The sequence below is a fragment of the Pseudomonas sp. UBA5706 genome (assembly GCF_002419965.1).
Taxonomy (GTDB): Bacteria; Pseudomonadota; Gammaproteobacteria; order Pseudomonadales; family Pseudomonadaceae; genus Aquipseudomonas.
Window position 1 is genome coordinate 1 of record NZ_DIHC01000053.1, and the last position, 57,671, is coordinate 57,671.

Genomic DNA, 57,671 nt, shown 5'->3' on the forward strand with positions numbered 1-57,671 from the left:
CCCCGGACACTAGTGACGCAGGAGCGTGGGAACGATCATCATCCAACCAAAGCAAGCCATTTGGTAAACCGGGGTTCTCCAGGTGACTCGCCGAGGCGAAACGTCTCTGCCGTTAGGCCGTATCAACAAGCGCCCCGCGAATTACAGACATACACGCGAACTTCAGCGCCGCCAAAGCCCCAAAAACAAAGCGAACTTCCCGCCGATCTCAAAGCTCATACCTGACAAGTCCCCGAACCCGGTCATGCCCATGGATCTTGTCATCGCCCGCCCCGAAGGCCTGTACTGCCCACCGGGCGATTTCTATATCGATCCGTGGCGCCCGGTCGAACGCTCGGTCATCACCCATGGCCATGGCGACCACGCCCGCACCGGCAACCAGCACTATTTGGCCGCCGCGCCCGGCGAAGGTATTCTGCGCTCGCGCCTGGGCCAGGACATCAACCTGCAAACCCTGCAATACGGCGAGTCACTCACCCACCAAGGCGTGAAACTGAGCCTGCATCCTGCCGGCCATGTACTCGGTTCAGCCCAGGTTCGACTCGAATACCAAGGCGAAGTCTGGGTCGCCTCAGGGGACTATAAAGTCGAACCCGATGGCACCTGCGAACCGTTCGAACCGGTGCGCTGCCACACCTTCATTACCGAATCCACCTTTGGCCTGCCGATCTACCGTTGGCAGCCACAGTCGGAAATCTTCACCGGCATCAACGACTGGTGGCGCGCCAACGCCGCGGTGGGCAAAGCCAGCGTGCTGTTCGCCTACTCCTTCGGCAAAGCCCAACGCATTCTGCACGGCATCGACCCCAGCATCGGTCCGATCCTGGTTCATGGCGCGGTCGAACCGCTGAACCGCGTGTACCGCGAAGCCGGGGTGCGCATTCCGGAAACCCAATATGCAGGCGATTTCAAGAAAACCGACCCGGCGCTGCGTCAAGCCTTGATCGTCGCCCCGCCCTCGGCAGGCGGCAGCACCTGGATGCGCCGCTTCGGCGACTTCAGCGATGCCTTCGCCAGCGGCTGGATGATGCTGCGCGGCACCCGTCGGCGGCGCGGCGTAGACCGCGGCTTTGCCCTCTCTGATCATGCCGACTGGCCAGGCCTGTTATGGGCCATCGAAAATACCGGAGCCGAACGGGTAATGGTGACCCACGGTTCGGTAGCGGTACTGGTTCGTTACCTGCGTGAACGCGGCCTGGACGCTCAAGGCTTCAGCACCGAATACGGCGATGAAGAAGACGACGCGCCCGCCAAGGCCGACTCCGCGGCGCAGGAGACATCGTCATGAAAGCCTTCGCCGAACTGTACTCGCTGCTGGACGCCACCACCTCCAGCAACGCCAAGCTGGCGGCGATGCAGCACTATTTTGCCCATGCGGCGCCGCAGGACGCGGCCTGGGCAGTGTACTTCCTGTCCGGCGGTCGACCACGGCAGTTGGTCCCGACCCGTCTATTGCGCGAACAGGCCATGCTGTTGTCCGAGCTGCCCGAATGGTTGTTCGAAGAGAGTTATCAAGCCGTCGGCGACCTCGCTGAAACCCTGTCACTGCTGCTGCCTCAAGCCGAACACAGTTCAGACGAAGGCTTGGCGGACTGGATGGAAAACAAGCTGCTGCCATTGCGCGGCCTCCCCCCTGAAGAATTGCTGGAGCGGCTGCCGACCTTTTGGGCGCAGCTGGATCGGCAGAGCCTGATGGTCTGCCTGAAGCTGATTACCGGCAGTTTCCGCGTCGGCGTCTCGAAGCTTTTGGTCACCCGCGCCCTCGCCGCACTGGCCGACATCGACAGCAAGCGCGTGGCCCAGCGCCTGGTGGGTTACACCGACTTGTCGCATCGCCCGAGCGCCGAAGGGTATCTGAAGCTGATCGCTCAAGAGTCGGAAGACGAGCACGCCCAGCGCGGCGGTCAGCCCTATCCGTTTTTCCTTGCCCACTCGCTTCAACAGCCGGTAGACCAGTTCGAAACGCTGCTGGGCCCTGCCGATGACTGGCAGGTAGAGTGGAAATGGGACGGGATACGTGCGCAAGTGGTCAAGCGCGAGGGGCGGCTTTGGATATGGTCGCGCGGCGAAGAACTGGTGACCGATCGCTTTCCCGAACTGCATAGCCTTGTCCAGGGTCTGCCGGACGGCACTGTGATCGATGGTGAGATCGTTGTCTGGAAAGCGCCTGCTTCGCGCACTGACGAGAATTTTGAACTCAGCACACCTGTCCCAGGGACGCCCAATCCATCGGCACCATCGGTTCAACCCTTTGCTTTGCTGCAACAGCGCATTGGCCGCAAGACGCTGGGCAAGAAAATTCTCGAAGACGTCCCCGTGGTTGTGCTCGCCTACGACCTGCTGGAATGGCAGGGGCATGATTGGCGAAGTCGGCCGCAGCACGAACGGCGCACGCAACTGGAGAACGTCATTACCAGCGCCCAGAGCCCGGTGCTGATGCCCTCGCCGGTTCTCTCTGGCAGAGATTGGCTCGATTTGGGCCAACAACGAGAGGCGTCCCGCAGCTTGGGGGTCGAGGGCATGATGCTCAAAGCGCGCGATTCGCTGTATGGCGTCGGCCGGACCAAGGACATGGGCGTGTGGTGGAAGTGGAAAATCGACCCGTTCAGTGTGGATGCCGTACTGATCTATGCCCAGCGCGGACACGGGCGCCGCGCCAGCCTGTACAGCGATTACACCTTTGCCGTGTGGGACGGCCCGCCGCAATCGAGTGAACGTACGCTGGTTCCTTTCGCCAAAGCCTATTCGGGCCTGACCGACGAAGAAATGCGCAGAGTCGATGCAATCATCCGCAAGACCACGGTCGAGAAATTCGGCCCGGTCCGAAGTGTTACTCCGACACTGGTGTTCGAGCTGGGTTTCGAGGGCATTGCCCTGTCCAAGCGCCACAAAAGCGGAATCGCGGTGCGGTTTCCCAGGATGCTTCGCTGGCGGCACGACAAGCCGGTGGCCGAGGCGGACAGCCTGGCGACTCTACATGATTTGTTGTCCTAGGCACCTATTTGGTGCGCAGCGTAAAGATGCGCACCCTGCCTATGCTCCCTCAAGGAGCATGAGTTGGCGGGGGAGCTCATTTGCAATAGCTACTGATGTCCCAACGCATGGGTACAGATCCATGCCACCCCATTTAATCCGTTGAGCAACTTCATTTGTGCCAAGGAGAATTTCTGCACTACTTTCAGCCATTTCGGCTACTCTGCCCCGAGCTTGCGGCACTTGAAAAAAGATAAAAGATGGCCCGATGTCATCATTGCGACAACTCCGTACATTTAAAACGCACGTTCGTCTCTTTGGTTCGGAAATTGCTATCTTTTTGCGGTCTGGCACCTGCCGGTAGCAAGCCTTCGCGTGTTCCCAACGCTCAATTTGGTTTTAAGGACTGAACGATGAAAAAAGCATGGCTGACCCTTTCCGCACTCGCCATCTGCCTGGCCGCTGGTAACGCAATGGCCAAGGAGTACAAGGAGTTGCGCTTCGGCGTCGATCCTTCGTACGCGCCATTCGAATCCAAAGCCGCTGACGGCAGCCTGGTAGGGTTCGACATTGATCTGGGCAACGCGATCTGTGCTGAACTGAAGGTCAAGTGCAAGTGGGTTGAAAGCGATTTCGACGGCATGATCCCTGGCCTTAAAGCCAACAAGTTCGACGGCGTGATCTCGTCGATGACCGTGACCCCGGCTCGCGAGAAAGTCATCGACTTCTCCAACGAACTGTTTTCCGGTCCAACCTCGCTGGTCTTCAAGAAGGGCGCAGGCTTCACCGATGCAGCCAGCCTGAAAGGCAAGACCGTGGGTTACGAGCAAGGCACCATCCAGGAAGCCTACGCCAAGGCGATCCTGGACAAGGCCGGCGTGAAAACCCAGGCCTACGCCAACCAGGACCAGGTGTACGCTGACTTGGTCTCGGGTCGTCTGGACGCCTCCGTACAAGACATGCTGCAAGCCGAACTGGGCTTTCTGAAGTCGCCACAAGGTGCTGACTACGAAGTCAGCAAGCCAATCGAGGACCCGTTGCTGCCAGCCAAGACCGCAGTCGGTATCTCGAAAGGTAACAAAGACCTCAAAGCGCTTTTGGATAAAGGTATCAAAGCGTTACACGATGACGGCAAATATGCCGAGATCCAGAAAAAGCACTTCGGTGACCTGAATCTGTACAGCGGTAAATAAGTAAACAAACGCCTGTCCGTTTCAGCGATCATCCTTCGGCGCTGAAGCCCTCGGGCGTTTTTATTGACTGTATAGGTTCCACCATGCTCGATACTCTCCTGCAAAACCTGGGACTGTCCGCGTTCAGCCTCAAGGGTTTCGGCCCGTTGCTGCTTCAGGGCACCTGGATGACCGTCAAACTGTCGGTAATGTCGCTGCTGCTGGCCATCGTGCTTGGGCTGCTGGGCGCCAGTGCCAAACTCTCCCGGACCGCAATCCTTCGTGTCCCCGCGCAGGTCTACACCACGCTGATCCGCGGCATCCCGGATCTGGTGCTGATGCTGCTGATTTTCTACAGCCTACAGACATGGCTCACGAGCCTTACCGAAGCGATGGATTGGGATTACATTGAAATCGACCCGTTCGCCGCCGGTGTCATTACGCTGGGTTTCATCTACGGCGCGTACTTCACCGAAACCTTCCGCGGCGCGATCCTGTCAGTGCCACGAGGGCAAGTCGAGGCCGCTACTGCTTACGGTTTGAATCGTTCCCAGCGGTTCCGCTACGTGGTGTTCCCGCAGATGATGCGCTTCGCCCTGCCGGGCATTGGCAACAATTGGCAGGTGGTGCTCAAAGCCACGGCGCTGGTATCGATCATCGGTTTGGCCGATCTGGTCAAGGCATCTCAGGATGCGGGCAAAAGCACCTACCAACTGTTCTATTTCCTGGTGCTCGCGGCGCTGATCTATCTGGCCATCACCAGCGTCTCCAACTTTGCCCTGCGCTGGGCTGAGCGGCGTTACGCCGCAGGCAGCCGGGAGGCCCAACGATGATCGAATTGCTTCAAGAATATTGGCGCGCCTTCCTTTACACGGACGGGCAGAACATTACCGGGCTGGCCATGACGCTGTGGCTGCTTAGCGCCTCGATTGCTATCGGTTTCATCGTATCGATTCCACTGTCCATCGCTCGGGTTTCACGCAACCCGCTGGTGCGCTGGCCTGTGCAGTTCTACACCTACCTGTTCCGCGGCACGCCGCTGTATATCCAGTTGCTGATTTGCTACACCGGCATCTACAGCATCGCCGCCGTGCGCGAACAACCGATGCTTGGCGCATTCTTCCGCGACGCGATGAACTGCACCATCCTGGCCTTCGCCCTCAATACCTGCGCCTACACCACCGAAATCTTCGCCGGTGCCATTCGCAGCATGAACCACGGCGAAGTCGAGGCAGCCAAGGCGTATGGCCTGACCGGCTGGCGTTTGTATACCTACGTGATCATGCCGTCGGCGCTGCGCCGCTCGCTGCCCTACTACAGCAACGAGGTGATCCTCATGTTGCATTCGACTACCGTGGCCTTTACCGCCACCGTGCCGGACATCCTCAAGGTCGCCCGCGACGCTAACTCGGCGACCTTCCTTACGTTCCAGTCGTTCGGGATCGCCGCGCTGATCTACCTCACGGTGACCTTCATCCTGGTCGGCCTGTTCCGACTGGCCGAACGCCGCTGGCTGGCCTTTCTCGGCCCGTCTCACTAGGACCTGACCATGCAACACCAGACCCATGACGTGCTGTCGCCGGTGCCCGGCACCGCGCGGCAGATTCACAGCTTTCACTACGGCCCGGAAAACGGTGCTTGCAAAATCTACATCCAGTCGTCCCTGCACGCCGACGAAATGCCGGGAATGCTGGTGGCCTGGTACCTGAAGCAGCGACTGGCCGAGCTGGAGAACGCCGGCCAGCTGCTGGGCGAAATCGTCGTGGTGCCCGTGGCCAATCCCATCGGCCTGGAACAGGTGCTGATGGATATCCCGCTGGGCCGCTACGAGCTGCAAAGCGGGCAAAACTTCAACCGCTGGTTTGTCGACCTGACCGCGCAGGTGGGCGATGAGATCGAGTCGTTGCTCAGCGACGATCCGAAACACAACGTTGACCTGATCCGCAAACACCTGCGTGCGGCGCTGCTGGCGCATAAGGGCACCACCCAACTGGAATCGCAGCGGCTGGTCTTGCAGCGACTGGCCTGCGACGCCGACATGGTGCTGGACCTGCATTGCGATTTCGAATCGGTGGAGCATCTGTACACCACGCCCGAGGCTTGGTCGCAGGTTGAGCCACTGTCGCGTTATCTGGGCGCTCAGGCCAGTCTGCTGGCCACCGACTCTGGCGGGCAGTCGTTCGATGAGTGCTTCACGCTGGTCTGGTGGCAACTGCAGCAACGGTTCGAAAGGCGCTTCCCTATCCCGTTGGGCAGCTTTTCCGTGACCCTGGAATTGCGCGGCCAGGGCGATGTGTCTCACGCGTTGGCCAGTCGTGACTGCCAGGCAATCATCAGCTACCTGATGAAATACGGTGCTATTGCCGGGGATCCGGCGCCCGCCCCTGAATTGATTTACCCGGCGACGCAACTGGCAGCGGTCGAACCGGTGGCTACGCCCGTCGGCGGCCTGCTGGTGTTTTGCACCCTGCCGGGTGAATACGTCGAGGCAGGGCAACTGATCGCTGAGGTCATCGACCCGATCAGCGACACGGTGAAGCCGATCCACGCGGCCAACTCCGGCCTGATGTACGCCCGCTCTTTGCGTCGCATGGCGACCGCCGGCATGGTTATCGCCCATGTCGCCGGTACCGAAGCCTTCCGCAGCGGCTACTTACTTTCTCCTTAAGGATTTGCCAGTCATGTACAAACTGACCATCGATGGCCTGCACAAAAGCTACGGTGACCATGAAGTGCTCAAGGGCGTGTCACTGAAAGCCAACGTCGGTGACGTGATCTGCCTGATCGGCGCCAGCGGCTCGGGCAAGAGTACCTTCCTGCGCTGCATTAACTTTCTGGAACAGCCCAACGACGGCGCCATGAGCCTGGATGGCCAGCAGATCCGCATGGTCAGCGACGCCACTGGCATGAAAGTGGCCGACCCTGCCGAGCTGCAGCGCATTCGCACGCGTTTGGCCATGGTGTTCCAGCATTTCAACCTGTGGAGCCACATGACGGTGCTGGAAAACATCACCATGGCGCCGCGTCGCGTACTGGGCGTGTCCAAAGTCGAAGCCGAGGACCGCGCTCGCAAGTATCTGGAAAAGGTAGGGCTGCCGGCGCGGGTCGCCGATCAATACCCGGCGTTTCTCTCCGGCGGGCAACAGCAGCGTGTAGCGATCGCCCGGGCATTGGCAATGGAGCCGGAGATCATGTTGTTCGACGAACCGACGTCGGCCCTTGACCCCGAACTGGTGGGTGAAGTATTGAAAGTGATTCAGGGTCTGGCCGAAGAAGGCCGCACCATGATTCTGGTGACCCATGAAATGGGTTTCGCGCGCAAAGTCGCCAATCAGGTGGTGTTTCTGCATCAGGGCCAGATCGAAGAAATCGGTCGCCCGGACGATGTGTTGGGTAACCCGAAGAGTGAACGGTTGAAGCAGTTCCTGAGCGGTAACCTGAAATAACCCTGCGCTTGCGCTTCGGCCCTGCGCCCTGCACCCATCGCGTGCAGGTTGTGGAGGTTATGACAGTGGCAAAAGTAGTCTGCCCGACACGCCGTTCGCCACTGTCGCAACTGTCGCAAAGCTCAACAGAGCAAAACCAACCAAACTAAATCCCTCCTCCCACGGTCTCTGACTTAAACCCCATCAGAGGCCGCGCATGCCCAAAACCGTCAATTTTGCCCAGCGCTGGTTCGCTGGTCGTGGCTGGAAACCATTCGCTTTTCAGAAAGATGTATGGGCAGCGGTGGCGCGTGGCGAATCAGGGCTGCTGCACGCCAGCACCGGCGCGGGCAAGACCTATTCGGTGTGGTTTGGAGCACTCAATCGCTTCGCCCGAGCTGTTCCTGCCGCTGTCGATGACAAACCCCGTAAACGCAAGCCCCCCGCCCCGTCGCTGAGCGTGCTCTGGATCACCCCCATGCGCGCCCTGGCCGCCGACACCGCGCGCGCGCTGGAAGCACCGCTGTCCGACCTGGAAATTCCCTGGAGCGTCGGTCTGCGCACTGGCGATACCAGTAGCAGCGAGCGGGCGAAACAGGGCCGTCGCTTGCCTACCGCGCTGATCACCACGCCGGAGAGCCTGACGCTGCTGCTGACCCGCGCCGACGCACAGGCCACCTTCTCCACCTTGAAGATGATCGTGGTCGATGAGTGGCACGAATTGATCGGCAATAAACGGGGTGTTCAGCTGCAGTTGGCACTGGCGCGTTTGCGCCAGTGGAATCCACAACTGATCGTTTGGGGTCTGTCAGCCACCCTCGGCAATCAGGAGCATGCACAACAGGTGTTGCTGGGCGATGGCGGCACAACCGTGCAAGGCAAGGTAGTCAAGGAACTGATCGTCGACACGTTGATCCCCCACGGCATCGAGCGCTTTCCGTGGGCAGGGCATATGGGATTGCGCATGTTGCCGCAGGTGCTGGCAGAGGTGGACAGCAGCACCAGTTGCCTGCTGTTTACCAATACCCGGGCACAATCGGAAATCTGGTATCAGGCCTTGCTGGACGCGCGCCCCGACTGGGCGGGGCTGATCGCGCTGCATCATGGCTCGCTGTCGCGCGAGGTGCGCGATTGGGTCGAACGCGCGCTCAAGGAGGGCCACCTCAAAGCCGTGGTCTGCACTTCGAGTCTGGACCTGGGCGTGGACTTTCTGCCTGTGGAGCGCGTGCTGCAGATTGGCTCGGCCAAAGGTGTGGCGCGCTTGATGCAACGTGCCGGACGTTCGGGTCACGCTCCAGGGCGGCCTTCGAGAGTGACATTGGTGCCAACCCACAGCCTGGAGTTAGTGGAAGCGGCAGCTGCCCGCGATGCAGTGAACGCTCGCCTGATTGAGCCCAGGGAATCACCCCACAAGCCGCTCGACGTTCTCGTACAGCATTTGGTAAGTATGGCGCTGGGTGGAGGCTTCCTGCCTGATGAATTGCTTGGCGAAGTTCGCACCGCATGGGCCTATCGCGATCTAACCGATGAAGAATGGCTGTGGGCACTCGCCTTCGTGAGGCACGGCGGCTTGTCGCTCACTGCTTACCCCGACTACCGACGCGTGGAACCGGATGATCAAGGCATCTGGCGCGTACCCGATGCTCGCCTTGCCCGTCGCCATCGCATGAGCGTCGGCACCATCGTCAGCGACGCCAGCATCAATGTGAAGTACTGGAGCAAAGGCGGCGGCGGTGGCTCGCTGGGCAGTGTGGAAGAAGGCTTCATTGCCCGGCTGAAACCGGGGGACGGCTTTTTGTTCAGCGGTCGGCTGCTGGAATTGGTGCGCGTAGAGAACATGACCGCCTATGTGAAACGGGCTACAAGCAAGAAAGCGGCGGTTCCCCGCTGGAACGGCGGGCGCATGCCGCTCTCCAACGAATTGGCTGACGCGGTAGTCGAGAAATTCGACGCCGCAGCGCATAACCGCTATGACAGTCCTGAAATGCACACGGTCAGCCCCCTGCTCGAAGTGCAGCGCGAGTGGTCGGCGTTACCGCGCAAGGACACACTTTTAGCCGAAGTCCTGAAGTCCCGCGAGGGCTGGCACCTGTTTCTCTATCCCTTCGCCGGACGCCACGTTCATTTGGGTCTGGCGAGCCTTCTGGCGTGGCGGCTGAGCCGCGATACGCCGCTGACCTTCTCGATCGCTGTTAACGACTATGGATTCGAACTGCTCAGCGCAACGCAAGTGGACTGGTCCCAGCGACTGAATGCAGCGTTGTTCAGCGAAGAAAACCTGTTGGCGGATATTATCGCCAGCCTCAACGCTGGCGAACTGGCCCTGCGCCGCTTCCGCGAGATCGCCCGTATCGCTGGACTGGTGTTCTCCGGCTACCCCGGCGCGCCCAAGAGTAATCGCCAGTTGCAAGCCTCAAGCGGGCTGTTCTTCGAGGTGTTCAAACAGTACGACGCAGGTAATCTGCTGCTCGGCCAGGCGCAGGAAGAAGTCATGCGCCAGGAACTGGATGTCGGCAGGTTGGAACAGACGCTGCGACGCATCAACGGGCGTACGCTGGATGTGCACCTGATCAAGCGCCCGACACCTATGGCTTTTCCCCTGTTGGTCGAGCGCATGCGCGAAAGCCTGAGCACCGAAAAACTCTCTGATCGCATCGCTCGCATGGTGCGAGACCTGGAAAAAGCCGCTGGCCCTGAGGTATCCGTTTGAAACCCTATTTACCGATTCAACTGGCCGGCGCGCAATTGTGGCTGCTCGCCGACAAAGCCGTGTACTACCCCGCTGAGCGTGCGTTACTGATCGCCGACGCGCATTTCGGCAAGGCAGCGGCCTATCGCAAATTGGGGCAACCCGTTCCGCGTGGCACAACCGACGACAATTTGCGACGCCTGGATAACCTGCTCGCAGGCTACCCCTGCGACCACCTGATCTTTTTGGGCGACTTCCTGCATGCGCCGGAATCTCATGCGGCGGGTACGCTGTCGGCGATACAAGCCTGGCGCGAGCGACACCATTCGCTGAATATCACTCTGATTCGCGGCAATCACGACAAGCGCGCCGGCGATCCTCCCGCCCATCTGCACATTCGGGTAGTGCCGGAGCCTCTGTTACTCGGACCCTTTGCCCTGCAACACGAGCCAGATCCGCACCCGACCCATCACGTCCTGGCCGGTCACGTGCACCCTGCCTATCGGATTTTTGGAAAAGGCCGACAACGTCTGCGTCTACCCTGTTTTTACCTGCAGTCGGACATAAGCCTACTCCCAGCATTCGGCGCATTTACTGGCGGGATGAATATCGACAGAGCTGACAACAGCAGAGTGTTCGTGGTGGGCGAGGGGGCCGTCTGGGAGGCGGGATAGCAGGGCTGCCAAGGCAGTCTGGGCGTAACTCTCAAGAGAGACGCCTGCCGATGCGTTAATACCGGCAGGCGACGGGATCACGCGACCGGACTGGGAGGTGGCTCATCCGGGATCGTAGGAATGCCTTTCTCATCGGGCTCGGGAAATTCGTTGGGAGTATCAGGATTTGGCTGGCCCGGAATGCCGCCCGCGACCATATTGTTCATATGAGGATGCGCTAACAGCGACCACGCCAGCAATCCGACCTGATTGTGTCCCGGGTCGGCTTCCTTGTTGCTGGTTTTGACTTGTATCTTCATAGGGCACTCCTGAGCGTTGGCCCCATCCGCATGGTGCGGATGGGAACAGTTCAGTCAATAGAGTGCGGTTTTCGAGACTAATTCAGTTTTGAAATGACCAACGGTGCAATCAGGTGCGTGGCAGCGTAACGCCGCGCTGTCCCTGGTACTTGCCGCCACGGTCCTTATACGAAACTTCGCACTCCTCATCGGATTCGAGAAAAAGCATCTGTGCGACGCCTTCGTTGGCGTAGATTTTCGCTGGCAGCGTCGTGGTGTTGGAAAATTCCAGTGTCACGTGGCCTTCCCACTCCGGTTCCAGCGGTGTGACGTTAACGATGATGCCGCAGCGCGCGTAAGTGCTTTTGCCCAGGCAAATGGTCAGCACGTTACGCGGGATGCGGAAATATTCAACGGTGCGGGCCAGCGCGAAGGAGTTTGGCGGGATGATGCAGACATCACTCTTAATGTCGACGAAGCTTTTCTCATCGAAATTCTTCGGATCGACGGTCGCCGAATTAATGTTGGTGAACACTTTGAATTCGTCGGCACAACGTACGTCGTAGCCATAGCTGGAGACGCCGAAAGAAATCAAACGGTCGGCGCCCTCGCCTCGCATCTGGCGCTCCACGAAGGGCTCGATCATGCCGTGCTCTTGCGCCATGCGGCGAATCCACTTGTCCGATTTGATGCTCATGGCGGGTGTCCTGAATAACGAGGTGAAAAAGATGTCCGGCATCTTACCGGGCGACGGCCCCGGGTTCAAAGACTGTGCACGGCCCGCGCCCGACGCTCTGACCCTTCTGTGGAAATAAACGGAAAAAGCCCATTGGCACATCCAAAAAAAACGGTTAAGGTGGGTCCACTGTGTTGCTTGTGTCACTGAGAATCTCTACACGATGTTGAATTTCGATCCAACCATCTCCAAGAATTTTTCCTGCTCTTTGCACTCAGTCTCGGCCAGGGTTCTTCCTGAGTCGCAGTTAACTTTGTCCAAGGAGATACACCATGTCTAATCGCCAAACCGGTACCGTTAAGTGGTTCAACGATGAAAAAGGCTTCGGCTTCATCACTCCACAATCCGGTGACGACCTGTTCGTTCACTTCAAAGCTATCCAATCTGACGGCTTCAAAAGCCTGAAAGAAGGCCAACAGGTTTCTTTCATCGCTACTCGCGGTCAGAAAGGCATGCAAGCTGAGGAAGTTCAAGTTATCTAACTTGTACTGAATCGCTCAAAAACCCCGCCCTCAAAAGCGGGGTTTTTTTATGCCTGAACATGCTTAATATGGCTCGCAACTCTGTGACGTGCTCCAGTTGAAGGATTGTCTGGCCGACACGCTGCCAGCCAGACGTATCGCTAATCGCTATAGGTCAATCATCACTCACGGAGATGTTCGGCATCGATGGGGAAGCCGCTTCCTGCAAGACAATACGCGCACCCACGTGACGGGCCAGCTCCTGATAGACCATGGCAATCTGGCTTTCGGGCTCGGCTATCGCGGTAGGTCTGCCACCATCAGCCTGCTCACGAATCAACATCGACAGTGGCAGCGACGCCAGCAACTCCACACCGTATTGCGACGCAAGCTTCTCGCCCCCGCCTTCACCGAACAGGTGCTCGGCATGGCCACATTTGGAGCAAATGTGCACGGCCATGTTTTCCACCACCCCCAATACCGGAATGTTCACCTTGCGGAACATTTCCACACCCTTCTTTGCATCCAGCAATGCCAGATCCTGCGGGGTAGTGACAATTACCGCACCCGCAACGGGGACCTTCTGCGCCAGTGTCAGCTGGATGTCGCCGGTACCCGGCGGCATGTCGATGACCAGATAATCCAGGTCATTCCAGGCGGTCTGGGTAATCAGTTGCAACAACGCACCAGAAACCATCGGACCGCGCCAGACCATCGGCGTGTTGTCATCGGTGAGGAATGCCATGGACATTACCTCGATACCATGGGCTTCGACCGGCACGAACCATTTCTGATCCTTGACCTTTGGCCGCGTGCCCTCAGCAATTCCGAACATCACACCTTGGCTAGGCCCATAGATGTCGGCATCGAGCATACCGACCCGGGCGCCCTCCCGCGAAAGTGCCAGCGCAAGGTTGGCGGCGGTGGTGGATTTGCCCACCCCACCCTTGCCCGACGCCACGGCGACGATGTTCTTGACGTTGGCCAACCCGGGAATCTGCCCCTGAGCCTTGTGTGCAGTGATCCGCGTGGTGATTTGGACCTTGGCGGATGAAACCCCGTCCAGACCCTCAATGGCCAATTGCAGCAGTTGAGCCCAACCGTTTTTGAACAGGTCGGCGGCATAACCCAATTCCAGCTGCACGCTGACGCGATCAACTTCGATATCGATGGCACGCACACAACCGGCGCTGACGGGGTCCTGGTTCAAATAAGGATCGGTGTACTGGCGAAGGACGGCTTCCACCGTTGCGCGATTTACAGCGCTCATGGGTTACTCCCGATAAAAAGACTGAGCAAAACAGGCGGCTATCCTACCGCGTCTGCCGGGTCGCAGGGGGCGGCTTTATCGAAGTCTTCGCGCGAATCCGCGCCCGGTCTGTGGCGCCCTGCAGAATTTACGCGCACAACATTCAACCCATTCGTACAGCACAACCAGACACTGCGGGATGAAAAAAAAACCGCAGACCTTTATAGTGGCCGATCTTCGTTTCACTTCAAGTAGCCGAGCCCCATGTCCGAGCCACGCAAGATTCTCGTCACCAGCGCCCTGCCCTATGCCAATGGTTCCATTCACCTTGGCCACATGCTGGAGTACATCCAGACCGACATGTGGGTGCGCTTTCAGAAGCACCGCGGCAATCAGTGCATTTATGTGTGCGCAGACGACGCGCACGGCTCGGCCATCATGCTGCGCGCGGAAAAGGAAGGCATCACCCCGGAGCAGTTGATCGCCAACGTTCAGGCCGAACACAGCGCCGACTTCGCCGATTTCCTGGTGAACTTCGACAACTTCCACTCGACCCACTCCAGCGAAAATCGTGAGTTATCGAGCCTGATCTATACCCGTCTGCGCGACGCCGGGCACATTGCCACCCGCTCGGTGACGCAATATTTCGACCCGGAAAAGAAAATGTTCCTGGCCGACCGCTTCATCAAGGGCACCTGCCCCAAATGCGGCACCGAGGATCAATACGGTGACAACTGCGAGAAATGCGGTGCCACCTATGCGCCGACCGACCTGAAGGATCCGAAATCAGCGATTTCCGGCGCGACACCGGTGCTGAAAGATTCCAAGCATTTCTTCTTCGACCTGCCCGCCTTCGACGCCATGCTGAAAAGCTGGACCCGAAGCGGCACCCTGCAGGACGCCGTAGCGAACAAACTCTCCGAATGGCTGGATTCCGGGCTGCAGCAGTGGGATATCTCCCGCGATGCACCGTATTTCGGGTTCGAGATTCCGGGCGAGCCAGGCAAGTACTTCTACGTCTGGCTGGATGCGCCGATCGGCTACATGGCCAGTTTCAAGAACCTGTGCGATCGCACGCCGGGCCTGGAATTCGACGCGTTCTGGAGCAAAGACTCGGCCGCCGAGCTGTATCATTTCATCGGCAAGGATATCGTCAACTTCCACGCGCTGTTCTGGCCTGCAATGCTCGAGGGCTCGGGTTTCCGCAAGCCAAGCGGCATCAACGTCCACGGCTATCTGACCGTCAACGGCCAGAAGATGTCCAAGTCCCGTGGCACCTTCATCAAGGCGCGCACCTACCTCGAGCATCTGTCGCCGGAATACCTGCGCTACTACTACGCAGCCAAACTGGGCCGTGGCGTAGACGACCTTGACCTGAACCTCGAAGACTTCGTGCAGAAGGTCAACTCCGATCTGATCGGCAAAGTAGTCAACATCGCCAGCCGCTGCGCCGGTTTCATCCATAAAGGCAACGCCGGGGTCCTGGTGGCAGGCAATGCCGCGCCGGAACTGACCGAGGCTTTCCTTGCCGCCGCGCCGAGCATCGCCGAAGCTTACGAAGCCCGTGACTTCGCACGCGCCATGCGCGAGATCATGGCTCTCGCCGACCGTGCCAATGCGTGGATCGCAGACAAGGCCCCATGGTCGCTGGCCAAACAGGAAGGCAAGCAGCAAGAGGTTCAGTCGATTTGCGCGCTGGGCATCAACCTGTTCCGCCAGCTGGTGATTTTCCTCAAACCGGTACTGCCGAACCTGGCGACCGATGCCGAGCAGTTTCTCAACGTCGCGCCCCTGAACTGGAACGATCACCTGACCCTGCTCAGCGATCATTCGTTGAATCCTTTCCAGGCGCTGATGACCCGTATCGACCCAGCCAAGGTCGAGGCGATGACCAACGCTTCGAAAGAAGACCTGACAGCCAGCGCCACCGATACCGGCACAGCTCAGGGCAACGGGGAGCTGAGCAAGGATCCGTTGTCGCCGGAAATCGATTTCGACGCCTTCGCCGCCATCGATTTGCGTGTTGCGCTGATCGAGAAAGCTGAACACGTCGAAGGTGCTGACAAGCTGCTGCGCCTGACCCTGAACATCGGCGACGAGCAGCGCAATGTGTTTTCCGGCATCAAAAGCGCCTACCCAAACCCTGCCGAGCTGGAAGGACGCCTGACCATGATGATCGCCAATCTCAAACCACGGAAAATGCGCTTCGGCATTTCCGAGGGTATGGTGATGGCCGCAGGTCCTGGTGGCGAAGAGATCTACCTGCTCAGCCCTGACAGCGGCGCCAAGCCGGGCCAGCGCATCAAGTAACCGTAAGCATGGCCGACGATCCTTCGGGATCATCGGCCTCTGGTCAAAGCATGAGCCTGATTCAGCGTATCGACGACCTGCTACCGCAAACTCAATGCGGCAAATGCGGTCACTCTGGCTGCAAACCCTACGCCGAAGGTATCGCCAACGGCGAAGCGATCAACAAATGCCCCCCTGGCGGCGACGAAACCATCGCCGCTTTGTCGTACCTTTTGCAACGTCCCGTCATTGCCCTGGACACCGAACGCGGCAGCGCGCCTGCGCAGGTGGCATTCATCCGTGAGGCGGAATGCATTGGTTGCACCAAATGCATTCAGGCCTGCCCTGTGGATGCCATCGTGGGTGCCGCAAAACTCATGCACACGGTAATCGCCGATGAATGCACCGGTTGCGACCTGTGCGTGGCGCCCTGCCCGGTCGACTGCATCGATATGCTTGCTCTGCCGCCGACAACGGTGCCGATTGTGGGTGGACTGGCGTTCGACGAGACGCAACGACTGGCCCGCGCCGGGAAACGCGCTCATGCACGCAAGCGTTTCGAGGCCCGCAATACGCGCTTGTGGGCCGAAGAGCAGCAAGTACAGGCCGAACGCCTCGCCCGTCAGCGCAAGGCAAAGGCCCCCCCGCAATCCGATACCGACGCCGTACCGACTGCGCTGAATCGACTTCGCTCGCAAAACGCGATCGACATTGACGCAGCGCTCAAGCAGGCGCGGATCCGCGTCACCATGAGCCGCGCACATCTGAATAAGTCCCTTAAGGCCTTCGGCCACCCGCCCGTTGCCGAACAGGCCGCAAGACTGGTGGTGTTGCAGAAAGAGTTCGAGGAGGCCGAGCAAGCGCTGGCGACCCTCCAGATGGCCGTGCCTGCAAGCCTCTCTGCGGCTGAAGAGACGTCGGCGAACAGTAAAGCCGGTTCCAGGCCAGACAAGGCAACTGTGAGTCGGGCCAAAATACATTTGGCCATGTGCCGCGCTGCATTGAAAAGGGCTCAGGCAGCCGAGTCGCCCCCTGAGCAAATCGCAGACTTGGACAGTGATATCTACCAGGCCGAGCAGGCATTGAACGCCCTTCAAGCTCCGCACACTTAACAACCCAGCCATCAGGCTTGATGCGACATTCGATCCGACCGTTTCTCAGGGAAAGCGCACTTCATGAATGCAGCCAAACGTCTGGAAATCTTTCGCCGTCTTCACGAAGACAATCCCGACCCCAAAACCGAACTGGCGTACACCAGTCCTTTCGAACTGCTGATCGCTGTGATCCTCTCAGCCCAGGCTACCGATGTCAGCGTCAACAAAGCGACAGCGCGGCTATACCCGGTGGCCAATACGCCCCAGGCCATCTACGCATTGGGTGTAGAAGGGCTCTCGCAATACATCCGAACCATCGGCCTGTACAACAGCAAGGCCAAAAACGTGATCGAAACCTGCCGTATGTTGATTGAGCTGCATGGCGGCGAGGTGCCGCAGACTCGTGAGGCCCTCGAAGCCCTGCCAGGCGTAGGTCGCAAAACCGCGAATGTCGTGCTCAACACCGCTTTTCGGCAACTGGCGATGGCGGTGGACACGCATATTTTCCGCGTCAGTAACCGAACGGGTATCGCTCCCGGCAAGAACGTGGTTGAAGTTGAAAACAAGCTTATGAAGTTTGTGCCCAAGGATTATCTGCTCGATGCCCACCACTGGCTAATCCTTCACGGCCGCTACGTATGCGTGGCGCGCAAACCTCGGTGCGGCAGTTGCAGGATCGAAGACCTGTGTGAATATCGGGACAAAACTTCAGACGATTGAGCGATAGGCCGTAGCGAGATCGATCGATTGAAAAAAACTTTTTTACCCCGTCCAGGTTTGTCGCTATAAGGTGCGCCGAGGGTAGCCCAAGCTGGAGTCAAGGTAATGAGCACTGACAAAGAGCAATTGGACGTAGATGACGACTTCGTCTCTGGAGACTCCGACGAAGCCGCGCAAGTGACCGTGGAAACTGCGAAGAGCAATCTCAGCAAGCGTCGCACCATCGACAACCTGCTGGAAGAGCGTCGTCTGCAAAAGCAGTTGGCAGACTACGACTTCGACCTCTGATCCGCTCCGTCAAAGCCTCTCTTTACTTGAGAGGCCTTAGCCTGTCGGCATGAATTCGAGTGAAACGACCTGCACTATTTCTAACAATGTGGATCTGCATTGGCGCATGCAGCTGCTTTCAAACCAATCCGTTACGTTGCGCAAGTTCTATGAGATCCACCAGCGAGTGAGCATTAAGCTTCAGCAGCAGGCGCGTTTTGTAGGTGCTTACCGTTTTATTGCTGAGAAACATTCCATCGGCAATTTCCTTGTTGGTCTTGCCCCGCGCCAGTTGCTGCAGCACCATCATCTCGCGTCCCGACAACCGGTCAACCATTTCCGCTTCACTGGCGTTGCCCAGGCTTGAACGGACGGTATGCAGCGCCTGATTGGGAAAATAGCTGTAGCCCGACAACACCGCCTTGATGGCACTCAACAGCTCTGTGAGGTCCTGCTGCTTGCAGACATAACCTGCTGCACCGGCCTGCATGCAGCGCATCGAAAAATGCCCCGGCGCCTGGGATGTCAGGATCAGCACTTTGAACGGGAGCGTCATCGCCGTTAGCCGCGCAATGACCTCCAGACCGTCCAGCTTGGGAATGCCGATGTCCAGGATGACTATATCCGGCAGGTGCTCGCGGGCCAGTTGCAGCGCATCCACCCCGTTATCCGTTTCCGCAATGACCTCGTAACCGTGCCGCTCCATCAGCATGCGTACGGCGAGCCGAATGACAGGGTGATCATCCACGATCAACACTTTATTCATGTGCAGTCCATTCTTTAGCTGTTCGAATTTTCAGAGCCCGCACAATAGCTTAGTCGTTTAGTGCTTTGCATGGCGCTCCTCCCCGCGGAATAGCAGGCAGAGACCTTTCCCACTCAAGCAACAGAAAGATCCTACAAAACCTGCCTTATCCACCTTCACTTTCAGGCGTGTCATTCACTTTCGGGGCAACGAAGATCTGGCTCGCCTGTCGAAAATGAGGATTTACCCTCCTTGAAGTTTCTGAAATCAATCATTACATCCTGATCTTGCGTCCAACGTTAAATACCTCGCCGGTTCGCTCCTAGCGCCACTCACTGAGCCAACGCCAGCCTGTTGGTACGCCTGAGTTTTGCTGGACGGGCGCTCACGGTCTTCGAATACACTGGATAACCATCCGTTAACCCGATCTTTCAGCATCACGATAATAATGAGGCGTCGTCCTACATGAAGATGTCACCCTCAGAATAAGCCGATCTGTCAGACATGCCATACAACATCAATCATAAAATATTGCAAATCACAACCCGCCCATCAAAAGGCAAAGGCGTCGTTGAAAAATACGCATTCAAAAAAAATATTTTCCATATATATATATTTCGAGAATTATCTTACAAGACAATCGGACCTTTCTGAATCTCTGGGGCCTAGCGCTGGCTATCTGGCCCACGATAAGCCGCACAGATGCACTGCTCTGCGCACCTGACGAAAATGCAACTATCAAAAGACAAAATAAAAATACGCTTTTTATTAATACAATAAGTCAAAGCTCTTCCGACTTTCAGGTAATACCATCTTGACCTGCAAATCCAGCAAACTTCCTGTAAAGCAGAAAAATACTACATCACTAACAGACCATAAGCGCACCCATGTAAGACCTGAAAAAAACAACAACAGCAAATTCACAAAATCTGAATTTTCACTTGCCAAACCTATTTTCAATCGTTACTTTTTTCTTCAACCAGCCACTCAATTGTGGCAACTATGAATCCCATACAACGTCTTCAATTAACTAATTGATACTTGTCACAATCGCTGTATCAATAGTGCCTGGACTTCCAGCACGTAGTCGGACTCGGCTGAAATGAACATATCTTTTCTGACGCACAAAGTTATGCGAACAAGGACGTCGCCCTCGGGCGGGTCATGTATATCAACACGTTCAAAGGAATTAGCCATGACTAAAAAAGCAGGAGTCTCAGCAACCGATCATCCTCCCCTTCATTTAGCCGAAGCCATTGAGGAATATGTTGCGCAGGGCGGGGTTATCAACATCGTACCGGAGGGAGAGACGGGCGACAGCAGCCTGGAAGCGCAGGGAAAACCGCTGGACAGTGATGCAGACGCCTTGATGCACGCGAAACTCGAGCAGCTTAAGGGCCTGGTAGCCAAGGGCGCAGGCGTGTCAGCCCTTCAGTACTCGTTGCGAATGAACCGCAAGGAAATTAAACGTCTGGCAAACGAAAACGGACTGAAAATTCTCTACAGCCGACCGGTGAGAGGATCGCGACTACCGCGCGGTCGTGACACGCCCATGATCGATGACACCGTAGCCGGGCATGCCATGCATTATTCAAGTCTCGGTTATACAGTGGCCGAAATCGCTCAGCTGTTGGATTTGAGTGTGCGAGAGGTCTGGAACATCGGTAAGGCATACCGCTTTGAGTTCAAGAACGAACCTATGGTCGACTCTTCTACTTATCCGTTTACCGACGGGCCGGGTACATAAACATAGACCGGTCAACGCCTTGCGAAGCTAGCCATACCCAACGGTAGAACCGAGAGGAACCCTCTGCGAATGCAAAGAACCGTAGGATAAAGGCACTCACTCTGTATGGCTTCGAGCCCATCTGACTCAGAAGCGGAGAGTATAAGCATTGGTGCAGCCCCCGACGGGACTGCACCAGAGCGCATCTGCGCTTTGGGGTGTCTTACTGCGTTTAGAACAACTTACGGTTCTTGTTTGCAGCGATGCGCATGCGCAGGGCGTTGAGCTTGATAAAGCCTGCCGCGTCCGCCTGGTTGTAAGCCCCACCGTCTTCTTCGAAGGTTGCGATGTTGGCATCGAACAGCGAATCATCAGACTTGCGCCCGGTAATGATCACGTTGCCCTTATACAGTTTCAGGCGTACGACACCGTTAACGTGCGCCTGCGATGCGTCGATCATCTGTTGCAACATCAGACGCTCAGGGCTCCACCAGTAGCCGGTGTAAATCAGGCTGGCGTACTTGGGCATCAATTCGTCTTTCAGGTGGGCGACTTCACGGTCCAGGGTGATCGACTCGATAGCACGGTGTGCCTTGAGCATGATGGTGCCGCCAGGCGTTTCGTAGCAGCCCCGGGACTTCATGCCCACGTAGCGGTTTTCCACGATGTCCAGACGGCCAATGCCGTGCTTGCCGCCGATACGGTTCAGAGTGGCCAGCACCGTCGCCGGACTCATCTCGACACCATCCAGCGCAACGATGTCGCCATTGCGGTAAGTCAGCTCGAGGTATTGCGGTGTGTCTGGCGCGTTCTCAGGTGAAACGGTCCAGCGCCACATCTCTTCTTCGTGTTCGGTCCAGGTATCTTCGAGCACGCCGCCCTCGTAGGAGATGTGCAGCAGGTTGGCATCCATCGAGTAAGGGGATTTTTTCTTGCCATGGCGCTCGATCGGGATCGCGTGCTTCTCGGCGTAATCCATCAGCTTCTCGCGCGACAGCAAGTCCCATTCGCGCCATGGGGCAATAACTTTCACGCCCGGCTTGAGCGCGTAAGCGCCGAGCTCGAAACGAACCTGGTCGTTGCCTTTGCCGGTTGCGCCGTGGGAAATGGCGTCCGCGCCGGTTTCATTAGCGATTTCGATGAGGCGCTTGGCGATAAGCGGACGTGCGATCGAGGTGCCCAACAAATACTCGCCTTCGTAGACGGTGTTGGCGCGGAACATCGGAAACACGAAATCACGTACGAATTCTTCGCGAAGATCGTCGATGTAGATTTCCTTGACGCCCATGGCTTGCGCCTTGGCGCGTGCTGGCTCGACTTCTTCGCCCTGACCCAGGTCAGCGGTAAAAGTCACCACTTCGCAGTTGTACGTATCCTGCAGCCACTTGAGGATTACCGAAGTATCCAGGCCACCGGAATACGCGAGAACTACCTTGTTAACGTCCGCCATGCCATCACTCCAACGCGTTGTACGGAAAACCGCCGATTCTACCGTTCAACCACGTGAATTTACAGTGTCGCGACAGCTTCTGACGACGAAGCGACAGAAGCTGTCAAACATACGACCATTAAAGACTTTTCAGGAGGCCTTGGTCGCGGTCGCTGCAGCCGGTGCCGTGGGCACGGGCGCGGTGGCAGGTGCTGGAACCGGCGGGACTGGGGTTGGGGCTGGGGTGACAGCTGGAATTGGCGCCGCCGTGGGTGCTTCGGCTGGCCGTTGTTCGGCAACGCGGTCCAAATGGATATTCACCCGGCGGTTGCGCGCACGATTGGCGTTATTGGTGTTCGGCACCAGCGGATACTGCTCGCCATGGAAGCGCACCGTAATCTGCTCCTCGGGCACGCCCTGGGCCTTGAGGTAATCCATGACGGCGAGCGCGCGCCGGCGCGACAGATCACGATTGGTCAGGCGATTGCCGCTGTTATCGGAATGCCCATCCAATTCCACACGATTAACGCTAGGATCGGCCTTCATGTAAGCCAGTACGGTATCGAGGCGACGACGGGCCTGTGCATCCAGATCGATGCCGCCGCCGGGAAAGCCGACGTCCGATTGGCGAACCTGCTCGAAATTCATGGGAAGCAGCTTGGCGGTGCACAGCTGAAAGTCGCCATACGCCTTGTTGAACTTGACCGGTAGCAAGCGCACTTCCATTGCCCCACCGCCGTCGCGCAACGCATGACGAATCACCGGGCTACGGCCTTCCATCAACCCGGCAATCAGGCGCCCAGCCTGAGCCTGGCTGGTATTGAAAGGAGTCTCGCCGTTGCCGACTCTCACAGCGCCCAGATTAAGGTCGCCCCTGCCTGGTTGCCACGGCGCTGCCGCTGCCAGCAGCGTCGCCGACCCCGAAGCGAGGCTGTAACCGCTGGCCTTTAATCGGAACGTCGCTTGCTCCCCTGCGCGACGCACGAATTCGCCCGCACCAAAATCCGTCACTGCCTGGCTAAGACGGCATTCGAACTGGTCGCCTTCTACCTTCCACTCGATGTTCTCCAGACGCGTCTGGAATGTGAGAGCCATGGCCGGCAGGCTGGCAAACACGCTGAGCAGGGCTAGATATCGCTGGCGCACGGGAGGCTCCACAAAAAAGTCATCGCATAACAAATTTATTGCTTACACGTGTCTATCGGTTCCTTGCTGTAAAACTTGATACCGAGTGCCTGGATGAGTGTTTTCCGGTAGCATTCGCAACGAGTTTGCCCGCCTGGAAATCCCCCCAATGTCCAACCGCCTGACCCTCTTGCGCCCCGACGACTGGCATATCCATCTTCGTGATGGTGCAGTTTTGCCCCATACCGTCGCTGATGTTGCGCGCACCTTCGGCCGCGCCATCATCATGCCCAACCTCGTGCCGCCGGTACGCAACGCCGACCAAGCCGATGCCTATCGTCAGCGCATTCTCGCCGCCCGCCCACAAGGCAGCCGCTTCGAGCCGTTGATGGTGCTGTACCTCACCGACCTGACCCAGCCAGAAGAAATTCGCGCTGCCAAAGCCAGCGGCTTCGTGTACGCCGCCAAGCTGTACCCCGCCGGCGCCACGACGAACTCCGACTCAGGCGTGACCAGTGTCGATAAGATCTTTGCGGTGCTTGAAGCGATGGCCGAGGTCGGCATGCCGCTATTGATCCACGGCGAAGTGACGCGCGGTGACATCGACGTGTTCGACCGCGAAAAAATCTTTATTGATGAACACATGCGCCGCGTGGTCGAGCGGTTCCCGACACTTAAAGTGGTGTTCGAACACATCACCACCGCCGATGCCGTGCAGTTCGTCAGCGAGGCGTCGGCCAACGTCGGAGCGACCATCACCGCGCATCATTTGTTGTACAACCGCAATCACATGCTGGTTGGCGGTATCCGTCCGCACTTTTATTGTCTGCCGATTCTCAAGCGCAACACCCACCAGGTCGCGCTCCTCGACGCCGCGACCAGCGGCAGCAACAAGTTCTTCCTGGGCACCGACTCGGCGCCTCACGCGCAGCACGCCAAGGAAGCCGCGTGCGGTTGTGCAGGCTGCTACACCGCCTTCGCTGCAATCGAGTTGTACGCCGAGGCGTTCGAGCAGCGTGACGCGCTGGACAAACTGGAAGGTTTCGCCAGTCTCCACGGCCCGGCGTTCTACGGCTTGCCGCCCAACACCGATACCATCACCCTGGTTCTTGACGAATGGACCGCCCCTGCCAGCCTGCCCTTTGGCGAGCTGTCCGTAATCCCGCTGCGCGCCGGTGAGAAACTGCGCTGGCGCCTGCTGGAGGAACACGCGTGAGTGAAGACCATTACGACGACGAACAGGAAAACGCTGGTGGCGGTACAGGCTCCAGGCACCCTATGGCGGCACGCTTTCGTGGCTACCTGCCCGTCGTTGTCGACGTTGAAACCGGTGGTTTCAACTCAGCCACCGATGCGTTGCTGGAGATTGCCGCGACCACCATCGGCATGGACGAAAAAGGCTTCGTGTTCCCCGAACACACTTACTTCTTCCGTGTCGAGCCATTCGAAGGCGCCAACATCGAAGCGGCGGCACTGGAGTTCACCGGCATCAAGCTTGATCACCCGTTGCGCATGGCGGTGAGTGAAGAGACCGCGCTGACCGATATTTTCCGCGGCGTACGCAAGGCACTGAAGGCCAACGGTTGCAAGCGGGCGATCCTGGTCGGGCATAACGCCAGTTTCGACCTCGGCTTCCTTAACGCTGCCGTGGCGCGGTTGGACATGAAGCGTAACCCGTTTCACCCTTTTTCCAGTTTCGATACGGCTACCCTTGCCGGCCTGGCTTACGGTCAAACCGTGCTGGCCAAGGCCTGCCAGTCAGCGGACATCGATTTCGATGGCCGTGAAGCCCACTCGGCTCGCTACGATACCGAGAAGACAGCGGAGCTGTTCTGCGGGATCGTCAATCGCTGGAAAGAAATGGGCGGCTGGCACGACTTCGACGATTGAGGTAGCTCAGCTTCTGCAAGCACCGGTCCTTGTGGCCGGTTTTGTTATTCCGCATTTTTGATAGCGCCCCATCCCTTGCCCACTCGCCTGTCGGCCGGCACGTCCCGGATTTCATCGTTGATGAACCCGACTTTACGCACCATGCGCCTTGCGCAACTCGCTTGTCTTCTGACCGCTCATCGGCCTTCAGCTGATGTCCAGGAAGTAGTTTTGACAAGCATTCTCATTAACATTAGTATCCGTCGCACATCAGCAAATAACTCAGCGACGGTCATTTATATGTATGTCTGCCTTTGCCAAGGTGTTACCGACGGACAGATCCGCGAAGCCATCATGGAAGGATGCTGCAGCTATCGTGAAGTGCGCGAGACCCTGGGTGTCGCCAGTAAATGTGGAAAGTGTGCCTGCCTGGCAAAGGAAGTGGTACGCGAGACCCTGACCGAACTGCAAACATCGCAGGCCGCTCTGGCTTATCCCGCAGAATTTTCTGCCGCCTGACTCATCTTATTTCAAGGAACCGGACCCAGTGTCCGGTTTTTTTATGCCTGTAATTCAAGCGCTTAGCGATAAGATGCGGAACACAAACATTCTTATTCCTATTTATTTTCACTTATTATTCAATAACTTAGGTTTGACAGGTGTTTATTGGAAGCTCAGACTTGCGGCCTATATACAAACACCTTCGACAGGACCTCGATCATGAAAGGCGACATTACAGTCATCCAGCATCTCAATAAGATCCTCGGAAACGAGCTGGTCGCGATCAATCAATATTTTCTGCATGCACGCATGTATGAGGATTGGGGGCTGAACAAGCTAGGCAAGCACGAGTACCACGAATCCATCGACGAGATGAAACACGCTGACAAGTTGATCAAGCGCATCCTGTTTCTGGAAGGCCTGCCAAACCTGCAGGACCTGGGCAAGATCCTGATCGGCGAGCACACCAAGGAAATGCTGGAGTGTGACTTGAGAATCGAGCGCAAAGGTCATGGGGATTTGAAAGCCGCGATCGCTCACTGCGAGACCGTTGGTGATTTCGGTAGCCGCGAGATGCTGGAAGACATTCTCGAGTCCGAGGAGGAACACATTGACTGGCTGGAAACGCAGCTGGGCCTGATCGACAAGGTCGGCATCGAGAACTACCTGCAATCGCAAATGGGTGAAGAAGACTGATACCAGTCTGCCCAAAAAGCCCTGCCCGGCGCTGAGTCGGGCGGGGCTTTTTGTCACGGATATATACGCCCAAACAGCGCCACCCCGGCGAACGGATACCCTGAAAAACCCAGCGCCAACATTGTCCCTAAAAGCACAACCCATAAAAAAGCCCCGAATCGTCGAAGAGATCGGGGCTTTTTCGTCAACGGCCAGCTTAGGCAGTCGCGTTCTTCTCGACCGCATCCTTGACCAGCTTTTGCAGCGAGCCATCAGTATGCATCTCGACAATAATGTCGCTACCGCCCACCAGCTCACCAGCAACCCACAACTGCGGGAAGGTCGGCCAGTTTGCATACTTCGGCAGGTTCGCACGGATTTCGGGGTTTTGCAGAATATCGACGTACGCGAACTTTTCGCCACACGCCATCAATGCCTGGGACGCCTTGGCCGAGAAACCGCACTGCGGGGCATTTGGCGCGCCCTTCATGTAAAGCAGAACGGTGTTTTTGGCAATCTGGTCTTTGATCGTTTCGATGATATCCATGGAGCACCTCGGCTTAACTTTACGACTGTATGAGTCGACACGGTGGCGCATTCTAACCGATTCCCTAGCGTAACGCTCGGTCTTGGCTTTGATCGCCCCCATAAACAGGAGGATCGTCATGCCGCCACGACTGTCACCGGCACCCCGTTAAGTGCAGCATTGCCGGACACCGCATCCATCTGCCGTTCGTCTGTGAGGTCGTTGGCGCTCTCTCCCGGTTGTGCACGGGCAATGGCCATCTGCACCCCAGGGCGACCATGCCCCCACCCATGCGGCAGGCTCACAACACCGGGCATCATGTCGTGGCTGCCGATGACTTCCACCTCGATCATCCCGACTCGCGAAGTCACTCGAACCCGCTGGCCATCGCTCAAGCAGCGGCTGGCGAGGTCGTCCGGGTGCATCAGCAATTGATGCCGTGGCTTGCCTTTCACCAGGCGATGGTAATTGTGCATCCACGAGTTGTTGCTGCGCACGTGACGGCGCCCGATCAGCAGCAGTTCGTCGGCCTGCGGTCGCACAGCCGTAATGAAACGCTCCAGATCGGCCAGGATCAACCCCGGCGCAGCCTGTACACGTTGATTGGCGGTTCGCAGTCGCGACGCCAGATTGGGCTTGAGAGCGCCCAGATCCATCCCGTGCGGATGGCCGTATAACGTGTCCAGCGATAGCTTGAAATCGGAGGCATCGCCATACAATCCCGCGCGCAGGCCCCGGTCAACCATGTGCGCAGGGGCAATGGTCGGCTTCAGCTCGCGCCCGGTTTTCAGCGCAAATGCTTCGGCCAGGCCGACGAAGATTTCCCAGTCATGCCGCGCACCCTCGGGTTTGGCGAGGATGGCGCGGTTGAAGCGCGTGACATTGCGCACCGCAAACATATTGAAAGTGGAGTCGTAGTGATCGTTTTCCAGCGCTGAGGTCGAGGGCAGGATCAGGTCGGCATGACGCGTGGTTTCATTGATGTACAGATCCACGCAAACCATGAATTCCAGCCCGTCCAGCGCTTTATCCAGCCTGCGCCCATTCGGCGTCGACAGCACTGGGTTGCCCGCGACGGTGATCAGCGCCCTCACCTGCCCTTGGCCTTCGGTAAGCATTTCTTCGGCCAGCGCCGAGACCGGCAGTTCGCCGGCGTACTCCGGGAGCCCGGAAACGCGGCTTTGCCAGCGGTTGAACCCGCCGCCTGAAGTCGATGCGACCAGGTCCAATGCTGGCTCGGTGCACAACGCACCGCCTACGCGATCGAGGTTGCCAGTCACCAGATTGATCAATTGCACCAGCCAGTGACACACGCTGCCAAAAGCTTGCGTGGAGATACCCATGCGCCCGTAACAGACGGCCCTTTCAGCGCTGGCAAAATCTCTCGCCAACTGTTTGATCTGTTCAGCCGGTACGCCACAGCGCAGGCTCATGGCCTCGGCATCCATGCTTGCAATCGCAATCCGCACTTGCTCAAGGCCATCGACCGGCAGGTGACTGTCTCGGGTCAGGCCTTCGGCGAACAGCGTGTGTAACACGCCAAGCAGCAGCGCGGCGTCGCCACCGGGCCGGATGAATACATGTTGATCGGCAATGGCTGCGGTTTCACTGCGCCGCGGATCGACCACCACGACTTTGCCGCCACGTGCCTGAATGGCCTTCAGGCGCTTTTCCACGTCCGGCACGGTCATGATGCTGCCGTTGGAGGCCAACGGATTCGCGCCGAGGATGAGCATAAAATCCGTATGATCGATGTCAGCAATAGGCAGCAACAGGCCGTGCCCATACATCAGGTAGCTGGTCAGGTGCTGGGGAAGTTGATCCACAGAGGTCGCCGAAAAACGATTGCGGGTCTTGAGCAGCCCAAGAAAATAATTACTGTGGGTCATCAGCCCGTAGTTATGAACGCTGGGATTGCCCTGGTACACAGCGACAGCGTTCTGCCCATGACGCTGCTGGATGTCGGCCAGACGCTCTGCCACCAGGTCGAACGCCGTCTGCCAGTCGATTGGTTGCCACTGGGAGCCTATCCGAAGCATCGGCTGGCGCAGGCGGTCGGGATCGTTCTGGATGTCCTGCAATGCCACTGCCTTGGGACAAATATGCCCGCGGCTAAAGGTGTCCTGGGCATCGCCCTTGATCGAGCTGATATGCACCGTAGCATCGTCTTGCAGAGTAGTTTCGATGGTCAGGCCGCAGATAGCCTCACACAGATGACAGGCGCGGTGATGGATAGTCTTGGTCATCGCCAGTCTCATGTTTTTGTGGCGCGACCCGTGTGATCGCGGAGACAAAACTATGGAGCCTGCCGCAGGACTTGGCCATAAACGTCAGCGCCGTGAATCGGACGGCATCAGGTGAGCCAATAGCTCACCGGCGGGATGAATCGGGTGGTCAGGAAGCCGAACCACCTATGGGCGTGACAACTTTGTGTTGCAACTGAATTTCATGGACGGTTTCAACCTGCTCCTGGGAGACCTGCACGCCCGTCAGCTCGCCAATCAAGCGCCAGTGATCGTCGAGGCCGGCGCTGATGGTTGCCATGCGATCGATCATGCGTCGACCTGCAGAGCGGGTCACTTCATCTTCGCTGCGCATCAGCTCGAACGACATTGACGTCATGGACGCTGTGAGGTGTGTAAGGGTACGGGCCGTGAGCCCGAGCAGTTCCGTCAATTGTTTCTCTTTTGAATCCATTCCCCACCTCTTTTAGAGGACATAAGCGGCCTTTATAACCCACGCCACAGGTTTCGGAAACGTCCGGGTTTCGACGGCGTGAAGCGTGTCGCAGAAGGTTTCAGCAGCATCTTGAAACTATTGCAAAATGAGCATTGATTGCCATCGCCATACCGCCGGTGTAAACCTCCGCCCGGCTGATCGCATGAGGGGTGGCTAATTGCCTTTGCTGCGTATCGAACTGTAGCACTTCGTTACATGAAAAGCGTCTCAAACACATCGCATTGACGTGCCAGGAGAGATGGCAGAGATTTTCAAACACGCCAGGCCTTGGCACGAGGCGACATTTTCTTATACCCTCGCGCCTTCCCTATTCGTCGCCCCGTGCGGCTTTTGCCGCAGGTCTCGCCCGTTTTCCCGATAAAACCCGGCATTGAGGATCTGCGGTCTGTTGCAGACAAGGTAGTTAATGATGAGCGCAAGGCACTTTCTCTCGATGATGGACTACACGCCAGATGAACTCGGCAGCGTGATCCGTCGAGGTATTGAGCTGAAGGACCTGCGAAATCGTGGTGTGCTGTTCGAGCCGCTGAGAGGCCGGGTGCTGGCCATGATCTTCGAGAAATCTTCGACTCGAACCCGGGTTTCCTTTGAGGCGGGCATGATTCAGCTCGGCGGTCAGGCTATTTTTCTGTCGCCCCGGGACACCCAACTGGGCCGTGGCGAACCGATTGCCGACGGTGCACGCGTCATGTCGCGCATGGTCGATGCGGTGATGATCCGTACGTTCGCCCACAGCAACCTCACCGAATTCGCCGCCCACTCACGCGTACCGGTCATCAACGGCTTGTCCGACGATCTTCACCCCTGCCAATTGCTTGCGGACATGCAGACCTTCCTTGAGCACCGCGGCTCGATCAAGGGTAAAACCGTCGCCTGGGTCGGCGACGGCAACAACATGTGCAACAGCTATATAGAAGCAGCGATCCAGTTCGACTTCCAGCTGCGCATTGCCTGCCCGCAAGGCTATGAGCCTGATCCGCGGTTCCTCGCGCTGGCGGGTAATCGCGTGACACTCACCCGCGACCCGCGTGAAGCCGTCAAAGACGCACACCTGATCAGCACCGACGTGTGGACGTCCATGGGCCAGGAAGAAGAAGCGGCCAAACGCCTCGCGTTGTTCAAACCATTCCAGGTCACCCGGGCCATGCTCGATCTGGCCGCCGACGACGTCCTGTTCATGCACTGTCTGCCGGCGCACCGAGGTGAAGAGATCAGCCAGGATTTGCTCGACGACGTGCGTTCGGTGGCCTGGGATCAGGCCGAGAACCGTTTGCATGCGCAAAAGGCGCTATTGGAGTTTCTCGTCGCGCCGGCTTATCAACCGGCATGAGCGAGCCGATGTTGCTTCAACTGCACAACCTCGCCTGCGGGTATCAGCAACAACGGGTCGTGCAGGGCCTCGATCTGCAGCTAAACGCGGGCGACATCGGCTGCCTGCTGGGCTCTTCGGGCTGCGGCAAAACCACGACACTGCGGGCCATTGCCGGTTTCGAGCCGGTGCATGAGGGCCAGATCGTCCTTGCAGGTCAAGTGATCTCTAGCCGCGGCTTTACCCTGGCGCCCGAAAAGCGCCGGATCGGCATGGTGTTCCAGGACTACGCACTGTTCCCGCATCTGAGCGTGGCCGACAACGTTGCTTTTGGCATCCGCCATCATCCGCGCCTCTCCAGGGTGGTAGAGCAGATGCTCGAACTGGTCAATCTGGGTGCACTGGGCAAGCGTCATCCCCACGAACTCTCCGGCGGACAGCAGCAGCGGGTGGCCCTAGCTCGCGCGCTGGCGCCCGAACCACAGCTGCTGCTGATGGACGAACCCTTTTCCAACCTTGACGGCGAGCTGCGTCGGCGCCTGAGTCTTGAGGTGCGTGACATTCTCAAGGCCCGTGGGACCAGCGCCATTCTGGTGACCCATGATCAGGAGGAGGCCTTCGCAGTCAGCGATCACGTGGGCGTGTTCAAAGAGGGGCGACTGGAGCAGTGGGATACGCCGTACAACCTGTATCACCGACCGGCTACACCCTACGTGGCCAGTTTCGTCGGTCAGGGCTATTTCGTGCGGGGGCGTTTGATAGACGGCGAATTGGTACAGAGTGAGTTGGGGACGCTGCGAGTCAATGGCTCGGACGCAGGCGTCGCCGGGACATCGGTCGACGTGCTGTTGCGCCCTGACGACATCGCATTTGCACCTGACAGTCCGCTGAAGGCCAGCGTCACGGGCAAGACATTCCAGGGCGCCGCGACCTTGTATCGCTTGCAGCTGCCGAGCGGGACGCCGCTGCAAGCGCTGTTCCCCAGCCATGCTGACTTGCGCGCCGGGGATGAGGCGGGGATTCGCGTAGCGGCAGAACGGTTGGCAGTGTTTGCGGCTCAGGAACATGTGCCTGCGGTGTGACCGGATTATCTGAATCCCAGCGCTGTTGCAGCATGGCTTGCCGGCAGTGGCGCATGCGATTCGTCGCCGACGGCCAGTCGCGCTGCTACACAAATCCACACTCGCCGAAGTGCGTGATCATCCCAGCGTCAACACCCCGCTGGCCACCAGCGTCGCAGACCCGCCGATCTTTACCCTGTCCCCTTCCAGGCGGCAGAACAACTCCCCGCCCCGAGCCGAACTCTGATATGCGGTGAGGCTGAACTTGTTCAGCCGCGCCGACCAATAAGGAATCAGGCAGCAGTGGGTCGAGCCGGTTACCGGGTCTTCAGGGATGCCGATCGCCGGGGCGAAATAGCGAGAGACGAAATCATAGCGTTCAGCGTCCCCCTTGGCGGTCACGATTACGCCGGGCCAGGGCAAGCATGCGATGGCTGCGAAATCGGGCTTGCAGTCACGCACTGCCTGTTCGGACTCCAGCACCACGAGCAGTTCCGCCGAAGCCAGCACGTCAACCACCTCGGTATTCAGTGCGCGTTCGATATCGACGGTCACGCCCATCTGAGTGGGCGGCATGGCGGGGAAATCCATTAGCAGCCGGCCATTTTCCCGCGTCACGCTTAACGCACCCGATTTGCTGACGAACTCAAGGGTGTCCGACGTCTCGCCGTACTTTTCAAACAGCACAAACGCACTCGCCAGCGTCGCATGCCCGCACAGCGGTACCTCGCTGCTGGGCGTGAACCAGCGAATGTGCCAACCCTGAGCCTCACGCACGACAAATGCAGTCTCGGAGAGGTTGTGTTCGGCGGCTATACGCTGCATCAGCTCATCCGACAGCCAGCCATCGAGGCGATAGACCATCGCCGGGTTGCCGGAAAACGGCCGGTCAGTAAAAGCATCGACTTGATGATATTCAAGCAGCATGAAAGGCACCCCGGTTTTTATTGTTCACCAGCATTTGGCTGCCAATGGCCTGCGCATGACTGGCGCAGGTACGTTAACGGCACACACGAATCATTCACGACCAATCGGCGCGAACGTTCCTTGAGTGTGTTCTGCGAGCACCGTAGCCGACAGCTCGACCTCAAGCCCGCGTCGCCCGGCGCTGACGAAAATCGTCGCGAACGATTGAGCGGAGAGGTCAATGAAAGTTCTCAACCCTTTCTTTTGCCCCAGCGGGCTGATGCCGCCCAGCAAATAACCCGTCGCACGCTGTGCGGCAGACGGATCGGCCATTTCCGCCTTTTTCACGCTTGCCGCGTGCGCCAGCGCCTTGAGGTCCAGCGACCCTGCGACAGGCACGACCGCGACCAGCAACTCGCCCTTCTCGGTGCTCGCCAGCAGCGTCTTGAACACTTGGGCAGGCGCCAGGCCTAGCTTTTCGGCTGCCTCCAGACCATAAGACGCGGCCTTGGGATCGTGTTCATAACTGTGGATATGGTGTTCGGCGCGAACCTTTTTCAGTAAATCCAATGCGGGGGTCATGCAACACTCCAGACGACCAAGCTGTTTGTCGTTAATTGCCGTTACTTTAGGCGATCTGCCATCGAAACGCTTCTGCGACGGGCATAGGAATCAAGATCAACCGGCGGGCTGAAATGACCTCTTCGTTCACTTTCGACCTTTGACAATGTTCATTTACGTCTATATTTTTTCGAATACGAATATCCAGCCCCCACCCGCAACGCCATCTGCGCAACGCAAGCGCTTTCCCACGTAGACTGATGGCAGTTTCCGGATACCCGCTTTATCACCAGGCTATCGACATGACCGACAACGACAACAAAAACTACATCATCGCCCTCGATCAAGGTACGACCAGCTCGCGCGCGATTATCTTTGACCGGGACGCCAACGTGGTAAGTACCGCCCAGAGTGAATTCGTTCAGCATTATCCACAGCCTGGCTGGGTCGAACATGACCCGATGGAGATCTTCGCCACGCAGACCGCCTGCATGACCAAGGTCCTGGCCCAGGCTAACCTGCATCACAACCAGATCGCCGCGATCGGCATCACCAACCAGCGCGAGACAACGGTGGTCTGGGAAAGAGACAGCGGTCGGCCGATCTACAACGCTGTGGTCTGGCAATGCCGTCGCAGTACCGAGATTTGCCAACAGCTGAAGCGCGACGGCCTTGAGGATTACATCAAGGAAACCACCGGTCTGGTGATCGATCCTTATTTTTCCGGCAGCAAACTGAAGTGGATTCTCGATCACGTCGAAGGCAGCCGTGAGCGTGCCCGGCGTGGCGAGTTGCTGTTCGGCACCATTGACAGCTGGCTGATCTGGAAATTTACCGGCGGCAAGGTTCATGTCACCGATTACACCAATGCGTCGCGCACCATGATGTTCAACATCCACACCCTCCAATGGGACCAGCGGATGCTGGACGTGCTCGATGTACCACCGCAAATGCTGCCTGAGGTGAAATCCTCGTCCGAGGTTTACGGCCACAGTAAAAGCGGCATCGCCATCGCCGGTATCGCAGGTGACCAGCAATCGGCCCTGTTCGGGCAGATGTGCGTAGAGCCCGGGCAGGCCAAGAACACCTATGGTACCGGCTGTTTTCTGCTGATGAACACCGGCGAGAAAGCGGTGAAGTCCAATCATGGCCTGCTCACTACCATCGGTTGCGGTCCGCGAGGTGAAGTGGCCTATGCGCTGGAAGGCGCTGTGTTTAACGGCGGCTCAACCGTGCAGTGGCTGCGTGACGAACTGAAGATCGTCAACGATTCCATGGACACCGAATATTTCGCTACCAAGGTCAAGAACAGCAATGGGGTGTATCTGGTCCCGGCATTCACCGGACTCGGCGCGCCTTATTGGGACCCTTACGCACGAGGCGCGCTGTTCGGGCTGACCCGTGGCGTGAAAGTCGATCACATCATCCGCGCTGCGCTGGAGTCGATCGCCTACCAGACCCGCGACGTGCTTGACGCCATGCAGCAGGACGCAGCCGAACCTCTCAAGGCGTTGCGCGTAGACGGCGGCGCGGTGGCGAACAACTTCCTGATGCAGTTCCAGGCAGACATTCTCGGCACCCAGGTCGAACGCCCGAAGATGCGCGAGACCACAGCGTTGGGCGCAGCCTATCTGGCGGGTCTGGCGATTGGTTTCTGGAGCGGGCTGGACGAGCTCAAGGACAAAGCCGTGATCGAGCGCAAATTCGAACCGCAGTGCGACGAAGTCGAGAAAGAAAAGCTGTACGCAGGCTGGCGCAAGGCGGTTGAGCGTACGCGGGACTGGGAGCCGCACGAAGACGTGGAGGAAGGTTTGTCGGTATAGCAGTCCGGCGTGCCAGCGGCAGCGGTGCGTCAGTTAATGGAGAGCTGACTGACACACCACCGCTGCAAAGCCGTGCTGCTTGCCGGACTGCGTATCAGACAGGAGATTCTTTTTCCGGCTGACAGGTAATGGCTGCCTGCGGCATCATGGGCGCCCTTGCCCGAAGGAAGAAAAATGAATCTGCCACCCCGTCAACAGCAGATCCTCGAGCTGGTCCGTGAGCGCGGCTATGTCAGCATCGAGGAAATGGCCCAATCGTTTGTCGTGACCCCGCAAACCATCCGGCGCGACATCAACCAGCTGGCGGAAATGAACCTGCTGCGCCGCTACCATGGGGGTGCCGCCTACGATTCCAGCATCGAGAACACCGCGTACGCCATGCGTGCCGATCAGATGCGCGATGAGAAACAGCGGATTGCCGAGGCGATTGCCGCCCAGATACCAGATCACGCCTCGCTGTTCATCAATATCGGCACCACCACCGAATCCATCGCGCGCGCCCTGCTTAATCACAATCACCTGAAAATCATCACCAATAACCTGCACGTGGCCTCGATCCTCAGCGGCAAGGATGACTTCGAAGTCCTGCTGGCCGGTGGCAACGTACGCCGCGACGGCGGCGTTGTGGGTCAGGCGAGCGTGGATTTCATCACCCAGTTCAAGGTCGACTTCGCGCTGGTGGGGATCAGCGGCATTGACGAAGACGGCAGCCTGCTGGATTTCGATTATCAGGAAGTACGGGTTTCCCAAGCGATTATCGCCAATGCACGTCAGGTGATCCTGGCCGCCGACTCCAGCAAGTTTGGCCGCAACGCTATGGTAAGGCTCGGACCCATCACTTTGATCGATTGCCTGGTCACCGATCAACCGCCAGTGCCCGCGCTGGCGCAACTCTTGACGCAAAACAAGATTCGGCTGGAAGTGGTTTAAGCACCCCTGCTTGCATCCCAGCGCAGTTTGATCCGGCGATACGGGTTCTGTAGCAGTCAGGTTTGGCGGTAGCAGCGGCTTGAAATCGCAGGCGCCAATAAGCCGGCCGGCGAGACAGGTTCACCCTGCCCCCTCCCCCCTTGCAACTTCCAAAAGCGAGCTCATGTTCGCTTTTTTTCCTTTCTGTTCTTCTCAATCGTTATTTTCAATCGAAACCGGCTAGCTGGGTGCCCGCTATTGCGTTACTATTTTCGAAAATGAACATACATGTTCGGATTCGCCTTTAATCCTCAGATAGCCAAGGCGGGTTCAGCTACCTGACAGGAGGCCCCCATGGCCCATTCCGCCTTGCCAACCCCACCCATTTCCGAGGTTTACGACATTGCTGTGATCGGCGGTGGCATCAATGGCGTCGGCATCGCAGCGGATGCTTCGGGCCGCGGGCTCTCGGTGTTCCTTTGCGAAAAGGACGACCTGGCCAGCCACACCTCCTCAGCCAGTAGCAAGTTGATCCACGGCGGCCTGCGTTATCTGGAGCATTACGAGTTCCGCCTGGTGCGTGAAGCACTGGCCGAACGGGAAGTCCTGCTGGCAAAAGCGCCGCATATCGTTAAACCCATGCGCTTCGTTCTGCCCCATCGCCCGCACCTGCGGCCAGCGTGGATGATTCGCGCCGGTCTGTTCCTGTATGACCACCTGGGTAAACGTGAAAAACTTCCGGCCTCGAAAAGCCTGCGCTTCGACCGCAACAGCCCTCTGAAGCCGAACATCACCCGCGGTTTCGAATATTCCGACTGCTGGGTCGATGACGCGCGTCTGGTGGTGCTAAACGCGATGGCGGCGCGTGAGAATGGTGCCCATATACATACCGGGACGCGCTGTGTGAGCGCGAGTCGAAATGCCGGGCAATGGCACCTGAACATGGAACGTGCAGACGGCAGCCTGTTTTCGATTCGCGCCAAGGCGCTGGTCAACGCGGCCGGACCCTGGGTGGCGAAGTTCATTCGCGAAGATCTGAAGCTGGAGTCGCAATACGGAATTCGTTTGATTCAAGGCAGTCATTTGATCGTGCCCAAACTGTACGAGGGCGAGAACGCATTCATTCTGCAAAACGAAGATCAGCGCATCGTATTCGCTATTCCGTATTTGGAGCGCTTTACCATCATCGGCACCACTGACCGCGAATACACGGGCGATCCGTCGAAGGTGGCGATTACTGAGGGCGAGACCGATTACCTGCTGAAGATCGTTAATGAGCACTTCAACAAGCAACTCAGCCGGGCCGACATCGTTCGCACTTACTCAGGCGTGCGTCCGTTGTGCAATGACGAATCGGATAACCCGTCAGCGATCACCCGCGACTACACCCTGTCGCTGTCCGGCGACGCCGGCGAGGCACCTATCCTTTCGGTTTTCGGCGGCAAGCTGACGACTTATCGCAAGCTCGCTGAATCGGCCATGCAGCACTTGGCGCCGTTCTTTACGCAGATGAAACCTGCCTGGACTGCCAAGGCCAGCCTCCCCGGCGGGGAGAATATGACTACGCCTGCGGCACTGGCGACCGAGTTGCAACAGCGCTGCCCGTGGCTTGCGGCCGAGACAGCCACGCGCTGGGCAATCACTTACGGCTCTCGCAGCTGGCGCATCGTCGAGGGCGCACAGGCGCTGACAGACCTGGGCGAACATCTGGGCGGTGGACTGTACGGCCGTGAAGTCGATTATCTGTGCGACGAGGAATGGGCAAGTACCGTCGAAGATATCCTGTGGCGCCGAACCAAACTGGGCCTGTCACTGGCCGAATCCGAGCAACAGGCGCTCAAGGATTACCTGCAGCAAGCCCAACTGCGTCGCTCGCGCGTGCAAGCCGCCTGACTCAATGAGCCGCCCAAGGATCCGCAGGCCAGCGGTTCTTGGGCGGCCTCAAACGTCGCCTTTGTCAAATCGGCAAGCGTGCGTACGCCTCTTCAGTCAGCGTCAGTAGCAGTGCCCGCTCGGCAGCGTTCATTTCCTGCATCAACCTGTTGCTCTGCTCTACATAAGCCTGCTCTCCAGATTGCGCTGATGCTTCCTCGGCCAGTGCAAGGCGGGTGTGGAAAGGTTCCGTCATGGCTTCGAAGCGTTCCGGATAGCGGTAATGAAGGTACTCCTGCCAGAAGTCACGTTCAGCGAGCGACTCGCAGACGCTTTCGCGGGTCTCGGCGCGGAACACGGCCAGCCGGGCATTATTGATGTCTTCTGACGTGACCCCGCTGAACATTTCATAGTGCAAGCTACTGGGTTGTGCGGGCAACCCGAGCGGTCCTGCCAGGCGGACCCTGTATGTCAGGTAGACCTCGATGTCATCGATGTTGATCCTGTTCTGACGACGCATCAGCTCTATGTGCCGGGATGCGGCACGGTCCACTTCATCAAGGCGAAACAACGAGCGGCCGACGCGCATCAAATATTCCTCTTGCTCGGCGAGCGGCAGCCCGGCTGTCACGGTGTTTACATAGATGCGGGTTTCGAGGTGGCTGAGCATCAGCAGCAGGCGGTCCTGACAGGTCCGCGGGCCGGAAACCTGGGTAAACAACAGGTTGCACAGCTCTTCGTTCTGAGCGCAGGCCTCCATGATCGTCCAGATGCGAGCCCGGTAATACACAGGATGGGCATGGAAATCCGAGGTATCGGCGAAGTCGGCAAGGAAACGAAAGAAGTCGTCCGAATTAGCCACATCCCGCAACGTCGCCCAGTAACCCTCACGTGCAGTGCGCAACTCGCCCACAGAGTCGACCAACCACTGTTCGCGGGCGACTTCATCGACAGCTCGATGGCTGGATAAGGTCACGCCGCCGGAAGCGTCGTCCTCTGAGACGTGCTCCCCGCTTGCAGTGTCCGTTTCAATCAGCGGATTGTCATGCACCGCCCTCCCCTGAAGACGGATTCGCAGACTGTGCACGTCCTGACGCAGATGACGCAGTCGATTGTTGCGTAAATCGGTCATGCCGCCCCACGGCAGGTTCTGCGCCCCAACGGGTAGCTCGGTCAAACCTGTGAACCGCAGCGAAACCTCACGCAGGCACAATAGGCGTTGCAACTCCGGAGCCTGGCCAAGAGGGTTGTGGCTGAGGTCAAGGTGTCGAAGACGTGTCAAGGTTGCCAGTCGGCGATTGCCTCCTGCGTCCATGACGATCTGATTATTGTTCAGGTGCAGTTGCTCAAGCTGTGCAAGATGCTCGATGCCTGAAGGAATGGATCTGAGTCGATTGTCGCGCAGGTCTAGTTCGACGAGGTTTCTGAAACGCTGAAGAAAGTCGGGGTTCAGTGCCGTCAACGACATATTGCGAAGCCTCAGACGGGTAACGTGGGGAAACTCCAGACCTGTCGGGAGTACCGGAAGGTTGCCCACGCGTTCGCCATCGATGGTCAACGCGAATCCGCCATTCAAGTGTTCTGGTATCTCGCGGCGCCAGCAACGGCGCAGGGCATTGGCAACCCTTTGCCGCCGCAGCCGATCGAACACGCCGGTATGCTGCCCCTGCCACTGCTGCAAGCCCTCGCGCAGGCTGTCCAGGTGTTCATGAAGTTGATGGGTGTGCGCCCATAAATCGGTGTGTTGCGACGAAACCTCGAGCAGATAATGCTCGATGTCATTGTCGCTCATGCCCGGGAACACCTCCCTGATGCTTCGTCTGATCGCCTGTCGACTGCTCTCGGCGCGGCCGCTGAGCGGATAGCCAAGACGTCCGTCACCCCACCGGACCGGCGGCCGCACCCCTATGCCCACCGGCGTCTGGCCGATCAAGCGCGACGCCAACTCGCGTTGACTGCCAGCCTTGTGCGCCAGCACATTGATAAGTCCGGCTTCGTCCAACTCAACGCTGCCCAGCAAGCGTTTTTGCCTGTCGTCCAGACACAGAAGCAATGAAGACATCAGGCTGTCAGCGCCTGACGAAACGGGTTGCGCATGCCCCGGTGCAAGCATCGTGCGATAACCACGCCCACGTCTATAAATGTACAAAACCTGCGAAGCCCCCAAGGATCCCGTTTGCGCTTTCAAGGCGCCATCGGGCGAACCTTCGCGCAGCTCCACCCGCACCGTCGCCGGCCAAGGCGCCAGGTTTTCAATAAGGCCCAACGCAAGCTTTTCGGTATCAGCGGTCACCGCGGACGCCTGCCGCAAGCCGGCACACGCCCGATCCAGCCGGCTGTCGCGTGACAACCAGCGCGCCTGCTCGGCCAATGCCAGCGGCACGCGATGGTTTGCCAACATCTGCTCAACCTGCTCACCACTGGCCCGCTCGACGATTTCCTGCGCGCCGCGTGCCGTCAGCCCCGTGAAATCGCGCCTCAATAGCCGTTGCGCTTCGTCAGGGACGACCTGGCGCGAAGCGAAAACTTCCTCGAAGGCGTCATCGCGCAATGCAGGGAATTGCTCATGCAGTTCGTAACGTTGCGCAGCATCCAGCAGACGTGCAGGCGGTGGCGCATTCTCGACGTGCAGACGGCGCAGGCGTCCTACGGTAAAGCCGGTGCTTTGCAGCACAGCGCGGGCGCCCTCATCGGACAACGCGCAAAAGCGTCGCCCCAGCCGCCGAAGCGCATGCCCCTCCCCGGTCCAGTAATGCGGCTGTTCCATTGCATGACGCCAGCCACCCGCGCCGTTATGTTCGAGCAGCGGTTCATGGGCGCCGCCACGCTGCGGGTGGACGATCCGTGTCGTGCCTTTAAGCTCATCCGTTCTGATCTGATACGTGGCATCGTGCAAGCGCAAGTGGGTGCGCTCGTCGACCCTGCCCTGTTGTCCCACCGCCAGCCCTGTGTCTTGCACCTCATAGGCACCAAGGTCATCGGCACAGAGCTTGAACCGCCCAGCTTCTGTGCATATCGGATACAGGCCATCGACGAATCGCGAACGCTCCAGCACGCGGCCGATCACCGCACCGCCGGCAGAAAGGGCAGCAGTTGCGACCATGTTTTCAACAATGCCGAACAGGTGGCCCAGGGCCGCCTGCCGGTCGCCCAGTTGCCAATCCTGATAGCCTTCATACACCTCATCGGCAATCTGCACCGCCGCCACGCCCAGCATGGCCAAGCCCAGCCCAGGCACGACAAACCCCGCAAGATTGAGCAGGCTCAGACCGGCATCCAGGTACGCCTGCTGCCGCTCGACTTGCGTCTGGCGGTTTTCATCGTCGGTCGGTACAGCCAGCACCCTGGCATCATCGAAGATCGTGTCGATGCGCTGTTTACCCAGGTATTGGAACAAAGGCTGTTCGATGGCGCGATGACGGCCATCGAGTTGCAATGCGGTCGATGGAGCGGTCATGGCGGCCACTTGATTCAACGTCATTACGAAGGCAGCACGATCGCGCTCGCCTATGAAGCGCATGAAGAATTCGCGGTACTGCGCCTTACGCAGTCGTAAGCCTAATGCCAGGTAAAACGCTGACCAGGAACCGTGCAGTTGCAGGGCGCCAATCGGGTCATCGGGAATCCAGACGATCAGGCTTTCAATAGAGGCGTCGGTCGGACGTGCTCGAACCTCGAAGGCGATGACACCAAAAATCGTCTTGCCCAGCAGCATGACCTGGCGGGGCGTCAGAACCGCCGGGTCGCTTGGCACAATCGGATCGCGGGCCGCGACCGGCAACAGGCGCCGATAAGTACGCTGGCTTATCTGCCCCTTCAATGCTGCCAGCCGAATCGTCACATCCAGCTGCGCACGCGGCGCTTCTTCGAGCAACGCCAGCACCGCCTTGCGCGCAGCCTCATCGGGTGTACCGTCAGCGCGCTGCGGCCGCAGCCTCTCGCCAAGGATCCGCTGGTACTTGCCACCCAGGTCAAGCTCACGACACAACCGAGCAAACTCCTCGAACCCGACCTCCAGCGCTTGATTGGATGCCGTGCGTAGCGTTGAACGGACAAACGCATTTTGTTTCGTCTCATCTACGGTGAAGTTCAGCAGGGCCGCCGTGAGCAGGTTTTGCTCGGTGGTAAGGGTCCGATAGGGTGGGGAAAGGCTGGCCACTACTGGGGGTTGTGCAAGCCTGCGCACAGACTGAACAGCGCTGCGGCGGGCGTCGACCTCCACGGCAAATCGATCCTGCATGGCCTTTTCCAGCAGCGGGGTGGCGAAGGCCTCCAGCGTCGGGACGAATTGGATCAGCTGACGCAGGTGCTGCGCATTGGTTTCCTGCTGTCGGAGTGCGCGATGCAGCGCTCGCAACTTTTCGATAGAGGTGTTTCGCATCCAGGCAGGCACCTGCTTGGCGATAAGTGCATCGATGGAGTCCATCGGAATACTGGAGTTCGTCATTCTGTTCACCGAATTTAAATATTCGGCGAGGTTCCACAAACGGCCGGACGCCAGTGCGGTATATAAATCAACTACCCATAGACACATCTATGCGATGCGGACGCGTTCGGAGTTCCGAACATCCCGCCCTCTTGCAGTCGGTATCCCGGACAACAAACTGCTCAAAGGCCCAGGATTTTTAAAAAATTTCCAGTATAAACAGAAGGTTATATATGGCTTCCTTCCTGGCATGACTCATGCTCTACACTGATCACGATTGCTTCGATGTAGCGAGTCGCCTTATTGGGCCGCCGTTGTAGCGTTCTGAAACGAAAGGGCCGACCGGCCCCATAAAAAAAACAAAGTCGAGGATTACTAGATGCGTATCGTTCCCCACATTTTGGGCGCAGCCATTGCTGCCGCCGCTTTGATCAGCACCCCAGTGTCCGCCGCCGAGCTGACTGGCACTCTGAAGAAAATCAACGAGTCGGGCACCATCACCCTCGGTCACCGCGACTCGTCGATTCCGTTCTCTTACATCGCCGACGCTTCCGGCGTCCCGGTCGGCTACTCCCACGACATCCAGCTGGCTATCGTCGAGGGAATCAAAAAAGACCTGAACAAGCCTGACCTGAAGGTCAAGTACAACCTGGTAACGTCGCAAACCCGTATCCCGCTGATTCAGAACGGCACTGCAGACATCGAGTGTGGTTCCACCACCAACAACGCCGAACGTGCCCAGCAGGTCGATTTCACGGTCAATATCTTTGAAATCGGCACACGTCTGCTGGTCAAGAAAGACAAAGATGGCAAGCCGACTTACAACGATTTTGCTGACCTGAAGGGCAAGAACGTCGTTACCACCGCCGGCACCACCTCCGAACGCATTATCAAAGCGATGAATGCCGACAAGCAGATGGGCATGAACGTCATCTCCGCCAAAGACCACGGCGAATCCTTCCAAATGCTTGAGAGTGGCCGCGCTGTCGCCTTCATGATGGACGACGCCCTGCTGGCGGGTGAAGAAGCCAAGGCCAAGAAACCCGACGACTGGGTTATTACCGGCACTCCACAGTCCTTTGAAGCCTACGCGTGCATGGTTCGCAAAGAGGACCCGGCTTTCAAGAAAGCCGTGGATGACGCCATTGTCGGTCTGTACAAATCCGGCGAGATCAACAAGATCTACAGCAAGTGGTTTGAAAGCCCGATTCCACCTAAAAGCCTGAACCTCAACTTCCCGATGAGCGAAAAGGTTAAAGAGCTGATCGCCAATCCGAGCGACAAGCCGGCTCCAGACGTAAAAATCTGATTCCTGACTAACCTTGCGCCTGAGGGAGCCCTCTCCCTCAGGCGTCTGTTACTACCTGCTGGTTTGTTTGGAACACTCGACCGAGCGGTTTTCGAGCTGATCGTGTGTGCCTGAGGTTTTCGACGTCAGGCGGAAAAGGATCTTCCCCAAGCGGGTGTCTGTACATTGATCGATCTCGAGGGGAGACCCTGATGAATTACAACTGGGACTGGAGCGTGTTCTTCAAGTCCACTGGCGTTGGCAGCGAGACCTATCTGGACTGGTACATTTCCGGTCTGGGCTGGACCATCGGCATCTCCATCGTCGCCTGGATCATCGCATTAACCCTAGGCTCGGTGCTCGGCGTCATGCGCACGGTGCCCAACCGCATCGTGTCTACGATCGCCACGGTCTATGTGGAAATCTTCCGCAACGTGCCACTGCTGGTGCAGCTGTTCATCTGGTACTTTCTGGTGCCGGACTTGCTGCCCGACAACCTTCAGCAGTGGTACAAGCAGGACCTCAACCCGACGACCTCGGCCTTCCTGAGCGTGGTCGTGTGCCTGGGCCTGTTCACCGCGGCGCGGGTTTGCGAACAAGTGCGTACCGGTATCGAGGCGTTGCCTCGCGGCCAGGAATCTGCCGCGCGCGCCATGGGCTTCAAGCTGCCGCAGATCTACTGGAACGTGCTACTGCCGCAGGCTTACCGGATCATCATCCCGCCGCTCACGTCCGAATTCCTCAACGTGTTCAAGAACTCGTCGGTGGCGTCGTTGATCGGCCTGATGGAGTTGCTGGCGCAGACCAAACAGACCGCCGAGTTTTCCGCGAACCTGTTTGAAGCTTTCACCCTGGCGACGCTGATCTACTTCACGCTGAACATGAGCCTGATGCTGCTCATGCGTCTGATCGAGAAGAAAGTCGCAGTGCCGGGCCTGATTTCCGTGGGAGGTAAATAATGGACTTCTCTGGCGTCATTCCGGCCATTCCGGGCCTGTGGAACGGCATGCTCATGACCTTGCAACTGATGGTCATGGGCGTGGTAGGCGGCATTATCCTCGGTACGCTTCTGGCGCTGATGCGGCTGTCGTCGAGCAAGTGGATGTCACGCCTCGCCGGCGCCTACGTCAACTACTTCCGCTCGATTCCGCTGCTGCTGGTCATCACCTGGTTCTACCTGGCAGTGCCGTTCGTACTGCGCTGGATCACAGGGCAAGACACTCCGATCGGAGCGTTCACGTCGTGCGTCGTGGCATTCATGATGTTCGAAGCGGCGTACTTCTGCGAAATCGTGCGTGCCGGAGTGCAATCGATCTCCCGCGGCCAGATGGGTGCTGCGCAAGCGCTGGGCATGACCTACGGGCAGATGATGCGCCTGATTATCCTGCCGCAGGCATTCCGCAAGATGACCCCGCTGCTGCTGCAGCAGAGCATCATCCTGTTCCAGGACACCTCGCTGGTCTACACGGTCGGTCTGGTCGACTTCCTTAATTCGGCCCGCTCCAGTGGCGACATCATTGGCCGCTCCAATGAATTCCTGATCGTCGCCGGTCTGGTGTACTTCACGATCAGCTTCGCCGCTTCGCGTCTGGTCAAGCTCATGCAAAAAAGGTTAGCCGTATGATTTCCATCAAAAATATCAACAAGTGGTATGGGGACTTCCAGGTGCTGACCGATTGCAGCACCGAGGTCAAGAAAGGCGAAGTGATCGTGGTGTGCGGGCCGTCCGGTTCCGGCAAGTCGACCTTGATCAAATGCGTTAACGCCCTGGAGCCATTCCAGAAAGGCGACATCGTGGTCGATGGCACCTCGATCGCCGATCCAAAAACCAACCTGCCCAAATTGCGCTCCCGGGTGGGCATGGTGTTCCAGCATTTCGAGCTGTTTCCGCACCTGACCATCACCGAGAACCTGACCATCGCGCAAATCAAGGTACTGGGTCGCAGCAAGGAAGAGGCCACCCAAAAAGGTCTGCAACTGCTAGAGCGCGTAGGGCTTTCGGCCCATGCGCACAAGCACCCCGGTCAGCTTTCCGGCGGGCAGCAGCAGCGTGTGGCGATTGCCCGCGCGCTGGCGATGGACCCGGTGGTGATGCTGTTCGACGAACCGACCTCGGCCCTGGACCCTGAGATGGTCAACGAAGTGCTTGATGTGATGGTGCAACTGGCCCACGAAGGCATGACCATGATGTGCGTGACCCACGAGATGGGCTTTGCTCGCAAAGTGGCTGATCGGGTGATCTTCATGGACAAGGGCCAGATCATCGAAGACTGCGTCAAGGAAGAGTTTTTCGGCGACGTCAGCGCACGTTCCGAGCGTGCCCAGCACTTCCTCAACAAAATCCTGCAGCACTAATTGATTTAGCCTCACGAGGGCGAAAAACCCACCGGCCGTTCGTGTTCGCGATCAATGACACGAGCGGCTGGCCGGTCCAGGATGACTGTGATGAAATGCGATCCACCTCTTAGCGCGCCGCCATCACTTGCCGTGAAACCCCGCCTGATCCGCCATCTGTTTCTGCCGCCGCTGGTCATCCTGCTGATGATCGCGCTGGGCTATGTCACTTATCTTTACAGTGAAAACCACGGCATCAAGGCCCTCAGCGAAAATGGCGAGCGACAGCTGGAGCTGCATGCCCGTACCGTCGAAAGCGAAATCAACAAGTACAACTACTTGCCCAGCGTACTGGAGCTCGAATCCAACGTCTCCGAGTTGCTCAATGACCCATCGCCTGAACTGCGCGGCAAGGTCAACGACTACCTCGAAGGCCTTAATCGCCGTAGCCGCAGTCGCGCGATCTACGTGCTCGACACCACAGGTCGCGTGCTGGCGACCAGCAACTGGCGCGACGCCGACAGTTATCTGGGTGAAGACCTGTCCTTCCGCGCCTATTACCAGGACGCGATCCGCGGCCTGCCGGGCCGTTTCTACGGCATCGGCAGCACCACCGGCGAGCCAGGCTATTACCTGGCCCATGGGCTTGAAGAAAAAGGCAAGATCATCGGCGTCGCCGTGATCAAGGTCCGCCTGGAAGCCCTCGAAGAACGCTGGCAACGAGCGCGCCTGGAAGCCTTCGTCAGTGACGAAAACGGCATCATCATTTTGTCCAGCGATCCGGCACGACGCTTGAAATCTGTGCGCCCGCTGACGCCGCAAATCAAGGAACGCCTGGCCCGCAGCCTGCAATATTACTGGTGGCCGCTGAACGAACTAGTGCCCCTGGAGCGCGAGTCGATTGGCGAGGGTGTGGAAAAACTGACCTTTCCGGCCAACAGCAGCGTCGACCATGAACACACCGTGGTCAGTTACCTGGCGCAGAGCCGCAACCTGGCCGACACGCCGTGGCACCTGACCCTGCTAACGCCGCTGGAAGATTTGCGCCGCGAAGCCGCCAATCAGGGCATGCTGGTGGCGGTGGCCTGTGCGCTGGCAATGTTCCTGTTGATCGCCTGGAACGAGCGACGCAAGGTGATTTCTACACGTCTGGCGGCGCGCGAAGCGCTGGAGACAGCCAACAACGAACTGGAACGGCGGATTGCCGAACGCACGACCGACCTGCGCGCCAGCAATGAACGCCTGAAGGGACAGATTCGCGATCGACGCCAGGCCGAAGAAACACTGCGTCAGGCCCAGGACGAACTGGTTCAGGCCGGCAAGCTTGCAGCCATCGGGCAGATGTCGACCAGCATCGCCCACGAGCTCAACCAGCCGCTGGCGGCGCTGCGCACGCTCTCCGGCAATACCGTGCGCTTCATAGAGCGGGGCGCGCTGGACACGGCGAGTGCCAACCTGCGGACCATCAACGATCTGGTGGACCGCATGGGCCGTATCACCGCCAGCCTGCGTGCATTTGCCCGGCGCGGTGAAGACAAAGGCCAGGCATCGCTGACCAAGGCCGTTGAAGCGGCGCTGCAGCTGCTGGCCGCGCGTGTTGAGAGCAGCGCGCTGGATCTGCATCAGGCGTTCGATGATGTCGAGTTGGCGATCGATCAAACGCGACTGGAGCAGATTCTGGTCAACCTGATCGGCAATGCGCTAGACGCGATGCAAGCACAACCGCTGCCGGTGCTCTGGCTGCAAGGTGAGGTGTTCGAGGGCCGTTACCGGCTGCGAGTGCGCGACAACGGCCACGGCATCAACGCCGAAGCACGCAAGCATCTGTTCGAGCCGTTCTTCACTACCAAGCCCGGTGAACAAGGGCTCGGCCTTGGCCTGACGTTGTCCGCGAGCCTGGCCGCAGCGGCCGGTGGCAGCCTCAATGCAGAAGACCCGGCCGAAGGCGGCACGATATTCGTGCTGGTTTTGCCCTTGGCGGTCGCATGAACGACTTCAAGCTGCCAGTTCAGTTGCCTTTGTTCCCGCCTCTGGCCGAAAGCCATGGGAGTCCAGCTTGCTGACGCTCTGCCGGGAACCGGCAGTAAAACCGCACCATCTCGCCGGCCCGGGCACATCCCATGCGCATATTCGCGGGCGCTTGGCATCAGATCCTCGGCAAGCTGAACGCCCACGCTCTCAGGGCAGAAGCGATACCGCCATGCAAAACGTATTACTGAAACAACGTTCGATGAGGAGTTTCGAATGAACACTGAGCTGACCGTCCTCATCGTCGAAGATGACCCTCATGTTTTGCTGGGCTGCCAGCAAGCGCTGGCGCTGGAGGACATTCACAGTCAAGGCGTGGGCAGTGCCGAGGAGGCACTGGCGAAGGTGGGCGACAACTTTGCCGGGATCGTTATCAGCGATATCCGTCTGCCGGGCATCGACGGGCTGGAATTGCTCAAGCGCTTGAAAGAGCGCGACCGCACCCTGCCGGTGGTGCTGATCACCGGCCACGGTGATGTGTCCATGGCGGTCGGGGCCATGCGCGATGGCGCTTACGACTTCATGGAAAAGCCCTTCTCTCCCGAGCGCCTGGTGGAGGTCGCCCGTCGAGCGCTGGAGCAACGCGGGCTGGCGCGGGAAGTCTGGTCGCTGCGTCGACAACTGGCCGAGCGTGATTCACTGGAAGGCAAGATCATCGGTCGCTCGGCGGCCATGCAGAACCTGCGCGCCCTGATCGCCAATGTCGCCGACACCTCCGCCAACGTGCTGATCGAAGGCGAAACTGGCACCGGCAAGGAGCTGGTTGCCCGCTGCCTGCACGACTTCAGCCGCCGCCATGCCAATCAATTCGTCGCGTTGAACTGCGGCGGGCTGCCGGAAAACCTGTTCGAAAGCGAGATCTTCGGTCACGAAGCCAATGCCTTCACAGGGGCCGGCAAGCGCCGCATCGGCAAAATCGAGCACGCTCACAACGGCACGCTGTTCCTCGATGAAGTGGAAAGCATGCCGATCAGCCTGCAGATCAAACTGCTGCGGGTGTTGCAGGAACGCACTCTGGAGCGACTGGGTTCCAACCAGAGTGTGGCGGTGGACTGCCGGGTGATCGCGGCCACCAAGTCCGACCTCAGCCAACTGAGCAAGGCGAACCAGTTCCGCAGCGACCTGTATTACCGCCTCAATGTCGTGACGCTGGAGCTGCCACCGTTGCGCGAACGTCGCGAAGACATCCTGCAACTGTTCGAGCACTTCCTGCAGCTGTCGTCGCTGCGTTTCGATCGCGAACCGCCGCAACTGGACTCGCACACCCTGTCATCGCTGATGAGCCACGACTGGCCGGGCAACGTTCGCGAACTGCGCAACGTCGCCGAGCGTTACGCGCTGGGCCTGCCTGCGTTCAAGAAATCCGGCACCACCGTCAGCGCTCAGAGCCTGGGGTTTTCGGAGGCGGTGGAAGCATTCGAGAAAAACCTGCTCAGCGAAGCCCTGCAACGCAGTGGCGGCAACCTGAGCCAGGCCAGCCAGGAGCTGGGCATGGCCAAGACCACACTGTTCGACAAGGTCAAGAAGTACGGGCTGGGCTGACCTGCTTCTGCGCCCAACCGGACTGGGTGTACTTCGCCCCGAAACGCCACTGTGGCACATGAGCCTGCCGAACGCTGGAGCCAAGGCGACATCGCCCGCAACGCCCGGACCAATGCGGCGTTGATCGCACTGTTCGAGGCATTGTTTCCAGGACCCTGACCGTTGTGCTGTTGACTGCGTTGTCGATCCCGCTCGACGTCATCGCCGCACTGCACGAAACCAATGGCGTTCAGGTCGCCGCCGCGCAATTGATCGGCATCTCCGAGCGCAGCTTGTGGTACCGGCTGAAGAAGCTGGAAATTCATGTGGACAAGATTGTGCGCTGAGCAAGACCAATGCTTACGTTGCCAAAGGCGTCGAATCCCACACGCCGTCGCGTTTGATTCCGGGCAGGCCGTGGCACCTGGCGCGCCAGGCTACCCACCTTGACAGGCAATAGTCGCTCAGGCACCTCTCCCGGTCTTTAGCAACTCATCCACTTCATCGGTCTTCGGCGCCGTTGCAGGCCCCCACCGGGTGACGGCGATGGCTGCCGCCGCGTTGGCCCGCAATGCGGCCTGTTGCGCCGAAAGCCCCGCCGCCAACCCGGCCAGCAGCACACCCGCATGGGCGTCGCCCGCGCCATTGGTATCGATTGCCACGACCGGAAAACCCCGAACATGCTGCGTGTCGCTGCCCTGCCTGATCCAGCAGCCCTGCGGCCCGTCCCGCACGACGATCAAGGTGTCACTGCGCATCCATTGCGCCAGACGGTCCAGCGCATCGGTAACGGCCTCACAACCGGTGAAGCGCAACGCCTCTTCGCAGTTGCTGGTCCACAGTGTGATCAGCGGCAGCACCGCCTGCATCTCGGCCCCGTCCGGTGAATTCACCAGTGGCCCCGGATCGAACACCACGCCCACCCCGTTGGGCAGATCGCCCAGCCACGCCAGCAGCGTCGACACCTTATGCACGTGCAGCAGGCTGTAGCCACTGACGAACACATAGTCCCCAGGCTGCACGGTGACACACTGCAAGTCCGCGCGAGACAACCCGCCCTCGGCGCCGACGTAGGAGATGAACGAACGTTCAGCGGACGGTTCGATCAGCGCTACGGACACGCCCGTGTCTTGATCATCCGAGGCGGGCATGGCGGTCTCGATGCCTTCGTTCGCCATCGCCTGGCGGGCCAGGTCGCCAAAGCGACCCTTGCCGTGACGGCCCAGATAAACCGTCTGCATACCATTGCGACAGGCAGCGGCCATCACATTGAAACCACCGCCGGTCTCGAACTTCGCCGAGCGGGCAAGCACATCACCGCCCGAACGCGGCAAGGCATCAAGGCCCATGACCAGGTCAACCACGACCTGGCCGGTGTACAGCAATCTAGCGGGCATGAGCGGCCTCTTCAGTGACGACACGGCGGTCGCGGGAGCCTCCGAGAATGGCATACAGGCCGCCTGCGACCACGAAGGTCACGATCCAGCCCAAGCCGTTATGGCCGAACCAGGAGTCGGAAAGAAAGCCTTTAAACACCACGTTTTCCGGCGTGGTCGCGACCGTAGTGAAACTGAATCCCAGCACGATGGCCAAGGCCCAGGCGCCCAGCGCGCGCCATTCCACGCCGCTGCTGTACCAGTAGGCACTGCGTGGCGAAACGTCCATCAGGTCCCTGGCGGAGTAAACGTGGCGATGAATCAGGTCGACGACGAAGATGCCCACCCACGCGGTAATCGGCACGGCCAGCATCGAAATGAACGTGATGAACGGACCGTAGAAACTGTCGGCGATCAACATGAAGTAAATCGAACCGGCGAAGATCGCCACGATGTCGACGATCACCGCGTGCACGCGTTTGATTTTCAGGCCCAGAGTCAGGGTCGTCAGGCCCGCCGAGTACACCGACAGGTTGTTCGACAGTAAAAGGCCGCCGAAGGCGGTGATCAGATACGGTACGGCCATCCAGGTCGGCAGCAGTTCGCGAATGGCAATGATCGGGTCGGTAGCCGAAGCCAGATGATCGTTGCCCACCGACAGCAGACCGCCGAGGGTGATCAGCAGCACCAGCGGGATACCCGCACCGAATGCTGCCGAAGTCACGAGCGCTGCAGCCCTGACGCTGCGGTGCTGATAGCGCGACATGTCGGCGCCTGCGTTGGCCCAACCAATCCCGGTGCCTGCCGCCATGGTACCCACGCCGATGATCATCGCGCTCACCGGCGCTGGCGCGGCATTGAACACGGCACTCCAATCGATGTGGGCAATCAGGAAACCGCCAACCACGATGTTCAGTGCGCCGAAGATATAGGTCGCCCATTTCTGGATGACCAGCAGGGTCGCGTGGCCCAAGCCCGAAACACTCAGCGTCATCAGCACGAAAATGGCGATGAACACCAGCGTCAGCCCCGGCGCGCTTTTGGCTTCGACCGGGGTGCCGAACAGGATCGAGCATAATGACAGCAACACGAACGCAGCGGTCGTGGTGTTGACCGTTTCCCAGCCCAGGCGCGACATCAGCGAGACGACGGTCGGACCGATGTTTCCGCGTACGCCGAAAATGGCGCGAGAGAGTGTCAGACTCGGCGCGCGACCACGGCGCCCGGCAATGGAAATCACGCCTACCACAGCAAAGGAACCCGCTGCTCCGAGAATCGCCACGATAATGGCCTGCCCGATGGACAGCCCGCGGAAGGCCACCAGCGTGGCGCCAAGGGGAAGCCCCAGAATGCTGATATTGGCCGCGAACCAGACCCAGAACAGTTGCAGCGGATGGCCGTTGCACTCGTTTTCCGGAACCGGCTCGATGCCGCGTGTTTCAAGTTGCCCTGCGCCTTGAGTGGCGTTGGATGACGTCATGTAAATGCTCCTGTTGCCGTTTGTTCTGGTTGTGGGCAGTACGCAAAGCAAGTGACGTCCGTGTCGGATGGGGTTCTTTCGATTTACCGAGCGAACGAACCCCCGATCGCCACTTTGTATCAAGGCGATGAGTGGATCTCTTTATTCGATTTGGCACAGCACTGCCAGCGTCAATCAGACCGCGCGCAAAGACAGCAATTGCTCGACCAGCGAGCAAAGCCGCAGGCCATTGACGGTCTTGATCTGTTCGATCAATGCGACCGGCCAGGCTGACATGCCTTGAGAGGCACCCAGCATCGCGCCGAGAATGGCCGCGATGGTGTCCGTATCGCCGCCAAGACTGGCCGCCATGCACAGCGCGTCGAAAGCCGGCAATTGGCCGCAAGCGACCTGATGCGCCAGCGCGAATGCGGCAATGACCGACTCCTGGGACGCCACCGACGTACCGATAACGTCATAGATCAAGTCGGGTAACTGTTCATTGCTGACCCCGGCGCAAAGCTTCTTCGCCCAGAGGATCCGCGCCGAAATTCTCGCGCCTGCTATCCAGTGGCCATGGCGCTCGGCATGCACAGCGATACGGGCGCCGATGTCCAGTGCCTCGCCAAGGCTGATGCCGTTGATCCCTGCCGAGACCACCGCGGCAACGGCTGCCGCGCTGGAAATGCCCAGTGTGGTGTTGTGTGTGACCTGGCAGGCCTGCATGACGGCCTCGATGAACGACTGCTGGTTAGACACGTCGGCCGCGATCCCCACCGGGGCAATGCGCATGGCCGCGCCATTGGTGGTGCCATAGCGCCCCGCTTCTTCAGGACTGTGGCCTGCCAGAATCATTTCAATCGCGCGCTTTGTCGACGGGCCAAGCAAATCCTGCGAACCCTTGGCCTGCATGACCGCTTCCCAGTCGATCAGGCTCTGCGCCAACTCCGAAGGCTGGATCAGCCCCGCTCCAGCGACCAGCAATTCAGCGACCAGCACGGCCTGCTCGGTGTCATCGGTGATCGATCCGGCGGGCATGCCCGGCGCAATCGGCTGGTCAGCATCGGCGGCGGTCAGTGTCGTGATTCGCCCAAATTGCTGCTTGATGCGTTCGCGACTGAGCGATTGCGTGGGCATACCCAACGCATCGCCCAAGGCCAGGCCATAGAAAGCGGCCAAGGCGCGGTCGCGGATGTCGATCGGTGCAGTCATGTAGTCGATCCAAATGCCAGATGCAGTCGAAAATGCACGGGGTCGAGAAGGCTTTCCACGTGCTCCATAAAACGTTCGCGGCGATCGAAGGTGGTGCGGATCGCCTTGAGAAACACCGTACCGGGTTCGCGCAGTGTCAACGCCGCATCGTCGGTGTTCAGCGGCTCGGCGCCAATCCATTGATCACCGCGATCCCCGACAAAACCGTGCGCAGCCAGGGTGACGGTCAGCGAATCGTCGATCAGCCCATCGCGCGGCAGGTTTTCCAGGCCATCGATGGCCGGAATCAGCACCCGCTCCAGCGACACCACGTTGCCATCAGCCGCCGTACGACGACGATCCAGCGCGATGAAATCCGCCGTACCGAAACGCCCTCCCAGGTCGGGACGCTGCACTGCGACCAGCCGCAAAATCTCGGTGCTGACTCTGGCACCCGTGTCGGCCAACGCTTGGGCCCAGCCTGCGTGCTGGTCCAGGGAAATACCGTCATAGGTGACGATCGAACCGACGCCGGTCTGGGTTGCGATGTAGTTACGGCGCTTGAGTTCAGACAGCGCTTCACGCAGCGTGCCGCGACTGACATTGAATTCCTGAGCCAGCAGGTTCTCGCCCGGCAGCAATTCCCCCGAGCCCATCTGTCCGGTTTCTATCCGCCGGACGAGTTCGTCAATGACACGTTTCTTTTTATCGAATCGAACCTGTTTAATCATGTACAAATTGATATCCGAAAAGAGTTGGAGAGAGCAAGTAATTTTTAACTTGCAACCGAAAATTTGTTACATCTGTTACGCCACGTTGCAAGCAAGCTGCTGCCGCCGCCCGCGTTAAAACTGTAGCAGCCACGCCCGCAGGCGCAGCGCCGTATGCGCCAGGACGGATCACTCGTCGGGATTAACCACACTCGACTGTTCGCCGATGATCTGACGAATGGCGCTGACGAAGACATCCACCGGTTGCCCGCCAGACACGGCATATTGGTCGTTGAACACCATCGTCGGCACCGAACTGACGCCCCGGGAGACCCAAAGCTGCTCCAGTTCGCGCACCGCTTGAGCGTACTCACCGGATGCCAGAACTGCTTCAGCGCGTGTGCGGTCCAGCCCGACCTTTTGTGCGATATCGGCCAGTACAGAGTGGCTCGACACATCGGCGAGCTGGCTGAAATACGCCGTGAACAGCGCTTCTTTCAATGCGTGCTGCTTGCCGTCAGACCCCGCCCCGGCCAGTCCGGCGCCCTCCACTTGCGCCCAATGCAACAATCGGTGGGCGTCAAAAGTGTTGTAGATGCGCCGTTCGCCAGGGGTGAACACGAACCCCAATTCAGCGCCGCGCTGGCGGATGTTTTCGGCGTTAGCCTGAAATTGTTCGCGGGTCGAGCCGTATTTCTCAGCGATATGCTCGAAGATGTCCTGACCTTCCGGGCCCATTTGCGGATTGAGCTCGAACGGCTGAAAGTGAATGTGCGCCTGGACTTCATCGCCCAGGTGCTGCAGCGCCTGATCCAGCGCACGCAAGCCGACGATGCACCAAGGACAGGAAACGTCGGAAATAAAGTCGATTTTCAGTGCAGTACTCATGACAGCCTCGTGCAGAAGAGGGAAAAGTGCACGATACGCCGAAGCCGAGACGAAGGGGATACGCGATAGGCGCATGAGGCGGCGTGTCGTCTGGGCAGCGCCAAGCGGTAACTATCGAGCCTCAAGCCCGGCGCGAGTTGAACGACGTTGGACTTAAGGCTTGACGCTTGCTGCTCGAAGCGGCTTCGCAAGGGTTGGCCGCGCTGGAGGCGCCCTCGCGATGTTCGCCAAGCGACGGCAATAGCGCCGCTGGCAAGAGCGCCTTCATAGGCGTGCTAAAAACGCTGAACCCATCCTGCAGTCAGCTTCCTCAGGGTTACGCGTTACGCCAGTTCGCTACGCAACTGCCGAGCGGCCGCTACCATGTTGATCAACGCCGCTTCGGTTTCCGGCCAGGCGCGGGTCTTCAGGCCACAGTCCGGGTTGACCCACAGGCGGTCGGCGGAAATACGCTGCACCGCCTTGCTCATCAACTTGACCATCTCGGCCTTGTCCGGCACGCGCGGTGAGTGGATGTCGTAGACGCCCGGGCCGATGTCGTTCGGATAATCGAACGCCTTGAAGGCTTCCAGCAACTCCATGTCCGAACGCGAGGTCTCAATAGTAATCACGTCAGCGTCCATTGCCGCAATCGACTCGATCACGTCATTGAACTCGCTGTAGCACATGTGCGTGTGAATCTGCGTTTCGTCCCGCACGCCCGAGGCACACAAACGAAAGGCCTCCACCGCCCAGTCCAGATACTCGTTCCACTGCGCGCGACGCAGCGGCAAGCCCTCACGGAAGGCCGCTTCGTCGATCTGCACGATCTTGATTCCCGCGTTTTCCAGATCCACCACTTCGTCGCGAATCGCCAGCGCCAGTTGCCGGGCCTGCACCTTGCGCGAAACATCTTCGCGCGGGAACGACCACATCAGCATGGTCACAGGGCCCGTCAGCATGCCCTTCATGACCTTGTCGGTCAGGCTTTGGGCGTACTCGATCCAGCTGACGGTCATGGCCTGCGCACGGCTCAGGTCGCCAACGATCACCGCCGGTTTCACGCAACGCGATCCGTAACTCTGCACCCAGCCGAAACGGCTGAACACGTAGCCGTCCAGTTGCTCGGCGAAGTATTCGACCATGTCGTTACGCTCGGCCTCGCCATGTACCAGCACATCCAACCCAAGACGCTCCTGAATCTGCACCGCATGGCGAATTTCGGCGCGCATCGCATCGTTGTAGTCGTTGGCCGACAACTTGCCCTGTTTCCACGACTGCCGCGCCAGACGAATCGATGCTGTTTGTGGGAACGAGCCGATGGTAGTCGTCGGAAAGGCAGGCAGATTCAAACGTGCGCGCTGCAGTTCAATACGCTGACCAAAGCCGGACTGGCGTTGACTGTCCGCCGCCGTGATGGCCGCCAGACGCGCCTGTACAGCCGGTTTGTGAATGCGCGGCGACTGTTGGCGGCTCAGCTGCACGGCACGGCTTTCGGCCAGCGCGGCCTGTACATCAGGCGCGCCAGCATCATTAAGCGCTGCAACCAGAAGCGATATTTCCGTGCATTTCTGCTTGGCGAAGGCCAGCCAGCTTTTCAGTTCGGCATCGAGCGTATTTTCCCGCTCCAGATCGACCGGGCTGTGCAACAGCGAGCAGGAGGCGGCAACCCACAGGTTATCGGCGAATCGCAGCTGAGCCTCGGTCAACTGCTTAAGCACGGCCTCGAGATCGCAGCGCCAGACGTTACGCCCATTGACCACGCCCAGGGACAGCACTTTGTAGGTGGGCAGGCGATCCAGCAGCGCCGGCAGTTGCTCAGGCGCGCGCACCAGGTCGACATGCAAGCCGTCGACCGGCAGGGAAGCCGCCAGACCGAGATTGTCTTCCAGACCACCAAAGTAGGTCGCGATAAGCTTTTTCAGCGGTGAGTACTGCAGGCTGTGATAAGCGCGCTCGAAAGCGCTTTTCCACGCCTGGGGCAGATCCAGGCAAAGAATCGGCTCGTCGATCTGCACCCATTCCACGCCCTGCCCGGCCAGGCGACCGAGAATTTCACCGTAGATCGGCAGCAGACGTTCGAGCAATTCCAACTTGTCGAAGCTGTCGCCCTTGGCCTTGCCCAGCCACAGGTACGTCAGCGGCCCGATGATTACAGGCTTGACGTTGTGCCCCAGCGCCCGGGCTTCCTCAACTTCGTCGAACAGCTGTTCCCAGCTCAGTTTGAACGTCTGATCCTGAACGAATTCCGGGACCAGATAGTGGTAGTTGGTATCGAACCACTTGGTCAGCTCCTGAGCATATTGCGCCTTACCGTGGCCTGCGCTGCAGCACGTGTTGCTGGCACCGCGCGCCATGGCGAATAGCGTGTTCAGGGTGGGCAGGCCTGTGGTGTCGCACACGTCGGCGAACCGCTCGGGAATAACACCAAATGCCAGCGAATGGCTCAGCACTTGGTCGTACCAGGCGAAATCACCGACAGGCAGCAAGTCAATGCCGGTGTCTTTTTGCAGCTGCCAGTGAGCGGCCCGCAGGTTGCGCCCTACGGCTTGTAGGGCAGGCTGATCGATATCGCCCTTCCAATAGGCTTCGAGAGCTTTCTTCAGTTCACGATCAGCGCCGATGCGCGGAAAGCCTAAGGTGTGGGCCAGGGCCATGACGACTACTC

The 57,671-nt window shown here is 58.9% G+C and carries 49 protein-coding genes; 31 read left to right on the top strand and 18 right to left on the bottom strand.

Annotation, left to right across the window (positions count from 1 at the left end; genetic code table 11):
• Positions 1-250 precede the first annotated feature (250 nt).
• The 9 genes from B3I26_RS25100 (at position 251) to pdeM (ending at position 10,933) form a co-directional block, all read left to right on the top strand.
• Positions 251-1,288, top strand: coding sequence for a ligase-associated DNA damage response exonuclease (locus B3I26_RS25100; protein WP_296261879.1), 1,038 nt, complete (start codon positions 251-253; stop codon positions 1,286-1,288).
• A complete protein-coding gene (locus tag B3I26_RS25105; RefSeq protein WP_296261768.1) occupies positions 1,285-2,994 on the top strand; it encodes an ATP-dependent DNA ligase in 1,710 nt (569 codons plus the stop codon). The genes B3I26_RS25100 and B3I26_RS25105 overlap by 4 nt, the downstream gene beginning before the upstream one ends.
• A 392-nt stretch (positions 2,995-3,386) precedes the next feature.
• Positions 3,387-4,166: a transporter substrate-binding domain-containing protein gene (locus tag B3I26_RS25110; RefSeq protein ID WP_296261770.1), complete on the top strand. Its 780-nt coding sequence runs from the start codon at positions 3,387-3,389 to the stop codon at positions 4,164-4,166.
• Between the two features lie 83 nt (positions 4,167-4,249).
• The gene (locus tag B3I26_RS25115; protein ID WP_296261771.1) at positions 4,250-4,978 is read left to right on the top strand and encodes an ABC transporter permease; all 729 of its coding nucleotides are present in this window, start codon (positions 4,250-4,252) and stop codon (positions 4,976-4,978) included.
• A complete protein-coding gene (locus B3I26_RS25120; RefSeq protein ID WP_110950061.1) occupies positions 4,975-5,685 on the top strand; it encodes an ABC transporter permease in 711 nt (236 codons plus the stop codon). Before B3I26_RS25115 ends, B3I26_RS25120 begins: the two co-directional genes overlap by 4 nt.
• A gap of 9 nt (positions 5,686-5,694) precedes the next feature.
• Positions 5,695-6,813 (top strand): succinylglutamate desuccinylase/aspartoacylase family protein, encoded by a 1,119-nt coding sequence (locus B3I26_RS25125; protein WP_296261775.1) that lies wholly within the window; start codon positions 5,695-5,697, stop codon positions 6,811-6,813.
• Positions 6,814-6,826: 13 nt separating this feature from the next.
• Positions 6,827-7,591 (top strand): ABC transporter ATP-binding protein, encoded by a 765-nt coding sequence (locus B3I26_RS25130; RefSeq protein ID WP_296261777.1) that lies wholly within the window; start codon positions 6,827-6,829, stop codon positions 7,589-7,591.
• 196 nt (positions 7,592-7,787) lie between these two features.
• Positions 7,788-10,280 (top strand): ligase-associated DNA damage response DEXH box helicase, encoded by a 2,493-nt coding sequence (locus B3I26_RS25135; RefSeq protein ID WP_296261780.1) that lies wholly within the window; start codon positions 7,788-7,790, stop codon positions 10,278-10,280.
• A complete protein-coding gene (pdeM, locus tag B3I26_RS25140) occupies positions 10,277-10,933 on the top strand; it encodes a ligase-associated DNA damage response endonuclease PdeM (RefSeq protein WP_296261783.1) in 657 nt (218 codons plus the stop codon). Before B3I26_RS25135 ends, pdeM begins: the two co-directional genes overlap by 4 nt.
• A gap of 77 nt (positions 10,934-11,010) precedes the next feature.
• Here pdeM and B3I26_RS25145 read toward each other — a convergent pair whose 3' ends face one another.
• Positions 11,011-11,232, bottom strand: coding sequence for a hypothetical protein (locus tag B3I26_RS25145; protein WP_296261784.1), 222 nt, complete (start codon positions 11,230-11,232; stop codon positions 11,011-11,013).
• A 109-nt stretch (positions 11,233-11,341) separates the two neighbouring features.
• Positions 11,342-11,908, bottom strand: a complete 567-nt coding sequence (gene dcd / locus B3I26_RS25150; RefSeq protein ID WP_017126297.1) for a dCTP deaminase — start codon at positions 11,906-11,908, stop codon at positions 11,342-11,344.
• Between the two features lie 311 nt (positions 11,909-12,219).
• Between dcd and B3I26_RS25155 the strand changes: the two genes are divergently transcribed.
• Positions 12,220-12,429 carry a cold-shock protein gene (locus B3I26_RS25155; protein ID WP_002554837.1) on the top strand — a complete coding sequence of 70 codons (210 nt, stop codon included), beginning with the start codon at positions 12,220-12,222 and terminating at the stop codon, positions 12,427-12,429.
• Between the two features lie 154 nt (positions 12,430-12,583).
• On the opposite strand, the gene apbC is transcribed toward B3I26_RS25155, so the two are convergent.
• The gene (gene apbC, locus B3I26_RS25160) at positions 12,584-13,678 is read right to left on the bottom strand and encodes an iron-sulfur cluster carrier protein ApbC (protein ID WP_296261786.1); all 1,095 of its coding nucleotides are present in this window, start codon (positions 13,676-13,678) and stop codon (positions 12,584-12,586) included.
• Positions 13,679-13,921: 243 nt separating this feature from the next.
• On the opposite strand from apbC, the gene metG reads away from it, so the two are divergent.
• The 4 genes from metG (at position 13,922) to B3I26_RS25180 (ending at position 18,048) form a co-directional block, all read left to right on the top strand.
• The gene (gene metG, locus B3I26_RS25165; protein WP_296261787.1) at positions 13,922-15,967 is read left to right on the top strand and encodes a methionine--tRNA ligase; all 2,046 of its coding nucleotides are present in this window, start codon (positions 13,922-13,924) and stop codon (positions 15,965-15,967) included.
• Positions 15,968-16,017: 50 nt separating this feature from the next.
• Positions 16,018-17,058, top strand: a complete 1,041-nt coding sequence (gene rsxB / locus B3I26_RS25170) for an electron transport complex subunit RsxB (RefSeq protein WP_296261788.1) — start codon at positions 16,018-16,020, stop codon at positions 17,056-17,058.
• Positions 17,059-17,121: 63 nt separating this feature from the next.
• Positions 17,122-17,760, top strand: a complete 639-nt coding sequence (gene nth / locus B3I26_RS25175; RefSeq protein WP_296261791.1) for an endonuclease III — start codon at positions 17,122-17,124, stop codon at positions 17,758-17,760.
• Positions 17,761-17,865: 105 nt separating this feature from the next.
• Positions 17,866-18,048, top strand: a complete 183-nt coding sequence (locus B3I26_RS25180) for a PA3496 family putative envelope integrity protein (RefSeq protein ID WP_296261792.1) — start codon at positions 17,866-17,868, stop codon at positions 18,046-18,048.
• 118 nt (positions 18,049-18,166) lie between these two features.
• Here B3I26_RS25180 and B3I26_RS25185 read toward each other — a convergent pair whose 3' ends face one another.
• A complete protein-coding gene (locus B3I26_RS25185; protein ID WP_074753141.1) occupies positions 18,167-18,793 on the bottom strand; it encodes a response regulator transcription factor in 627 nt (208 codons plus the stop codon).
• Between the two features lie 1,174 nt (positions 18,794-19,967).
• Between B3I26_RS25185 and B3I26_RS25190 the strand changes: the two genes are divergently transcribed.
• Positions 19,968-20,519, top strand: a complete 552-nt coding sequence (locus tag B3I26_RS25190; protein ID WP_296261797.1) for a hypothetical protein — start codon at positions 19,968-19,970, stop codon at positions 20,517-20,519.
• A gap of 211 nt (positions 20,520-20,730) precedes the next feature.
• Here B3I26_RS25190 and B3I26_RS25195 read toward each other — a convergent pair whose 3' ends face one another.
• Positions 20,731-21,948 carry an argininosuccinate synthase gene (locus tag B3I26_RS25195; RefSeq protein ID WP_296261798.1) on the bottom strand — a complete coding sequence of 406 codons (1,218 nt, stop codon included), beginning with the start codon at positions 21,946-21,948 and terminating at the stop codon, positions 20,731-20,733.
• 129 nt (positions 21,949-22,077) lie between these two features.
• Positions 22,078-23,073 carry a flagellar protein MotY gene (locus B3I26_RS25200; RefSeq protein ID WP_296261799.1) on the bottom strand — a complete coding sequence of 332 codons (996 nt, stop codon included), beginning with the start codon at positions 23,071-23,073 and terminating at the stop codon, positions 22,078-22,080.
• A gap of 148 nt (positions 23,074-23,221) precedes the next feature.
• Here B3I26_RS25200 and pyrC point away from each other — a divergent pair, with 148 nt between their 5' ends.
• From pyrC to bfr, 4 genes are all read left to right on the top strand, one after another.
• Positions 23,222-24,268 carry a dihydroorotase gene (gene pyrC / locus B3I26_RS25205; protein WP_296261800.1) on the top strand — a complete coding sequence of 349 codons (1,047 nt, stop codon included), beginning with the start codon at positions 23,222-23,224 and terminating at the stop codon, positions 24,266-24,268.
• A complete protein-coding gene (rnt, locus tag B3I26_RS25210) occupies positions 24,265-24,942 on the top strand; it encodes a ribonuclease T (protein ID WP_296261802.1) in 678 nt (225 codons plus the stop codon). Before pyrC ends, rnt begins: the two co-directional genes overlap by 4 nt.
• Before the next feature lie 279 nt (positions 24,943-25,221).
• Complete coding sequence (locus tag B3I26_RS25215; RefSeq protein WP_166593464.1) at positions 25,222-25,440, top strand: bacterioferritin-associated ferredoxin; 219 nt, start codon at positions 25,222-25,224, stop codon at positions 25,438-25,440.
• Between the two features lie 201 nt (positions 25,441-25,641).
• Positions 25,642-26,118, top strand: a complete 477-nt coding sequence (gene bfr / locus B3I26_RS25220) for a bacterioferritin (protein WP_296261804.1) — start codon at positions 25,642-25,644, stop codon at positions 26,116-26,118.
• A 196-nt stretch (positions 26,119-26,314) separates the two neighbouring features.
• On the opposite strand, the gene grxD is transcribed toward bfr, so the two are convergent.
• From grxD to B3I26_RS25235, 3 genes are all read right to left on the bottom strand, one after another.
• Entirely contained in the window at positions 26,315-26,644 is a 330-nt protein-coding gene (grxD, locus tag B3I26_RS25225) for a Grx4 family monothiol glutaredoxin (protein ID WP_296261882.1), read from the bottom strand.
• 116 nt (positions 26,645-26,760) lie between these two features.
• Positions 26,761-28,869, bottom strand: coding sequence for a molybdopterin oxidoreductase family protein (locus tag B3I26_RS25230; protein WP_296261806.1), 2,109 nt, complete (start codon positions 28,867-28,869; stop codon positions 26,761-26,763).
• A gap of 148 nt (positions 28,870-29,017) precedes the next feature.
• Positions 29,018-29,320 (bottom strand): hypothetical protein, encoded by a 303-nt coding sequence (locus B3I26_RS25235; RefSeq protein WP_110950080.1) that lies wholly within the window; start codon positions 29,318-29,320, stop codon positions 29,018-29,020.
• A gap of 451 nt (positions 29,321-29,771) precedes the next feature.
• Here B3I26_RS25235 and argF point away from each other — a divergent pair, with 451 nt between their 5' ends.
• Positions 29,772-30,692 (top strand): ornithine carbamoyltransferase, encoded by a 921-nt coding sequence (argF, locus tag B3I26_RS25240; RefSeq protein ID WP_296261810.1) that lies wholly within the window; start codon positions 29,772-29,774, stop codon positions 30,690-30,692.
• A gap of 8 nt (positions 30,693-30,700) precedes the next feature.
• On the top strand, positions 30,701-31,753 hold the full coding sequence (locus B3I26_RS25245) for an ABC transporter ATP-binding protein (protein WP_409521961.1): 1,053 nt from the start codon (positions 30,701-30,703) through the stop codon (positions 31,751-31,753).
• A 117-nt stretch (positions 31,754-31,870) separates the two neighbouring features.
• Here B3I26_RS25245 and B3I26_RS25250 read toward each other — a convergent pair whose 3' ends face one another.
• Together B3I26_RS25250 and ybaK are read right to left on the bottom strand one after the other, a co-directional pair.
• Positions 31,871-32,659: a PhzF family phenazine biosynthesis protein gene (locus B3I26_RS25250; RefSeq protein WP_296261814.1), complete on the bottom strand. Its 789-nt coding sequence runs from the start codon at positions 32,657-32,659 to the stop codon at positions 31,871-31,873.
• 90 nt (positions 32,660-32,749) lie between these two features.
• A complete protein-coding gene (gene ybaK, locus B3I26_RS25255) occupies positions 32,750-33,220 on the bottom strand; it encodes a Cys-tRNA(Pro) deacylase (protein WP_296261817.1) in 471 nt (156 codons plus the stop codon).
• 281 nt (positions 33,221-33,501) lie between these two features.
• Between ybaK and glpK the strand changes: the two genes are divergently transcribed.
• The 3 genes from glpK to glpD all read left to right on the top strand — a co-directional run bounded on the left by glpK (position 33,502) and on the right by glpD (position 37,824).
• Positions 33,502-35,022, top strand: coding sequence for a glycerol kinase GlpK (gene glpK, locus B3I26_RS25260; RefSeq protein WP_296261883.1), 1,521 nt, complete (start codon positions 33,502-33,504; stop codon positions 35,020-35,022).
• 174 nt (positions 35,023-35,196) lie between these two features.
• Complete coding sequence (locus B3I26_RS25265; protein ID WP_274135096.1) at positions 35,197-35,952, top strand: DeoR/GlpR family transcriptional regulator; 756 nt, start codon at positions 35,197-35,199, stop codon at positions 35,950-35,952.
• Between the two features lie 333 nt (positions 35,953-36,285).
• Positions 36,286-37,824, top strand: coding sequence for a glycerol-3-phosphate dehydrogenase (gene glpD, locus B3I26_RS25270; protein WP_296261821.1), 1,539 nt, complete (start codon positions 36,286-36,288; stop codon positions 37,822-37,824).
• Positions 37,825-37,888: 64 nt separating this feature from the next.
• Here glpD and B3I26_RS25275 read toward each other — a convergent pair whose 3' ends face one another.
• Positions 37,889-42,250 (bottom strand): NEL-type E3 ubiquitin ligase domain-containing protein, encoded by a 4,362-nt coding sequence (locus B3I26_RS25275; RefSeq protein ID WP_296261823.1) that lies wholly within the window; start codon positions 42,248-42,250, stop codon positions 37,889-37,891.
• Between the two features lie 358 nt (positions 42,251-42,608).
• Between B3I26_RS25275 and B3I26_RS25280 the strand changes: the two genes are divergently transcribed.
• The 7 genes from B3I26_RS25280 to B3I26_RS25310 all read left to right on the top strand — a co-directional run bounded on the left by B3I26_RS25280 (position 42,609) and on the right by B3I26_RS25310 (position 49,747).
• Positions 42,609-43,538, top strand: coding sequence for a glutamate/aspartate ABC transporter substrate-binding protein (locus B3I26_RS25280; RefSeq protein WP_296261825.1), 930 nt, complete (start codon positions 42,609-42,611; stop codon positions 43,536-43,538).
• 191 nt (positions 43,539-43,729) lie between these two features.
• On the top strand, positions 43,730-44,476 hold the full coding sequence (locus B3I26_RS25285) for an amino acid ABC transporter permease (RefSeq protein WP_133749804.1): 747 nt from the start codon (positions 43,730-43,732) through the stop codon (positions 44,474-44,476).
• Entirely contained in the window at positions 44,473-45,141 is a 669-nt protein-coding gene (locus tag B3I26_RS25290) for an amino acid ABC transporter permease (RefSeq protein ID WP_296261885.1), read from the top strand. Before B3I26_RS25285 ends, B3I26_RS25290 begins: the two co-directional genes overlap by 4 nt.
• Positions 45,138-45,872 (top strand): amino acid ABC transporter ATP-binding protein, encoded by a 735-nt coding sequence (locus tag B3I26_RS25295; protein WP_296261827.1) that lies wholly within the window; start codon positions 45,138-45,140, stop codon positions 45,870-45,872. Before B3I26_RS25290 ends, B3I26_RS25295 begins: the two co-directional genes overlap by 4 nt.
• 90 nt (positions 45,873-45,962) lie before the next feature.
• Complete coding sequence (locus tag B3I26_RS25300) at positions 45,963-47,840, top strand: sensor histidine kinase (RefSeq protein ID WP_296261828.1); 1,878 nt, start codon at positions 45,963-45,965, stop codon at positions 47,838-47,840.
• 255 nt (positions 47,841-48,095) lie between these two features.
• A complete protein-coding gene (locus tag B3I26_RS25305) occupies positions 48,096-49,421 on the top strand; it encodes a sigma-54-dependent transcriptional regulator (RefSeq protein ID WP_296261830.1) in 1,326 nt (441 codons plus the stop codon).
• A 164-nt stretch (positions 49,422-49,585) separates the two neighbouring features.
• Positions 49,586-49,747 carry a helix-turn-helix domain-containing protein gene (locus B3I26_RS25310; RefSeq protein WP_414707669.1) on the top strand — a complete coding sequence of 54 codons (162 nt, stop codon included), beginning with the start codon at positions 49,586-49,588 and terminating at the stop codon, positions 49,745-49,747.
• Positions 49,748-49,864: 117 nt separating this feature from the next.
• Here the strand turns inward: B3I26_RS25310 and B3I26_RS25315 are convergent, their stop codons facing one another.
• The 6 genes from B3I26_RS25315 to metE all read right to left on the bottom strand — a co-directional run bounded on the left by B3I26_RS25315 (position 49,865) and on the right by metE (position 57,660).
• Positions 49,865-50,797, bottom strand: coding sequence for a PfkB family carbohydrate kinase (locus B3I26_RS25315; RefSeq protein ID WP_296261831.1), 933 nt, complete (start codon positions 50,795-50,797; stop codon positions 49,865-49,867).
• Positions 50,787-52,256, bottom strand: coding sequence for a purine-cytosine permease family protein (locus tag B3I26_RS25320; RefSeq protein WP_296261832.1), 1,470 nt, complete (start codon positions 52,254-52,256; stop codon positions 50,787-50,789). Before B3I26_RS25320 ends, B3I26_RS25315 begins: the two co-directional genes overlap by 11 nt.
• 174 nt (positions 52,257-52,430) lie before the next feature.
• On the bottom strand, positions 52,431-53,447 hold the full coding sequence (locus tag B3I26_RS25325; RefSeq protein ID WP_296261834.1) for an ADP-ribosylglycohydrolase family protein: 1,017 nt from the start codon (positions 53,445-53,447) through the stop codon (positions 52,431-52,433).
• Positions 53,444-54,157, bottom strand: coding sequence for a GntR family transcriptional regulator (locus B3I26_RS25330; protein WP_296261835.1), 714 nt, complete (start codon positions 54,155-54,157; stop codon positions 53,444-53,446). The genes B3I26_RS25325 and B3I26_RS25330 overlap by 4 nt, the downstream gene beginning before the upstream one ends.
• Positions 54,158-54,325: 168 nt before the next feature.
• The gene (locus B3I26_RS25335; protein ID WP_296261836.1) at positions 54,326-55,024 is read right to left on the bottom strand and encodes a DsbA family oxidoreductase; all 699 of its coding nucleotides are present in this window, start codon (positions 55,022-55,024) and stop codon (positions 54,326-54,328) included.
• A 323-nt stretch (positions 55,025-55,347) separates the two neighbouring features.
• The gene (metE, locus tag B3I26_RS25340; protein WP_296261840.1) at positions 55,348-57,660 is read right to left on the bottom strand and encodes a 5-methyltetrahydropteroyltriglutamate--homocysteine S-methyltransferase; all 2,313 of its coding nucleotides are present in this window, start codon (positions 57,658-57,660) and stop codon (positions 55,348-55,350) included.
• Positions 57,661-57,671: the final 11 nt, after the last annotated feature.

Coding starts and splice junctions, on each gene's coding strand:
- B3I26_RS25320 (WP_296261832.1), bottom strand. CDS start 52,256: ATGACGTCATCCAACGCCACTCAAGGCGCAGGGCAACTTGAAACACGC.
- grxD (WP_296261882.1), bottom strand. CDS start 26,644: ATGGATATCATCGAAACGATCAAAGACCAGATTGCCAAAAACACCGTT.
- B3I26_RS25130 (WP_296261777.1), top strand. CDS start 6,827: ATGTACAAACTGACCATCGATGGCCTGCACAAAAGCTACGGTGACCAT.
- metE (WP_296261840.1), bottom strand. CDS start 57,660: ATGGCCCTGGCCCACACCTTAGGCTTTCCGCGCATCGGCGCTGATCGT.
- B3I26_RS25115 (WP_296261771.1), top strand. CDS start 4,250: ATGCTCGATACTCTCCTGCAAAACCTGGGACTGTCCGCGTTCAGCCTC.
- B3I26_RS25185 (WP_074753141.1), bottom strand. CDS start 18,793: ATGAATAAAGTGTTGATCGTGGATGATCACCCTGTCATTCGGCTCGCC.
- B3I26_RS25325 (WP_296261834.1), bottom strand. CDS start 53,447: ATGACTGCACCGATCGACATCCGCGACCGCGCCTTGGCCGCTTTCTAT.
- nth (WP_296261791.1), top strand. CDS start 17,122: ATGAATGCAGCCAAACGTCTGGAAATCTTTCGCCGTCTTCACGAAGAC.
- glpK (WP_296261883.1), top strand. CDS start 33,502: ATGACCGACAACGACAACAAAAACTACATCATCGCCCTCGATCAAGGT.
- argF (WP_296261810.1), top strand. CDS start 29,772: ATGAGCGCAAGGCACTTTCTCTCGATGATGGACTACACGCCAGATGAA.
- B3I26_RS25110 (WP_296261770.1), top strand. CDS start 3,387: ATGAAAAAAGCATGGCTGACCCTTTCCGCACTCGCCATCTGCCTGGCC.
- rsxB (WP_296261788.1), top strand. CDS start 16,018: ATGAGCCTGATTCAGCGTATCGACGACCTGCTACCGCAAACTCAATGC.
- B3I26_RS25180 (WP_296261792.1), top strand. CDS start 17,866: ATGAGCACTGACAAAGAGCAATTGGACGTAGATGACGACTTCGTCTCT.
- B3I26_RS25280 (WP_296261825.1), top strand. CDS start 42,609: ATGCGTATCGTTCCCCACATTTTGGGCGCAGCCATTGCTGCCGCCGCT.
- metG (WP_296261787.1), top strand. CDS start 13,922: ATGTCCGAGCCACGCAAGATTCTCGTCACCAGCGCCCTGCCCTATGCC.
- B3I26_RS25120 (WP_110950061.1), top strand. CDS start 4,975: ATGATCGAATTGCTTCAAGAATATTGGCGCGCCTTCCTTTACACGGAC.
- B3I26_RS25195 (WP_296261798.1), bottom strand. CDS start 21,948: ATGGCGGACGTTAACAAGGTAGTTCTCGCGTATTCCGGTGGCCTGGAT.
- B3I26_RS25275 (WP_296261823.1), bottom strand. CDS start 42,250: ATGACGAACTCCAGTATTCCGATGGACTCCATCGATGCACTTATCGCC.
- apbC (WP_296261786.1), bottom strand. CDS start 13,678: ATGAGCGCTGTAAATCGCGCAACGGTGGAAGCCGTCCTTCGCCAGTAC.
- B3I26_RS25100 (WP_296261879.1), top strand. CDS start 251: ATGGATCTTGTCATCGCCCGCCCCGAAGGCCTGTACTGCCCACCGGGC.
- pyrC (WP_296261800.1), top strand. CDS start 23,222: ATGTCCAACCGCCTGACCCTCTTGCGCCCCGACGACTGGCATATCCAT.
- B3I26_RS25190 (WP_296261797.1), top strand. CDS start 19,968: ATGACTAAAAAAGCAGGAGTCTCAGCAACCGATCATCCTCCCCTTCAT.
- B3I26_RS25230 (WP_296261806.1), bottom strand. CDS start 28,869: ATGACCAAGACTATCCATCACCGCGCCTGTCATCTGTGTGAGGCTATC.
- B3I26_RS25245 (WP_409521961.1), top strand. CDS start 30,701: ATGTTGCTTCAACTGCACAACCTCGCCTGCGGGTATCAGCAACAACGG.
- B3I26_RS25215 (WP_166593464.1), top strand. CDS start 25,222: ATGTATGTCTGCCTTTGCCAAGGTGTTACCGACGGACAGATCCGCGAA.
- B3I26_RS25155 (WP_002554837.1), top strand. CDS start 12,220: ATGTCTAATCGCCAAACCGGTACCGTTAAGTGGTTCAACGATGAAAAA.
- glpD (WP_296261821.1), top strand. CDS start 36,286: ATGGCCCATTCCGCCTTGCCAACCCCACCCATTTCCGAGGTTTACGAC.
- B3I26_RS25250 (WP_296261814.1), bottom strand. CDS start 32,659: ATGCTGCTTGAATATCATCAAGTCGATGCTTTTACTGACCGGCCGTTT.
- B3I26_RS25295 (WP_296261827.1), top strand. CDS start 45,138: ATGATTTCCATCAAAAATATCAACAAGTGGTATGGGGACTTCCAGGTG.
- B3I26_RS25330 (WP_296261835.1), bottom strand. CDS start 54,157: ATGATTAAACAGGTTCGATTCGATAAAAAGAAACGTGTCATTGACGAA.
- B3I26_RS25305 (WP_296261830.1), top strand. CDS start 48,096: ATGAACACTGAGCTGACCGTCCTCATCGTCGAAGATGACCCTCATGTT.
- bfr (WP_296261804.1), top strand. CDS start 25,642: ATGAAAGGCGACATTACAGTCATCCAGCATCTCAATAAGATCCTCGGA.
- B3I26_RS25335 (WP_296261836.1), bottom strand. CDS start 55,024: ATGAGTACTGCACTGAAAATCGACTTTATTTCCGACGTTTCCTGTCCT.
- B3I26_RS25235 (WP_110950080.1), bottom strand. CDS start 29,320: ATGGATTCAAAAGAGAAACAATTGACGGAACTGCTCGGGCTCACGGCC.
- dcd (WP_017126297.1), bottom strand. CDS start 11,908: ATGAGCATCAAATCGGACAAGTGGATTCGCCGCATGGCGCAAGAGCAC.
- B3I26_RS25285 (WP_133749804.1), top strand. CDS start 43,730: ATGAATTACAACTGGGACTGGAGCGTGTTCTTCAAGTCCACTGGCGTT.
- B3I26_RS25105 (WP_296261768.1), top strand. CDS start 1,285: ATGAAAGCCTTCGCCGAACTGTACTCGCTGCTGGACGCCACCACCTCC.
- B3I26_RS25300 (WP_296261828.1), top strand. CDS start 45,963: ATGAAATGCGATCCACCTCTTAGCGCGCCGCCATCACTTGCCGTGAAA.
- B3I26_RS25125 (WP_296261775.1), top strand. CDS start 5,695: ATGCAACACCAGACCCATGACGTGCTGTCGCCGGTGCCCGGCACCGCG.
- B3I26_RS25315 (WP_296261831.1), bottom strand. CDS start 50,797: ATGCCCGCTAGATTGCTGTACACCGGCCAGGTCGTGGTTGACCTGGTC.
- B3I26_RS25135 (WP_296261780.1), top strand. CDS start 7,788: ATGCCCAAAACCGTCAATTTTGCCCAGCGCTGGTTCGCTGGTCGTGGC.
- ybaK (WP_296261817.1), bottom strand. CDS start 33,220: ATGACCCCCGCATTGGATTTACTGAAAAAGGTTCGCGCCGAACACCAT.
- B3I26_RS25145 (WP_296261784.1), bottom strand. CDS start 11,232: ATGAAGATACAAGTCAAAACCAGCAACAAGGAAGCCGACCCGGGACAC.
- B3I26_RS25265 (WP_274135096.1), top strand. CDS start 35,197: ATGAATCTGCCACCCCGTCAACAGCAGATCCTCGAGCTGGTCCGTGAG.